General features: G+C 35.5%; 38 protein-coding genes and 2 tRNA genes. 21 read left to right on the plus strand and 19 right to left on the minus strand.

Going from position 1 to position 43481, the window contains the following annotated elements; genetic code table 11:
- Positions 1-233: 233 nt before the first annotated feature.
- Genes VNJ50_RS07105 through tsaB form a run of 3 tightly spaced genes read left to right on the plus strand, consistent with a single transcriptional unit; the run spans position 234 to position 3567 of the window.
- A complete protein-coding gene (locus VNJ50_RS07105; protein WP_325580387.1) occupies positions 234-1565 on the plus strand; it encodes a TolC family protein in 1332 nt (443 codons plus the stop codon).
- 9 nt (positions 1566-1574) lie between these two features.
- Complete coding sequence (locus tag VNJ50_RS07110) at positions 1575-2867, plus strand: efflux RND transporter periplasmic adaptor subunit (protein WP_325580389.1); 1293 nt, start codon at positions 1575-1577, stop codon at positions 2865-2867.
- A gap of 34 nt (positions 2868-2901) precedes the next feature.
- Positions 2902-3567 carry a tRNA (adenosine(37)-N6)-threonylcarbamoyltransferase complex dimerization subunit type 1 TsaB gene (gene tsaB / locus VNJ50_RS07115; RefSeq protein WP_325580391.1) on the plus strand — a complete coding sequence of 222 codons (666 nt, stop codon included), beginning with the start codon at positions 2902-2904 and terminating at the stop codon, positions 3565-3567.
- Here tsaB and VNJ50_RS07120 read toward each other — a convergent pair.
- From VNJ50_RS07120 to VNJ50_RS07130, 3 genes are all read right to left on the minus strand, one after another.
- Complete coding sequence (locus VNJ50_RS07120; protein ID WP_325580393.1) at positions 3564-4391, minus strand: mechanosensitive ion channel family protein; 828 nt, start codon at positions 4389-4391, stop codon at positions 3564-3566. The genes tsaB and VNJ50_RS07120 overlap by 4 nt on opposite strands.
- 221 nt (positions 4392-4612) lie before the next feature.
- Positions 4613-4813, minus strand: a complete 201-nt coding sequence (locus VNJ50_RS07125; RefSeq protein ID WP_325580396.1) for a dodecin family protein — start codon at positions 4811-4813, stop codon at positions 4613-4615.
- A gap of 60 nt (positions 4814-4873) precedes the next feature.
- On the minus strand, positions 4874-5776 hold the full coding sequence (locus VNJ50_RS07130; RefSeq protein ID WP_325580398.1) for a NifU family protein: 903 nt from the start codon (positions 5774-5776) through the stop codon (positions 4874-4876).
- A 325-nt stretch (positions 5777-6101) separates the two neighbouring features.
- Here VNJ50_RS07130 and VNJ50_RS07135 point away from each other — a divergent pair, with 325 nt between their 5' ends.
- The gene (locus VNJ50_RS07135; RefSeq protein ID WP_325580400.1) at positions 6102-6620 is read left to right on the plus strand and encodes a gamma carbonic anhydrase family protein; all 519 of its coding nucleotides are present in this window, start codon (positions 6102-6104) and stop codon (positions 6618-6620) included.
- Positions 6621-8337: 1717 nt separating this feature from the next.
- Positions 8338-9600, plus strand: coding sequence for an MgtC/SapB family protein (locus tag VNJ50_RS07140; RefSeq protein WP_325580402.1), 1263 nt, complete (start codon positions 8338-8340; stop codon positions 9598-9600).
- Positions 9601-9683: 83 nt separating this feature from the next.
- Here the strand turns inward: VNJ50_RS07140 and murI are convergent, their stop codons facing one another.
- The 8 genes from murI to VNJ50_RS07180 all read right to left on the minus strand — a co-directional run bounded on the left by murI (position 9684) and on the right by VNJ50_RS07180 (position 17955).
- Positions 9684-10463, minus strand: coding sequence for a glutamate racemase (murI, locus tag VNJ50_RS07145; RefSeq protein ID WP_325580404.1), 780 nt, complete (start codon positions 10461-10463; stop codon positions 9684-9686).
- Positions 10464-10535: 72 nt separating this feature from the next.
- On the minus strand, positions 10536-11045 hold the full coding sequence (locus VNJ50_RS07150; RefSeq protein ID WP_325580405.1) for an OmpH family outer membrane protein: 510 nt from the start codon (positions 11043-11045) through the stop codon (positions 10536-10538).
- A gap of 39 nt (positions 11046-11084) precedes the next feature.
- Positions 11085-12110 (minus strand): OmpH family outer membrane protein, encoded by a 1026-nt coding sequence (locus VNJ50_RS07155; protein WP_325580406.1) that lies wholly within the window; start codon positions 12108-12110, stop codon positions 11085-11087.
- A gap of 170 nt (positions 12111-12280) precedes the next feature.
- Entirely contained in the window at positions 12281-14788 is a 2508-nt protein-coding gene (locus VNJ50_RS07160; protein ID WP_414652877.1) for a BamA/OMP85 family outer membrane protein, read from the minus strand.
- Between the two features lie 49 nt (positions 14789-14837).
- Complete coding sequence (locus VNJ50_RS07165; RefSeq protein ID WP_414652878.1) at positions 14838-15521, minus strand: isoprenyl transferase; 684 nt, start codon at positions 15519-15521, stop codon at positions 14838-14840.
- Between the two features lie 57 nt (positions 15522-15578).
- Positions 15579-16316 carry a DUF6089 family protein gene (locus tag VNJ50_RS07170; protein WP_325580409.1) on the minus strand — a complete coding sequence of 246 codons (738 nt, stop codon included), beginning with the start codon at positions 16314-16316 and terminating at the stop codon, positions 15579-15581.
- 98 nt (positions 16317-16414) lie between these two features.
- Positions 16415-17293 carry an NAD kinase gene (locus VNJ50_RS07175; protein ID WP_325580411.1) on the minus strand — a complete coding sequence of 293 codons (879 nt, stop codon included), beginning with the start codon at positions 17291-17293 and terminating at the stop codon, positions 16415-16417.
- 5 nt (positions 17294-17298) lie between these two features.
- Entirely contained in the window at positions 17299-17955 is a 657-nt protein-coding gene (locus tag VNJ50_RS07180; RefSeq protein WP_325580413.1) for a CBS domain-containing protein, read from the minus strand.
- A gap of 87 nt (positions 17956-18042) precedes the next feature.
- On the opposite strand from VNJ50_RS07180, the gene VNJ50_RS07185 reads away from it, so the two are divergent.
- The 6 genes from VNJ50_RS07185 to clpX all read left to right on the plus strand — a co-directional run bounded on the left by VNJ50_RS07185 (position 18043) and on the right by clpX (position 23634).
- Positions 18043-18756: a pyridoxine 5'-phosphate synthase gene (locus tag VNJ50_RS07185; protein WP_325580415.1), complete on the plus strand. Its 714-nt coding sequence runs from the start codon at positions 18043-18045 to the stop codon at positions 18754-18756.
- Between the two features lie 95 nt (positions 18757-18851).
- Positions 18852-19619, plus strand: coding sequence for an alpha/beta fold hydrolase (locus tag VNJ50_RS07190; protein ID WP_325580417.1), 768 nt, complete (start codon positions 18852-18854; stop codon positions 19617-19619).
- A gap of 43 nt (positions 19620-19662) precedes the next feature.
- Entirely contained in the window at positions 19663-20007 is a 345-nt protein-coding gene (locus tag VNJ50_RS07195; protein ID WP_325580418.1) for a phage holin family protein, read from the plus strand.
- Positions 20008-20210: 203 nt separating this feature from the next.
- Positions 20211-21533, plus strand: coding sequence for a trigger factor (gene tig, locus VNJ50_RS07200; RefSeq protein WP_325580420.1), 1323 nt, complete (start codon positions 20211-20213; stop codon positions 21531-21533).
- Between the two features lie 132 nt (positions 21534-21665).
- A complete protein-coding gene (locus tag VNJ50_RS07205) occupies positions 21666-22346 on the plus strand; it encodes an ATP-dependent Clp protease proteolytic subunit (protein WP_325580422.1) in 681 nt (226 codons plus the stop codon).
- Positions 22347-22401: 55 nt separating this feature from the next.
- Positions 22402-23634: an ATP-dependent Clp protease ATP-binding subunit ClpX gene (gene clpX, locus VNJ50_RS07210; RefSeq protein ID WP_325580424.1), complete on the plus strand. Its 1233-nt coding sequence runs from the start codon at positions 22402-22404 to the stop codon at positions 23632-23634.
- Between the two features lie 298 nt (positions 23635-23932).
- Here clpX and VNJ50_RS07215 read toward each other — a convergent pair whose 3' ends face one another.
- On the minus strand, positions 23933-25447 hold the full coding sequence (locus tag VNJ50_RS07215; RefSeq protein WP_325580456.1) for a GH3 auxin-responsive promoter family protein: 1515 nt from the start codon (positions 25445-25447) through the stop codon (positions 23933-23935).
- 72 nt (positions 25448-25519) lie between these two features.
- On the opposite strand from VNJ50_RS07215, the gene VNJ50_RS07220 reads away from it, so the two are divergent.
- Positions 25520-26314 carry a DUF2797 domain-containing protein gene (locus VNJ50_RS07220; RefSeq protein WP_325580426.1) on the plus strand — a complete coding sequence of 265 codons (795 nt, stop codon included), beginning with the start codon at positions 25520-25522 and terminating at the stop codon, positions 26312-26314.
- A gap of 236 nt (positions 26315-26550) precedes the next feature.
- Positions 26551-26790 (plus strand): hypothetical protein, encoded by a 240-nt coding sequence (locus VNJ50_RS07225; protein WP_325580428.1) that lies wholly within the window; start codon positions 26551-26553, stop codon positions 26788-26790.
- 50 nt (positions 26791-26840) lie between these two features.
- On the opposite strand, the gene rpsU is transcribed toward VNJ50_RS07225, so the two are convergent.
- From rpsU to VNJ50_RS07245, 4 genes are all read right to left on the minus strand, one after another.
- Positions 26841-27035 carry a 30S ribosomal protein S21 gene (rpsU, locus tag VNJ50_RS07230; RefSeq protein WP_325580430.1) on the minus strand — a complete coding sequence of 65 codons (195 nt, stop codon included), beginning with the start codon at positions 27033-27035 and terminating at the stop codon, positions 26841-26843.
- 35 nt (positions 27036-27070) lie between these two features.
- On the minus strand, positions 27071-27934 hold the full coding sequence (locus tag VNJ50_RS07235; protein WP_325580432.1) for an RNA polymerase sigma factor RpoD/SigA: 864 nt from the start codon (positions 27932-27934) through the stop codon (positions 27071-27073).
- 166 nt (positions 27935-28100) lie between these two features.
- Positions 28101-30764 carry an AsmA-like C-terminal region-containing protein gene (locus VNJ50_RS07240; RefSeq protein ID WP_325580434.1) on the minus strand — a complete coding sequence of 888 codons (2664 nt, stop codon included), beginning with the start codon at positions 30762-30764 and terminating at the stop codon, positions 28101-28103.
- A gap of 164 nt (positions 30765-30928) precedes the next feature.
- Entirely contained in the window at positions 30929-31957 is a 1029-nt protein-coding gene (locus tag VNJ50_RS07245; RefSeq protein WP_325580436.1) for a carboxypeptidase-like regulatory domain-containing protein, read from the minus strand.
- Between the two features lie 240 nt (positions 31958-32197).
- Between VNJ50_RS07245 and folK the strand changes: the two genes are divergently transcribed.
- On the plus strand, positions 32198-33343 hold the full coding sequence (gene folK, locus VNJ50_RS07250) for a 2-amino-4-hydroxy-6-hydroxymethyldihydropteridine diphosphokinase (protein ID WP_325580438.1): 1146 nt from the start codon (positions 32198-32200) through the stop codon (positions 33341-33343).
- Between the two features lie 104 nt (positions 33344-33447).
- On the opposite strand, the gene VNJ50_RS07255 is transcribed toward folK, so the two are convergent.
- A complete protein-coding gene (locus VNJ50_RS07255) occupies positions 33448-33984 on the minus strand; it encodes an RNA methyltransferase (protein WP_325580440.1) in 537 nt (178 codons plus the stop codon).
- A 501-nt stretch (positions 33985-34485) separates the two neighbouring features.
- Between VNJ50_RS07255 and mutS the strand changes: the two genes are divergently transcribed.
- The 3 genes from mutS (at position 34486) to VNJ50_RS07270 (ending at position 37438) form a co-directional block, all read left to right on the plus strand.
- Entirely contained in the window at positions 34486-37098 is a 2613-nt protein-coding gene (mutS, locus tag VNJ50_RS07260) for a DNA mismatch repair protein MutS (RefSeq protein ID WP_325580442.1), read from the plus strand.
- Positions 37099-37209: 111 nt separating this feature from the next.
- Positions 37210-37282 (plus strand) — tRNA-Gly (locus tag VNJ50_RS07265).
- Positions 37283-37354: 72 nt separating this feature from the next.
- Positions 37355-37438: transfer RNA gene (locus VNJ50_RS07270), tRNA-Leu, on the plus strand.
- A 199-nt stretch (positions 37439-37637) separates the two neighbouring features.
- On the opposite strand, the gene VNJ50_RS07275 is transcribed toward VNJ50_RS07270, so the two are convergent.
- Both VNJ50_RS07275 and VNJ50_RS07280 read right to left on the minus strand, forming a co-directional pair.
- Positions 37638-38075: a hypothetical protein gene (locus VNJ50_RS07275; RefSeq protein WP_325580444.1), complete on the minus strand. Its 438-nt coding sequence runs from the start codon at positions 38073-38075 to the stop codon at positions 37638-37640.
- 62 nt (positions 38076-38137) lie between these two features.
- On the minus strand, positions 38138-39373 hold the full coding sequence (locus VNJ50_RS07280) for a 3-deoxy-D-manno-octulosonic acid transferase (protein ID WP_414652876.1): 1236 nt from the start codon (positions 39371-39373) through the stop codon (positions 38138-38140).
- A gap of 350 nt (positions 39374-39723) precedes the next feature.
- Between VNJ50_RS07280 and VNJ50_RS07285 the strand changes: the two genes are divergently transcribed.
- The 4 genes from VNJ50_RS07285 to VNJ50_RS07300 all read left to right on the plus strand — a co-directional run.
- Entirely contained in the window at positions 39724-41370 is a 1647-nt protein-coding gene (locus VNJ50_RS07285) for a T9SS type A sorting domain-containing protein (RefSeq protein WP_325580447.1), read from the plus strand.
- A gap of 13 nt (positions 41371-41383) precedes the next feature.
- Positions 41384-41809 carry a hypothetical protein gene (locus VNJ50_RS07290; protein ID WP_325580449.1) on the plus strand — a complete coding sequence of 142 codons (426 nt, stop codon included), beginning with the start codon at positions 41384-41386 and terminating at the stop codon, positions 41807-41809.
- Positions 41810-42069: 260 nt separating this feature from the next.
- A complete protein-coding gene (locus VNJ50_RS07295) occupies positions 42070-43209 on the plus strand; it encodes a DegT/DnrJ/EryC1/StrS family aminotransferase (RefSeq protein WP_325580451.1) in 1140 nt (379 codons plus the stop codon).
- Positions 43210-43481 (plus strand): SDR family NAD(P)-dependent oxidoreductase (locus VNJ50_RS07300; RefSeq protein WP_325580452.1); only part of this gene is annotated, 272 nt, incomplete at its 3' end. It abuts the gene before it with no gap.

Here is a 43481-nt window from a genome sequence, read left to right on the forward strand (position 1 = left end):
ATGGTTCTGGTTGCACTAATGATATGCCTGTTTGAAAATATGTTGAAAAATTAGGCCGAATATTATCAGGGTTGCTGTACTTAAGTTGTGAATGTTATATAAATATGATTTTTGAAGGTGTGGTTAATAAAATTAAAGTGTAGGAATCGAATTCCAGCTATTCGTAACGGTATTAAAAATTAATTTAATTTTAGTGTAACACTTCAAATTATTCATAGACTTATAAATTAATTATGAAAAAATCATTACTTATTCTAGTTTTCGCCTTGGTAACCATGGTTTCTCAAGGCCAACAAAAAAAATGGACACTTGAAGAATGTGTGGCTTACGCTTTAGAAAACAATATTTCTGTGAAGCAATCAGAGCTAGATGTCAAGGTTTCAGAAATAGGGAAAAAAGATGCGATTGGTAATTTTTTACCTTCATTAAACGCTTCTACATCTTACGGCTGGAACATTGGGCTTTCTCAAGATCCTGTTACCTTTAACGCTGTTACGGCTACTTCAAAAACCTTATCTGGCGGCGTGAGTTCAGGTGTTACTTTATATAATGGCTTGCGTAATTTGAATCAGCTTTATCGTTCTAATCTTGAAATCATATCAAAGCAATATCAATTGGATAAAATGAAGGATGATATTTCATTATTGGTTGCCAATTCGTTTTTGCAGATTCTCTTCAATAAAGAAAGTTTAAAGGTTTTGGAATCTCAACAAAGTATTACTCAACAGCAGTTAAAACGTACTCAAGATCTTGTGGATGCTGGTTCTTTGCCTAAAGGTGATTTACTGGAAGTTCAAGCGACCATTGCTTCACAAGAACAGCAAATAGTGAATGCTGAGAATGCCATCCAACTTTCAAAAATTAGTTTGGCACAGATTCTCTTGATCGAAGATTATCAGAATTTTGATACGGCCGATAGTAATTATATCACTCCAGAACCTCAAATATTAAACCAATCGGTGAATGCCATTGTGGCCAAGGCCAAAGAAGTGCGTTATGATATTAAAATTGCCGAAACCAATTCAGAATTGGCACAGTATGATTTAAAAATTGCTAAAGGTGCTTATCAACCTACACTTTCTGGGTTTTATAGTTTTGGGACCAATTATTTTACATCAGAGTTGTTTGAAACGCCCAATTTCAAAACTCAAGTTTCCGATAATAAAGGACATAGTTTTGGGGTTCAATTGAGTATTCCTATTTTTAACGGTTGGGCTGCAAGTAATAATGTGGACCGAAGCAAAGTGAATGTAGAACGTTCAAGATTTCAGTTGGAACAAGCTAATCTCGATTTGGAAACTGCGGTTTACCAAGCTTATAATGATGTTAGGGGCGCTTTAAAGGCTTATCAGGCTTCTGAAAAAACATTGGCAGCACGTCAAGAAGCATTTAATTATTCAAGAGAACGTTATAATGTCGGACTTTTAAATGCATTCGATTTTAATCAATCACAAAATCAGTTTGAATCGGCACAAAGTGAGGTGCTTCGTGCCAAATATGATTATACTTTTAAACTTAAAGTTTTGGAATTTTATTTCGGAATTCCTATCACTAATTTAAATTAAACAACCAGCATGAGCAAAAAAACATTAATCATAGTATTATCATCAGTAGTACTTTTAATTTTAGTACTAGTTATAGGTAAAAAGGCAGGTTGGTTTGGTAAACCAGGCAATTTTAAGGAGGTTGAGACCCAAAAGGTAGTCCTTATGGATATTGTTGAAAAGGTTTCGGCAACAGGTAAAATTCAGCCTGAAGTTGAAGTGAAAATATCCAGTGAGGTATCTGGAGAAATTATTGAATTGCCTTTTAAGGAAGGTCAGCAAGTCAATAAAGGCGATTTGTTGGTTAGGGTTAATCCAGACCTTATCCAATCGGCTGTGAATAGAAGTCAAGCAACATATCAAAATGTAAAGGCTGGTTTGGAGCAAACTGAAGCGGCATTAAGAGAAGCTAAATTGAGTTATGACCGTAATAAATTGCTTTTTGAAAAAGGGATTATTGCCAAATCTGATTGGGATAAAGCAGTTTCTTCTTATGAAATTGCACAAGCTAATCGCCAATCAGCATACTATAATGTTCAGAGCGCCGGGGCAACTGTTAACGAAGCCAAGGACAATTTGAACAGAACCACTATTTATGCGCCTATGGCAGGAACGATTTCTAAGTTGGACGTGGAGTTGGGCGAGCGTGTTGTTGGAACCCAGCAAATGGCAGGAACCGAAATTTTAAGAGTTGCCGATTTAAATAATATGGAAGTTGAAATTGATGTCAATGAAAACGATATTGTCAAAGTGCAAATTGGAGATTCGGCCATTGTTGAAGTTGATGCCTATCTTAAAAAGGAATTTACTGGTGTAGTGACGGCAATTGCCAACTCGGCAGCGGGCACGCTTACGGCCGATCAAGTCACCAATTTTAAGGTAAAAGTCAGTATTTTAAAAGATTCATATCAGGACTTGATGGAAGGTAAAGATGAAAATTATTCACCATTTCGTCCGGGAATGACAGCAACAGTGGATATCATTACCAACAAACGACGTAATACGGTTAGCGTTCCTATTAGTGCCATTGTAATTAAAACGGATACGTCTTCGGTAAGATCTTTAGGGAAAACGGATGTTGCAAAAGAAGAGGCTACGAACAATGTTCAAAGCGACGTGAAATTTGAATGTGTATTTGTCAAAAATAATGACGAGGCCAAATTGAGAGTTGTAAAAACCGGAATTCAAGATGATACCAATATCGAAATTCTATCGGGTTTAAAAGCTGGAGATGAGATCATCATTGGTCCTTATAACGTGGTTTCAAAAACCTTGAACTCAGGTGATAAAATAGAAGTGAAAAAATCTGCTGGTGTTAAGTAATCACTTTAAATCAATACGACTAAAACAATAGATAGTGTCCTATATTCTTAATATTGAAACGTCAACAACCAATTGTTCGGTCTCTCTTTCCAAAGAAGGAGAGACTTTGGTTTTAAAAGAAGATTACAATTCCAGTTATTCCCATGCTGAATCCTTACATGTATTTATCGATTCGGTTTTTAAGGAAGCTGGTATAAAAGCTGATGATATTGATGCGGTTGCAATCAGCAAAGGGCCTGGGTCTTATACGGGTTTGCGCATTGGTGTTTCGGCGGCAAAAGGCTTATGTTTTTCATTGGATAAACCATTGATTTCGGTTGATACCTTAGAGTCATTAGCGCATCAATTACAAATTGATTCTGGATATATTGTGCCCATGCTGGATGCCCGTCGTTTGGAAGTCTATGCGTGCGTTTTTGACAACAGCCATAAAGCGGTTCGATCCATTGAAGCTGAAATATTAAATGAACACAGTTTTAAGGCGTTTTTAGATGATGGTAAAGTTTACTTTATAGGAAATGGTGTTGAAAAAACAAAGCAACTTATTTCGCATCCCAATGCTGTTTTTATCGAGCATAAATTACCTTCAGCTAATGATATGTCAAAATTGGCCAATTTGAAATTCAATAAAAATGACTTTGAAGATGTTGCTTATTTTGAGCCTTTTTATTTAAAAGATTTTATAGGGACCAAAGTTTAATCTTCTTTGGTTGTTACAACATGTATTTTTCGTTGTGGATAAGGAAGATCGATACCTTGTGCTTCTAAACGTAATTTTCCTTCTTCGAGAAATAACCAGTGTAAATTCCAGAAGTCTGCATTTTTTGCCCAAAAGCGCAATGTAATATTCACCGAGTTTTCTGCTAGTTCTGATACCACAACCATTGGTTTTTTTCCTTCATCTTGTAAAACTTGAGGTTGTTCATTTACTAAATTCAAAATCACCTCCTTAGCAACTTTTATATTACTTTCATAACTGATGCTGTATGTAATGGAATCTCTTCGTGTCCCTTCGGCAGAATAGTTAATGATGTTTTCATTGGATAATTTTCCGTTGGGAAGTATGGCTACTTGATTTCCTGAAGTTGCAAGTTTGGTATTGAAAATTGTAATGGCCTTTACTGTTCCATCCACACCTTGTGCACTTATAAAATCACCAACTCTAAACGGTTTTATAATCAGTATTAATACGCCGCCAGCAAAATTGGATAATGAACCTTGTAATGCCAGGCCGACCGCGAGACCTGCTGAAGCCAAAACTGCAACAAACGACGTGGACTCAATGCCCATTGTGCTTAAAACAATGATGATGAGCAGAATTTTAAATGCCCAGTAAATAAGGTTAAGTAAAAAGTCTTGGATGCTGACGTCATAGTCTGCCTTTTCCATGCCTTTTTTGAGCCATTTGAGGATGATTTGTGCGAACCACGATCCTACAATCCAAATGATGATGGCGGCTATTAGTCTGGGGCCATAAATCAATAACAGTTCATAGCCTCTTTCAATCCAATGTTCTAAGTTCAAGGATATTTTGTTTTAATATTAATAGGAGATAAAGTTATTCAATATAAAATAAAATGCAAAATACCGATTTTAGAAAACATTAAAGTTGAGTTTGCAATCTCGATTTTTAGCCATTTTATTTATGTACAACTCAGGTTTTGATTTTAAAATACTATGGAGATTCTTACAATCCACGAGTTATTACTATTAAAAAAGCGCTTTTTAAAGCGCCTTTTTAATATTTAATGAACTTCAAATGTTATCTTTAGGGTTAGCCTAAATTCTGAAATCTCGTCATCTTTTACAGTCGCACTCTGGTCTTTTATATAAACAGATCGGATATTTTTTACCGTTTTAGATGCTTGTTTTACGGCTTGTTTTGCAGCGTCTTCCCAGCTTTTTTCTGAGCTTGCTAATATTTCAATAACTTTTAATACTGCCATCTTTATGAGTTTTAAATTAATAATTTAATGCTCTTAAAGATAAGAATAAAAAATTAAAAATTATCCATTTATAGCCTCTACTGTAAGAACTTTGCCTTTTAGCATTTGTTTGAGCATGTTTTCAATGCCGTTTTTTAACGTATAAGTTGATGATGGACAACCACTGCAAGCACCTTGCAAAACTACTTTTACCAGTTTGGTTTCTGGATCGTAAGATCTAAATTCGATATTTCCACCATCACTTGCAACAGCTGGTTTCACATATTCATCTAGTATAGAAACAATTTCTTTTGAAACGTCATCATAAGTTTCAAAAGCGGCCTCAACTTGGTTCTGTGATTTTTTCAAAGCTTTAGGAGCATCTGGTAAAATAATATCTTTGTCGGTGTCCAAATAATTTTGGATAAATTCACGCAGCTGAGCTGTTATTTCACTCCAATCGGCAGTGTCGTGTTTACTAATGGAAATAAAATTTTGATCAAAAAACACACTTTTTACAAATGGTAAATGGAATAGTTCGGTGGCCAATGGTGAATATTTGGCATCTTCCACAGAAACAAATTCATAAGTGGTGGCAACCAATTTTTTATTGGCAACAAATTTTAAAGTGGATGGATTTGGCGTACTTTCAACATATACGGTTGAAGGTGTTTTTTTAAGAACTTTACTTTCGGTCACAACAAGATTCCCACTGTTAATATAGTCTTCAATTTGTTGGGCAACCTCATCTTGCACATCTGCCCATTCAATGATATCATAACGTTCTAAAGCAATAAAATTGCCAGAGATATATACCTTCTTTATAAACGGCAGATAAAATAATTGTTGCGCCAAAGGAGAGGCTTTAGCTTCATCAATATTATTAAATTCAAAGCTTTCGTGATTCGTTAAAAATTGATCGGCTTCAAATTTTAATATGTTAGGATTACTCGTGGTCTGTATTGAAATTGTGGTCTTTTCCATAGGTTTTTTTTCTTTCTGCAAAAATAAGCAAACAAAAGGTATAATGGATTTTATTAAGATTGATATAGGCTTTAATTAGTAATTCGTTAACGTCATAACAAGTTTTTCAAAACACATATAATTGTTTTGAAATGTTTGATCTGACGATTTGGTGGATTTTATGAAATAAAATTCTTAGAAGTTTACAAATTGAACATTTATGAACACTGGTTTTATGATTAAAAGGTTATTTTCGTATATGATTTATTACTTCTAGAAAACAATTCGTATTCATAGAAATTTACAAGAATAATCTTGGAATTTAAAAACTTAAATATAATTTAATATGCCTATCATAAAATCAGTAAAAGGAGAATATCCGCAAATAGCAGACGATTGTTATATTGCAGAAAATGCGACGATTGTTGGTGAAGTTACTATTGGAGCACAGTGTAGTATTTGGTTTAATGCCGTTATAAGGGGAGATGTGCATTATATTAAGATCGGTAATAAAGTGAATATCCAAGATGGTGCGGTCATTCATGCAACATTTCAAAAATCGCCTACAACTATTGGCAACAACGTTTCCATTGGGCATAATGCCATTGTCCATGGCTGTACTATCCATGACAATGTATTGATTGGAATGGGAAGTATCGTGATGGACGATTGTGTGGTAGAAAGCAATAGTATCATTGCGGCAGGTGCTGTGGTGACTAAAAATACGCGAATAGAATCGGGAAGTATTTATGCCGGTATCCCCGCTAGAAAAGTAAAAGATATTAGTGCCGAATTGATTTCGGGTGAAATTCATCGGATTGCGGAAAATTATGTGATGTATTCGGCTTGGTTTAAAGAAGAATAGGGATTAACGATTGATGATTGAAAACTGACAACGGAAAATGGGTAACAGCTATTTTGGGCTGTATGAAAATATTTTTTCAATACCTTTTCTCTAGTTCTTATTCGAAAATGTACAAATATACTGGGTCGCAAGAAAATTAATGCAAAAAATCGCTACCACAAAAATATCGCATATAAGGGTGCGTTACCTAAATTTTACAAATGTTTAAGAGGTATACTGCTTGTCATTAAGCGAGTTGGGTGGATCGGATTGTCCAGTTTTGAGTAAAGTGGCGAAAAATATTTCTCTAAATAGTTCCAATTCGTATTTTCTGAAAGTAAAACATTGAAGTCGTTTTATTGACTTCGGAAATTTGCGAAAGCTAAATCGGGATATACTTTTTTCAGTTTGGACATGATCGGTCTAAATTTGAGAAAATTAAAAGCCTGGAAAACTTTAGCAAATCAATTCACAAGAGTATCGATGAAAACAAAAATAGTCCAAACGCCTATTCCGTTAATAAACAGTAGTTCTGTGACGCCATTAATTCCGTTTTTTTAATATAGAAAGAACGACCGCTAGCACTGTTAATCCAATTATAGCCAAGCCGGAAATACCAAGGAATTTTGTGTCGGAAAGGATCAGTGCTTGAAAGGTACTGATCAGTGCTGGTAATGAAAGAAAAACGACAACCGCCAAAATGATATGGAGCAATCTTTGCGACGATGGAGCAAGACTTTTTAAGCTATAGCTCTAGGGTTTTATATTATGTGTCACAAATGCCAATAGCGCAAGCGATGCAAAACCAATGTCTATATATCGCATTAACTTATCATATTCACCAAGGTCGTAGTATTTGGTTAAAAGCCAAAAGAAGGCATATGTGAGTAAGGCAGTTGTAATAAGCAACCATTTATAACCATTGACAAATTTATCTCCATAAAGACTTTTATTGCTTAAAAAGCTAGCGTGTATTTTTCTAAATCCAACTTTACGTGTTTTATGCCTTTCTTATAACATAAGGTAATATACTTGCTTGTGCGAATCCAATCAGCAATATTCCTAGTTTTGTGAAAAGCATTGAGAAAGATTTTGGACGAGATGACTATTTTTAATTAAAAATCGAGACGTTGTGTCTACAACCAAATGTTAACCTTCTAATATACCAACTTTTCATGAATTGGATGAGGTGGCTATAAGTTATTATAATTCCGATCAATCAAGGGAAATATGCCGGCGGCAACATATATAATGCTTCTGCAATTGATTTATATGGAATTATTAGTCCGAGGACATCACCAATAAGATAAGGACCAATACGGGTGTAGATGACCAACTTTGGATAAATAATGCTATTTAGATTTCACAAGCCTATTTGCATACTATTCTACAACAAACAGGTAAATACCTGTACTAAAAAAGAAGCCTTCTCGCAAAAAGCATTGGTAAAAAGCTTGTTGGTTTCAGTTTAAGAAGCGACTATTTTATGTTATTACCGTTCATCAATACTATGTTAACTTGTTTTTATCAATCTCATACTCGGTTTCAGTCAGACCTCATTTCAAATTAATGAATTTGGCAATCAACCCGCAATGTTGTGGGGGAGTTTAGAAAAGCGACCCATCTTAAATCTATGTATGTGGAAAGATTATGAGAAATTTAAATATATTTGAAACAGGTTAATTCGGTGCATTTCGGTTAACACAAAAACGAGAATCAACTTTAGTTAAAATAATACATGAGCGAACCTTTTCAGCACTTTGGATTTGCCTTAGCCATTGGTTTATTGATTGGTCTAGAGCGCCAATTCAATATGTCCAAAGAATCTGAATACTCTCATTTTGGGGGAATTCGAACATTTCCATTATTAGCTTTAACGGGGTGCTTAGCTGCTATGTTAGGTGATTTAATGAATTCTCCTTGGGGATTTATTTTACCCATTTCCATCGCAGGTGCTTTTTTAATAACGGCCTATTTAGGCACTGTAAAAGACAGAGATTTGGGACTCACAACCGAAATTTCTGCGCTCCTCACTATGCTGATTGGTGGAATTTGTTATTATGGCGAATTAGAATTGGCCGCTGCACTTGGAATTGTAATGCTGATATTATTGACTTTAAAAACAGAGCTACATAGGTTTAGTAAAATGTTTACAAAAGAAGAGATTGCCAGTTTAGCCAAATTTGGTTTAATGACGGTCATAATTCTTCCTATACTTCCCAATCATCCTATTTTCCCAGCTCCTTTTGATGTTTTGATTTTACGAAACATTTGGCTCATGGTCATATTGGTTACTGCAATCGGTATGGTGGGTTATTTTTTAAATAAGTATATCAGTCATCAAAAAGCGATTGTTTTAACGGGTTTTTTAGGCGGTTTGGTTTCAAGTACCGCTGTAACATTGTCGTATTCTTCAATGAGTAAAGACCGACCTGCGCTAGCAAATGCTATGTCAATTGCCATCATAGTTGCATGGATGACTATGTTCCTTCGGATCATTGTTGAAGTAGCCGTCGTCAATCCGCATTTATTGGAAGCTTTGTGGATTCCCATGGTAACTGCCGCTGCATCAGGAGGATTGTATTGTTTGTTTATTCAAAGAAAAGTGAATACTACTAATTCGATGGAAGGTTTTGTTTCCACAGAAAAGCCGTTTTCGATTCAAAAATCCTTACTATTTGGTGGACTTTATGCCCTTGTTATTATTGTTGCCAATATTGCACAAATCAATTTTGGCGATAAAGGGATTTATGTTTCCGCCATTGCGGCAGGTTTTACGGATGTAGATGCAATCACGCTTTCTATGGCTGAAATGAGTAGAGTTTCCGGATCTGTAGAACCCAATGTCGCTATTCGTGCCATCACTTTAGCTGCGGTTTCTAATACCTTGGTGAAAGCTTCTATTGTTTTTATAACTGCTCATTCTACATTGAAAAAACGAATTCTTCCGGGCGTTGTTTTCATCATTGCAACTACTTTAACCGCTGCTTTTCTTATATAATATTCTGGGTTTTTCTTTCGCAAAGTGCTAGCCATGTGCCACGATGAAATTGTGATAGCTGACAGCAGACAACCAACAACTGTCTAAAACTTGAGGTACTGCACAATATATTTTTCTTCTAAAATATTGTTCAAAATTTCAATATTCCCATTGGTGTAAAATTGATTGTTCGCGTGGGAAGTTTGTGTGTTCAATAAATGGTTTTGTTCCAAAATCGATTTGGTCTGACGTGCCACCGCTTCGCCTGAATCTATAATTTTAACATGGTTTGGTAGGAGCTCTAACAAGAGTGGCATAAGATATGGATAATGCGTACAGCCCAAAACCAGGTAATCTATATCGGCATCAATCATGGGCTGGAGATATTTTTTAAGAAGTGCTCTCATAGCGTCACTATATATTTCCCCTTCTTCAATTAGGGTTACAAGACCTTCACCAACTTGCTCAATAACGGTAATGCCATTACTATATAAATCGGTTGTTTTATGAAAGAGTTCACTACTGAGTGTGCCTTTGGTTGCCAAAATGCCAATAGCTTTAGTTTCTGTTTTTAATGCTGCCGGTTTTATAGCAGGTTCAATACCTATAAATTGAATGTCATAAACTTCACGAAGGGTTTTGATGGCGTTTGTAGTTGCGGTGTTACAGGCAACAACAATAAGTTTGCATTGTCTGGCAATAAGTTCCTCAGTATTTTTGATGCTCAAATCGATGATCTCTTGTTGCGTTTTGTTGCCGTAGGGAGCATTTGAGCTGTCAGCTAAATAAATAGTATGTTCATACGGAAGTAGGGCTTTTATCTCCTTAAAAACGGAAGTGCCACCAATGCCCGAATCAAATATACCAATAGGTTGCGTGCTCATATTACAAAAATAGGAAAGCCACTTGTAAAAAGCGGCTTTCTGTATAAGTTTTTATTTGTGTCGAAGTAATTCTTAGAATCCTAGTTCTTTTTTAACATCTGCCATAAGGTCTTTCCCTTCAGCTAAAATAACACCTGCTCCTGGAGAAGAATCCAATACATATTGAAAACCTTGAGCTTTTGCAACTTTAATAATAGCAGCTTCGGCTTTGTCAGTAATAGGTTTTAACAAATCAAATTCTTTCTTTTGAAGATCTTGTTGGGCAGTAGCTTGAAATTCACGAATACCTTGTTGCATACCTTGAACTTCTTGAGATCTTTTAGCATTTTCCTCGTCAGTTTTGGTTTCAACTTCAGCTTGGTATTGCTTCATTTTATTTTGAAGTTCTGTAGCTTGGGATTGAATTTCCGCCTCGTAAGTTTTTTGCAATTTTTCTAGCTCAGTTTGAGCGCTTTTCATTGCTGGCATAGCTTTAATAAGCTCTTGTGTGTTAATATGAGCAATTTTACTTTGTGCGTTAGAGAAGCTGGTGGCTCCAATGAAAAGTAATCCTGCAAATAAAAGGGTCTTAAATTGTTTCATTTTTAAAATAGTATTACGTGTTATAATTATTAATTGTTTTTAGTTATTGTTGTTTTCTGGAATAGAATCTTTTTTTTGCTTATTGGAATCCCGTTCATCTTTTGCTTTTTTGCGATCATCCAATATTTTTTTTCTGCGATCGTCAATGGCTTTTTGACGCTCTTCACGATCGGTTATTTCTTGTTGCCTTTTTTCTTCGGCAATTTGCGCTGACGTTTTTTTGATTCCATCTGTAGCCGATTGATTTTTATCTGTTTTTATCGAAGTGCTATCTTGAGGATTGTTTTTATTATCGCGTTCTGCTTTTGCTTTCGCTCGGTCATCCAAAATCTTTTGACGTCTGGCATCGACGGCCGCTTTTAAAGAATCTCTGGTAGCTTGCTGTTCGGCTCTTCTGGCATCGGCGGCAGCCATACGTTCATTTTTTTTGTCTTCAGCTGCTTGTGCTCGGGCATCAAGGGCTTCATTGATTACAGGTACAACATCTTCGTCGGTTGCTGCTTTACGTTCTGCTTTGGTCTGTGCTTGTGTGCGTTTTGAAGATCTTGTGATGCTTCTTAAAACCAATTCGCTAATATCAAAACGTTCTGCAGCATATAGCATGACCACATCTGCCGATTTATCAAAGATAAAATCATATTGCCTACTATCGGCAATTTCTTGTACCGCTGCGAAGATTTGATCTTGTATGGGTTGCATCAATTGTTGTTTCTGGATCATCATGTCGCCATTTGGTCCAAAACGATTTTGTTGATAATCCAAAATTTCCTTTTCCTCAAAACTAATGTCTTCATAACGCTCATCGTACAATTCTTTGGTCAGAAGTACGCGTTCATTATTGAGCTGTGTTTTTTTTTGGTCCAGTGCTGCTAAACGTTGATCGATTTCAGCTTTCCATTGGCCCACTTTTGTTTCTAGCTGTGCTGTTGCTTCTTGGTATTCTGGAACATTTTCTAAAATATATTCAGTGTCAATATAGCCTATTCTAACACCACGTTGTTGGGCATTTGAAGTAAAACTCCAAACACTTATACAGGTTATTAAAAAAATAACTTTATAGTTCATCTGTTTATATTTTATCATCTTTTTGGCTCACGCTTTAAATCCTATAACTCCAAATCAAATTGGTGATTTTGTTTAGTGGTGCAATTTTATTCAAATTAACGAAATATATTTTGAAAAATTTTAGCACTTCCATTAAATCATTGATCTATCAAGAAAATACCGTGCCAAACTTAAAACTGTTGCCCAATAATAAAGTGTGTTTCCCAACCATTTTTAGAGGTTTGATTAGGTAAAGCGTCAAAACCATGGCCAAAATCTATACCTAACAATCCAAAGGCTGGCATGAAAATACGCAAGCCAACACCTGCTGAACGTTTGATGTTAAATGGGTTATAATCTTTAAAGCTGTCATAAGAATTACCACCTTCCATAAAACCTAAAGCGAATATTTTTGCTTGTCCACCTAAGGTAATTGGGTAACGAAGTTCCAATGAAAACTTGTTGTAAATTGATCCACCATCTTGAGTAGATAAGGATTGGTTAGGATAACCTCTCATGGCTATGGATTCCCTTCCATCTAGTGAATAATTTCCTAAACCATCACCTCCAACAAAAAATCGCTCAAAAGGAATTACCCCTCTATCTTGATTGTAGGCGCCAAGAAAACCAAATTCTAAGCTCGATTTGAAGATTAATTTATTAGCCACTAAATTGGTGTACCAATCGCCTTTAAACTTAACCTTATAAAACTCCAGCCACTTATAACGCTCTTGATCGATTTCTCCCATTCTGCCATAGTCATCTTGGTCATTTGGGTTTAATGCTGCTCTTTCTTCCTTTAGTGCTGTATAATCTACATTGTTAAGCAATGAGTATGGCGGGGAGAATTTTGCCGTAATGGAGAAACTAGAACCTCCTGTTGGGAAAATAGGGTCGGTATAAGTACTGTTTCTACTTAACCCAATAGTATATGCTAAGTTGTTGGAATAGCCATCACCAAAAGTAAATAATCCCGTATTGTAATTTTTCAGATCATAATGCTGAAAACTTATGGCCTGTGATAAATAGAAGTAATCATCTGGTTGTGTTAACCGTTTTCCAAGGCCAAAAGTGATTCCGGAAATATTGAAACGCTTACTTTTATCGGCATCTCTAGTTATTGGGTTATATAAAAATTGTTTGGTATGCGATATAGATGTTGAAAACTGGGTAGGGCGTTTTCCACCCAACCAAGGTTCTGTAAAGGAAAAACTATAGGTTTGATAAAAACGACTGGCTTGTAGGCGCAACGCTAAACTTTGGCCGTCACCTGTTGGAACTGGTTTGTAGGCCTCGCCTTTAAAAATATCTTTAATGGCAAAGTTGTTGAATGACAAACCTAAGGTTCCAATAAACCCGCCACCGCCATAACCACCTTGCAGTTCAATTTGGCTCGATCCTTTTTCGACCACACCATATTCTATATCTAACGTGCCTTCATTAGGATTCGGGTTTTGGATATTTGGAGTTAATTGTTGAGCATCAAAAAAGCCAAGCTGTCCTAGTTCTCTAATGGTTCTAACAATATCTCTTTTTCTATAAAGCTGTCCCGGACGTGTTCTTAATTCTCTATAAATAACGCGATCATTGGTTTTGTCGTTGCCAACCACCGATACGTTGTTAAAATAAGCTGGTTTTCCTTCGGTAACTCGGATTTCCATATCGATGACATTTCCAACAGCACTCACTTCTACGGGATTGATGCTTGAAAACAGATAGCCATTATCTTGATATAAGTTGGTAATGTCCTGAGCATCTGGCCGTGTATCGTCTGCAATTCTCTTTTTGAGTTCAACGCCGTTGTAGGTGTCACCTTCTTTAATTCCTAAAATTGATGATAATTGTTGATCTGAAAATATGGTATTGCCAACAAATGAAATTTTTCCAAAGGTGTATTTTTCGCCTTCCTCAACTTTAATGTTTATGGCAACCGTGCCATCGGAAACACCGTATATGGAATCAGAAATGATACGGGCATCTCTATAACCGTTTTCTTTATATTTATCAATCACACTGACCAAGTCTTCTTTGTAGTCATCTTGGACGTATTTTGAACGTTTAAGAATGCGGATCGGATTTTTTTGCTTTGTTTTTTTCATGGCTTTTCTAAGCTTCTTGTCACTTAGTTTTTCATTGCCAGAAAATGCGATTTGACTAATTTTTACTTTATCCTTTTTATCAATATCCACAAGCATATTGACTCTCGCTTTTTGGATGGAATCAACAACGGGAGTGGTCGTAACAGTGACTTTAGTATTAAAAAATCCTTCCTTTTTGTATTTATTGGTCAGGTAGTTTTTAGTGGTGGTAATTAAGTTTTCGGTTACCTTAACGCCTTTGGTAAGTTTATTGTCTTTTATTAAGGCCTCTTTTTTGCCTTTCTTAACACCTGTGATTTCGAGTTCGTTAAGTTCTGGTAAATCTTGAAGGCTAATTTCTAAATAGGCAGAATCACCTACTGTTTTGGTAAGGTAGATGTCAATATTGCTAAAAAGATTGGAGCCCCATAGTTTTTTAAGTGCTTCGCTGATGCGTTCCCCTGGGATCGAAATAACCTCTCCCTTTCTTAAACCAGAATAGGTGATTATTGTTGCTTCACTAAAATTGGTATCGCCTGTGACGACGATTTCTGCGATAGTATATTTTTCACCTGAGTTATATGAGCTTTCCTGCGCCGTTAAAGCAAGGGAGAATAACATAAAAATGGCACTGAAAAAGGTATTAAGAATTGTTTTCAAAAGCGTGTTGTTAGCTAAGTTGTTCACTTGTTTTTCCAAATCGTCGTTCTCTATTTTGATAGTCAATCAAAGCAGTGTATAAATCATGTTTTTTAAAATCGGGCCATAGAATACTGGTGAAATATAATTCGGCATAAGCAATTTGCCATAACAGGAAATTGCTTATTCGTTGTTCCCCACTGGTCCTGATAAGCAAGTCCACATCTGGCAAATTTTGCGTGTAAAGATGCTTATTTATAATGGATTCGTCAATAGAATCGCTAGATATTATATTATTTTTAACTTTATCAGATATGTTTTTAACCATATTTATGAGTTCTTCGCGCGAGCCATAACTTAGTGCTAAGGTCAGTATCATACGGTTATTATCCTTGGTTTTTTCCATCACTTCAGCAAGCTCTTCTTTAGCTTTTTTAGGAAGATCGTTGAGACAGCCAATGGCGTTGAGCTTGATGTTATTGTCCTGTAAAGTCTTGATTTCTTTTTTCAGGGATTTCACCAAAAGCTTCATTAATGTTTGGACCTCAATTTTTGGACGGTTCCAATTTTCGGTAGAAAAAGCATATAAGGTCAGATGTTTTATACCAATTTCGGCACTGGCTTCAACCACTTCCCTTACTGATTTTGTGCCATTTTCATGACCTATAACTCTAAGCAATCCTTGCTGCTTTGCCCAGCGCCCGTTGCCATCCATGATAATGGCCAGATGTACAGGCAGTTTGTCGGTATGTATTTGATTTTTTAAGTCCACTTAATAATAACAATAACAAGGTTTTTGACCAAAGGTGTAAGTTAGGGTAATTCCAGAAAAAACATACCAATCATTGCTGTTTTTATTCCCGAAAGGCACTAATGAAGGTGGATCTCCAGGAATAGGGTTAGGAGTAAAAATTCCAGGGTCACTACTATCAATTTTATCAGAAAACGTATAACGCACACCAATTTCTGCAGCTAATATAAATCCTCCTCCAACAGTTGCTTTAAAACCTAATGCCATAGGAATCCCAAATGCCCAGTTATAGTTGTTGTCAAAGCTTGGATAAGTAGTAGTGGTGTTACGGATATTTGCTTGCTGGTTAAAATAATAAATTTTATGTCTTGCAGTTGAAATACCAGTGTATAAATAAGGTGTAAACTGAGGATCCATACTATGAAGGTCAAAATCTAAAAACGTAAACTCCATACCAGCCGAAATCTCAACAATTGTATTTTCAAAACTGAAGTTGCGACTTTGGCGTCTGGCATCATTAGTGTCTTTATCATTAGCTTTCAATTGGCTGAGAATTACCGAAGCTCTATAAGAATGTCTCGGACTTCTGTTCCATTTAAAGAGGAGTCCACCAGCTGTACTGTTAGGTGCTATATAGTTTGTACGACCAACATCGCCAATAAAATTACTCCCGCCGAGAAATGCACCGACTTCGTAAATTTGAGCGTGGATGTTTGGTATAAAACAAATGCTAAAGATTATTAAAATGATAGACCTCATAAATTTTAAAAGTTTGCAAATATAATAAATAAGATAAGCCTTTAACAATTTGAGCTAAATTGTATTACAGATAAACAGTATTTAAAAGTTTTTATTGTTTAATTGCGTTTATCTTCCCCCCAAAGGAGTTTTTTGCGTAAAGTGTCAATAAAGCTTTCACTGTATAGTTCGATCATCTTTATTTTAAAATCTGCTTTTTTTATGGTTACGATGGTGCTATTGTGTAAAGTTGCTATTCTTGAATCTAATGAAATCAGATAAAAATCTTCCCGTCCATCAACCTTTAATTGGATTTGTGTGTGATCGGGTATAATTAAAGGCCTGGCATTTAGATTATGTGGTGCAATTGGGGTGATCGCAAAACTTTTGGCGGCTGGCGAAATTACGGGGCCACCACAGCTCAACGAATATCCGGTGGAGCCTGTTGGTGTTGAGACAATCAAGCCATCCGCCCAATATGAGGTTAAATATTCACCATCCAAATGGGTTTCTACCGTAATCATGGAAGTGGTGTTTTTTCGGCTGATGGCAATTTCATTGAGCGCAAAGTTAAGTTGCGTCAGATCTTCGTTTTCTGGATTGGTTTCTACACATAATAGGCTGCGTTCAGAAATTTTATAATTACCCTCAAAAATGCTGTCAATAGCACTTTCAATCCGATTGTTTTGAATAGTTGCCAAAAAGCCCAACCGTCCCGTATTAACACCAATAATAGGTATGGCCAGGTTGCTTACATAGGTAATGGCCCTTAAAATGGTGCCATCGCCTCCAATGCTTATGAGTAAGTCAAACGACTCGTCCAGGGCTTGAAAGGTTTTGATTGGAACCGAAGTTTTGAAATCTAATTGTTCGGTAATAAGCTGAAAGAAGTTTTCCTCAACAAAAACTTCAGATTTTTTTTTAGATAATGCCTCTAGTAATGCGCTAAAAGAAGCTTCGTTGCCTTTGTAATATTGGCTATAAACAGCAATCTTCATGGTCATTATATGTTGAGGTATTTGTTAAGGTATTGTGAGCGCTCTTTTAAATTTTCAATATAGGTATCTTCTTCATGACCAGAAACAATGTTATAACTGTATCTTCTAAAGGTTTGGATAAGGTTGTTAAGTCCAATATTTCCAATTCTAATGGTTACCTGAACAAGGTCATTTTCTATTTTAGATATAAAAGCTCCCAGGATTTTGCCGTCGTTCGATTCAACAATCTGGCTAATTTCACTAAATGAATAATCTTTGATTCCTTTTTCGATAATTAAAGTGCCACCTGGTTCTGAGAAAAATGGTGTTTCATTAAATACACCAATAATGTCATTAAGCTCATAATAGCCTAAATAATTATTCTCTTCATCTAGGACAGGCATGATGTTGCAGGCGTGTTGTGCAAAAGTTTCTATGACTTCCAGCCATTTTGTATTTGATCTGACAAAAAAGTCTTCCAACGCGTGTCTGCAATCTAAAATTGCTTTGTTGGCGTCAAAGCAGTGCACATCGGTTTCTGAGATGCATCCTAAATAAACATTATTATTTTCAATAGGAATATGTGAATAGGTCAATTCATTGAACATCATTTTAAGGTCACCCACCTTGTCATTTATATTCAATGGCTTGATGTCGTTGATAATGTACTCTTTTAGTGGCATTTTATTGAGTTTGTTCTTGCAAAATAATTAAAAATAACTATAATAAGCATTATGTACTTTGTATTTTTGCTCATTTAAATGAAAACTATGACAAAGCTGAGTGTTAATATCAACAAGATTGCCACTCTTAGAAATTCTAGAGGGGGCGATGTTCCAAATGTGGTCCAATTTGCAAGAGATGTCCAAAAGTTTGGAGCTCAAGGCGTGACCATCCATCCTAGGCCCGATGAGCGGCATATTCGATATCAAGATGTGTATGATTTGAAACCAGAAGTTTATACGGAATTTAATATTGAAGGCAATCCAATTCGCCAATTTGTGGATATGGTAATCGAAGTAAAACCAACTCAAGTGACCTTAGTGCCCGATGCCGAAGATGCTATTACATCCAATGCAGGATGGGATACGATTAAGCATAAAGACTTTTTGGTGGATATTGTTAAGGAATTTAAACAAAACGGCATCCGAACTTCTATTTTTGTAGATCCAGTTTTGAAGCAAATTGAAGGAGCAAAAACTGTTGGAACCGATAGAATTGAACTTTATACCGAAGCCTATGCCAACGATTTTAGCTTAGGCAACAAAATGGGAATTAAGCCTTATGTAGACTGTGCGGTTTTGGCAAATGCCTTAGGGCTGGGAATTAATGCCGGTCACGATTTATCTTTGGATAACATCCATTTTTTTAAACAAAATATACCGGACCTTTTAGAAGTTTCCATCGGACATGCTCTAATCTCAGAAAGTTTGTATTTGGGAATTGAAAATGTCATTAATATGTATTTAAGGCAATTGAAATAGGAGTAAGTGAGGTGCTGTTTGGAATTAGTTTTTAGAATTGATTCTCTGTCATCAATCATCCTTCATCAATCAGAAATCGTTAATCAACAGTTATCATGAATCTTTATTCTAATATTTTTGGCAACGGCCAAGCGTTTATTTTTCTCCACGGATTTTTGGGAATGGGCGACAATTGGAAATCCCTTGGCACAAAATTCAGTGAGAATGGTTATGAAGTGCACCTTGTAGATCAACGTAACCACGGTCGTAGTTTTCATAGTGAAGAGCAAAATTATGAGGTGATGGTTGCCGATTTGAAAAGGTATTGTGACACACACCAACTTAAAGATTTTGTGTTGCTTGGGCATTCCATGGGAGGGAAAACAGCCATGTTGTTTGCGGTGCAATATCCCGAACTTGTATCAAAACTGATTGTTGTTGATATTTCGCCACGTTATTATCCAGCACATCATGATGATATTCTCAATGGTTTATCGTCATTAGATTTTCAAACCTTAAAAACAAGAGGAGCAGTTGACGAGGCCTTGAGCCATTATGTATCAAATTTGGGTATTCGGCAATTTTTGCTGAAAAATTTATATTGGAAAGAAAAGGGGTTGCTTGGACTTCGAATTAATCTTCCGGTGTTGGAAAGAAATTCGGCCGAAGTTGGTGAGCCTTTGCCAATGCATTCCAAATTTAACAAAGAAACATTATTTTTACGTGGCGACCGATCAGAATATGTGACCGTGCAAGATGAAGCATTGATCCATGCTCATTTTCCAAAATCAAAAATTGTGACCATCGCAAATGCCGGACATTGGCTGCATGCTGAAAATCCCGCCGATTTTTATACCGAGGTTAATCGTTTTTTAAATTTATAGCGGTTATTTCTTATCTTTATCTAAAACCTAAAACTAAAATGGTATGAATTTTATAATCAGATTATTATTAACCGCCCTAGCCGTGGTTATTTTAGCAAAATTTCTTCCTGGAGTCCAACTTGCAGACGGATTTACATCGGCCATTATTTTGGCAGTTATTTTGGCCCTGTTGAATGCCATAATAAAACCAATTTTGGTTATTTTGACCTTGCCAATAACCATTGTTACTTTAGGTTTGTTCCTTTTGGTCATTAATGCGTTAATCATTCTTTTGGCAGATGAGGTTTTAAGTGGTTTTTCGGTCAATGGTTTTTGGACGGCATTGCTATTTAGCTTGCTTTTATCGTTTTTAGAGTCCGTGCTACATTCGGTGTTAAAAAAGGACTAAAATTGACCTCAAAATCAACTGTTTAAAAACTTTGTTGAAATATAAAAAATATGTAAATTTGCAACCGCATTTTTGACGAGTGGATGGTATGTTTTTAGGTCTGTTTTGGAAATATTTTTAAACCAAATTTAGAAACAATCGATCACCTTTTTAGACTTGTTAACCGATAAAATAAAATGCCATAAGGCTCTATTAATTATAATATGAATATTACAAGAGAAGATATTGACGCATTAAATGCCGTTGTAAAAGTAGATATCGTTAAGGAAGACTATAACGACAAAGTAGAAAAAATACTTACAGATTACCGAAAATCAGCTAATATTCCAGGATTCAGAAAAGGACATGTGCCAATGACGTTGGTAAAGAAGCAATACGGAAAGGCGGTTTTGGTTGATGAGGTCAACAAGCTTTTGCAGGATGCACTCAATAAATACATGACTGAAGAAAAATTGGATGTTTTGGGAAGTCCGTTGCCAAAATCCCAAGATAATTTGGATTGGGATGCTGATTCTTTTTCTTTTGAATTTGAATTAGGTTTGGCGCCAAAATTTGATGTTGATCTTAAAGGTAAAAATGCCATTACCCAATACACTATTGTTGCCGATGATAAAATGATCGATGATCAGGTTGAGCACATCCAAAAACAATATGGTAAATTGATTTCTGAAGATACCGTTTCAGAAAATTCTGAGATTACAGGGGTTTTTGTGAATGAAGAAAAGGAAATCAACAATAAAGCGACTTTTACTTTAGATAAAATAAAGAGTAAAACGGCAGTGAAAGCATTAGTTGGTAAAAAAGTAGGTGACGTTGTGACCTTAAAAACTAAAGGTTTGTTCAATGACGACCACGATTTGATGAGTTTCTTAAAAGTTTCTCATGATGATGCGCACGGATTGGATGTTGAAGTTACGTTGACTATTGATGAAGTAAATACCAGAGAATTGGCCGATTTGGACCAAGAGTTGTTTGATAAATTATTTGGTAAAGGTGTCGTGACTTCTGTTACCGAATTGAAAACAAAAATCAAGGAAGATTCCGAAAAGCAATTTGCACAACAAGGCGATCAAAAATTCTTGAATGATGTGACCGAGTATTTGGTTGAAAACACGAAATTTGACCTTCCGGCAACGTTTTTGCAAAAATGGATCCAAACTGCTGGTGAAGAGCCATTGGATGCTGACCAAGCTAAGGAAGAATACGAAAAGTCAGAAAAAAGTATGCGCTACCAATTGATTGAAGGTAAATTAATTGAAAAATTCGATCTGCAAGTAACTTTTGATGATCTTAAAAGTTTTGTGATAGAAATGGTAAAAGTTCAAATGGCACAATTTGGACAAATGGATCCTCAAGAAAAAGAATTGGAAGATATTGCCGCGCGTATTTTATCTAACAGAGACGAAGTAAAACGTTTGTCAGAGCAGTTGATGAGCCAAAAGTTATTGGAGCTTTACAAAAAAGAAGCCAAATTTAAAGCTAAGGAAATTACTTATGATGATTTTGTAAAAGAGTTTTACAACTAATTATTATAATTAAAATGGTTATATTTATAGCGTAAAACTGTTAGGTTTTACGCTTTTTTTTGACTGTATGGCAGTCATCGATTTACCCCAGTAATTCTGGGGGTTTTATGAATTTAATAACAAGAAATAGTTATGGATTACGGAAAAGAATTTGAAAAATTTGCTATCAAAGATCAAGGAATCAGTAGCACTTATTATAATCAAATCATGAACAGTATGTATCCTGTCGGTTTGACGCCTAATATTATTGAAGAACGCCAAATGAATGCAGTAGCGATGGACGTGTTTTCGAGACTTATGATGGATCGAATCATTTTTATGGGTACAGGCATCAATGATCAAGTGGCAAATATTATTCAGGCCCAGTTGTTGTTTTTGGAAAGTACAGATGCTTCTAAGGATATTCAAATTTATATCAACTCTCCTGGTGGTAGTGTGTATGCCGGTCTTGGTATTTATGATACCATGCAACTTATTAAACCAGATGTTGCTACTATTTGCACAGGCATGGCAGCGTCAATGGGTGCTGTATTATTATGTGCTGGCGCAAAAGGGAAACGTAGTGGGTTGACTCACTCTCGTGTGATGATCCACCAACCTTTGGGAGGTGCACAAGGTCAGGCGAGTGATATTGAAATTACAGCACGAGAAATCATCACCCTTAAAGAAGAACTTTACAAAATCATTAGCAAGCACACCGGTCAGGATTACGACAAAGTGTACAATGATAGCGATCGGGATTACTGGATGAAAGCCGATAAAGCCAAAGAATATGGTATGATTGATGAGGTGTTAGCTGGTGCTAAAAGTTAGTAATTTTCAAACGATCAATTGAATAAGAATTTGAAAATTTAGAAATATAAAAGTTATGGCAAAGGAAGTATTAGAATGTTCGTTTTGTGGTAGGAAAAAGCCAGAAACCAATTTACTGATTGCAGGATTGGATGCGCATATTTGCGATCGCTGCATTGAGCAAGCCCATGGTATTGTTTTAGAAGAGTTAAAACAAAGTGGCAATGCCGAGTTGTCCGCCGAATTGATGCTCAAAAAACCTATGGAAATCAAGCATTTTTTGGATGAATATATCATTGGTCAAAATTATACCAAGCGTGTGATGTCTGTTGCGGTTTATAATCATTATAAACGTTTGTTGCAGCCCGCAAGCAAAGACGATATCGAAATTCAAAAAAGTAATATCGTTATGGTTGGACAAACCGGAACGGGAAAAACGCTTATGGCAAAAACCATTGCAAAAATGCTTAACGTGCCTTTAGCCATTGTTGATGCTACGGTTTTGACCGAAGCGGGCTATGTAGGTGAAGACGTTGAAAGTATTTTGACACGGTTGTTGCAAGCCGCAGACTATAATCTTGAAAAGGCAGAAAGAGGGATTGTTTTTATTGATGAAATTGATAAAATAGCACGTAAAAGTGATAATCCTTCTATTACCAGAGATGTTTCGGGCGAAGGAGTCCAACAAGGTTTATTAAAACTGCTAGAAGGCACCGTCGTTAATGTTCCACCAAAAGGAGGACGTAAGCACCCGGATCAAAAGTTTATTGAAGTGAATACTGAGCATATTTTGTTCATTGCTGGTGGAGCATTTGATGGGATTGATCGCATCATTTCAAAACGTCTTAATATGGCGGCCATTGGTTATAAAGCTGCATCGCAAGAAGATGTTGTCGATAAGGATAATTTGCTACAATACATCATTCCAAAAGATTTGAAGGACTATGGATTAATTCCTGAAATCATTGGGCGTTTACCAGTATTGAGTTATATGGATCCTTTGGATGCCGAAACGTTAAGAGCTATTTTGACAGAGCCTAAAAATGCCATTATCAAACAGTATAAAAAGCTATTTGAAATGGATGATATTAAGTTTTCGATTACCGATGACGCCTTAGATTTTATTGTTGACCGAGCTATTGAATATAAGTTGGGCGCAAGAGGTTTAAGATCACTTTGTGAAGAGATTCTAACCGATGCCATGTTTGAAATGCCAAGCAGTAAAGTGAAAAAACTTCATGTGACCAAGGAATATGCCGAAGATAAATTAAGCAAAACCACCATAAAAAGATTAAAGGCGGTATCTTGAGACGGAGCAACTTGATATAAAAAAACAAAACCACTCTCTTCAGAGTGGTTTTTATTTCTTTTTGGATTTAAAAACTAATATTGCAAAAAACAATGTTTTAAATATATTTACAAAGGAGGGGATATTTTATGCTTCGTGCGGCATTATAAGATGAACATTTTGAGGCGTTTTATTGCGCTCAATACTGTAAATATAGATGCTTATTTGATACATAAAAACTTGAAGTCCTGTTTTTAGACCAACCCGTCTTTATTTTCGTTATAAAAATAAATTTTGCCAATTTAAACGCTAAACAGCGTTATACATTTAATTCCAACAAAGCATCTAAATATTGCCTTGTATTGGATAATCGAGGGACTTTATGTTGTCCGCCCAACTTGTTTTCTTGCTTCAGCCAATCATAAAATAACTGTGGTCTTGCTAAATTTATTTTTGGATTATTAAGCGTAATGTTATTATAGCGTTTTGCTTCATAATCGGAATTTAAAGATTTTAAAGTAGTGTCTAATAGGTCATTAAAATGATCCATGTCTTGAGGTGGTGTTTTGAACTCAATGAGCCATTCGTGTGCACCTTTTTCTTTACCTTCCATAAAAATAGGAGCCACTGTATAATCTACTATTTGTGCATTTGTTTTTTTGCACACCTTCTTTAATGCGTCTTCTGTGTTTTCGATAATTAATTCTTCGCCAAACACATTAATATGGTGCTTGGTGCGGCCACTTACCTTTATACGATAGGGCGATAATGAGGTGAACCGTACGGTGTCTCCAATTTTATAACGCCAAAGACCAGCATTGGTAGTAATGACCACGGCGTAGTTTTTGTGTTTTTCAACCTCTCCAAGTGGAATGATCTTTTGTTCTGGAGTGCCATAAGTGTCCATTGGAATGAATTCATAAAAAATCCCATAATCTAACATGAGCAATAGCTCACTCGAATTATTTTGATCTTGAATGGCAAAAAAACCTTCCGAAGCATTATAGATTTCATAATATCTGAAATCTTTATTCGGTAAGATTGTTTTGTATTGATCAACATAAGGCAAGAAACTTACACCACCATGAAAATAGACTTCCAGATTGGGCCAAACTTCAAAAATATTCGTCTTTTTTGTCGTTTCCAAAACGTTGTTCAAAAGCACTAACATCCATGAAGGGACGCCAGCCAGACTCGTTACATTTTCATTAATGGTTTCATTGACAATGGCTTGCATTTTATATTCCCAATCGCTCATTAACGACACTTTATTGCTGGGTGTGCTACTAAATTCGGCCCAGAAAGGCATATTGTCAATTAAAATCGCCGATAAATCACCAAAAACAGTTCCGTTCTCTCTATAAAGTTCTTTGCTTCCGCCAAGTCTGAGGCTTTTTCCTGTAAACAATTGCGCATTTTCGTTATTGTTTAGGTACATACATAATAAATCCTTGCTCGCGGCATAATGGCAATCTTCAAGAGATTCGGCGCTCACCGGAATAAATTTGCTCTTGGCATTGGTGGTTCCGCTCGATTTTGCGAACCATCTAATAGGTGTTGGCCAGAAAATATTGTTTTCTCCTTTACGCGCTCTTTCAATATCAGCTTGATTTTCTTCGTAAGTCGAAATGGGAAGTCGTTCTGTAAAAATTTTATAATCGGTAATGCTGGAAAAATCATATTTCTTACCAATTTCTGTATCTTTTGCTGAGGTAAGTAAATCTTGAAGTAACTCATTCTGTACTTCGTTAGGGTATTTTAAAAATAAATCAATTTGATGGAATCGCTTTTTTAAGAACCATGAGGCAATTGAATTAACTAATGGAATTGGCATATTTGTAGTATCTTTAAAAACTAAAAGTAACACTTTTTTTAAATTAATTCTTCTAAATAATTTTTTAAATAAATGACCTATCAAGGAGTTTTAACCAAAATGGAAACGGAGTTTTCAACGCCTATCCAATATTATCTTGTTTTTGAGAATGACTTCATTAATTTGAATCAACTGTTGGATAAAACGATTGCCATTCAATTTGTAGGATACCAATGCCTTAACTGCAAACTCAACAAACAAATTTATAGACAGGGTTTTTGCAAAAGCTGCTTTTTTGATATTCCTCAAGCCGCCGATTGGATTATGCATCCCGAATTGAGTACCGCACATTTAGGCAAGGAAGATCGTGATTTGGAATACGAAAAACGAGTGCAATTGCAGCCGCATATTGTGTACTTGGCAAATTCGAGTAATATAAAAGTAGGAGTGACCCGAAAAAGTCAAGTGCCTACGCGATGGATAGACCAAGGTGCACATGAAGCCATTGAAATTGTTGAAGTGCCCAATAGGTATTTGGCGGGTATTACTGAGGTGGCCCTTAAAGATCATGTGGCCGATAAAACCAATTGGCGCACGATGCTAAAAAATGAAATTGTTGATGAAAATTTAGTGGATTGGCGCGACCGTCTAAAACCATATATCCCTGAAGAAGTATTGGATTATTTTATTGCCAATAATGAAGAAACCAATATCGAATTTCCGGTTCTAAAATACCCAGAAAAGCCAATCAGCCTGAATTTAGTTAAAACACCAAATTATCAAGGTGTTTTAAAAGGCATCAAAGGACAGTATCTCATTTTTGAGGATGGAACAGTTTTCAACATAAGATCTAATGAGGGATTTGTCATTGCACTTTCGGTGATGTAATGGTTTTTATTAACAATACTTTACAGGAATTTACTTTTTGAAGCCTTTATGTTTTTGTAACTTAATAGCATGAAAGCAATGTCGCAGGACTGGCGGTCTTTCTTGAAATTAAAGCGCTAAATTATTGATTTACAAATATATTGTGATCAGGATGTTTGGCACGAGAAGCCTGATCTTTGGACTGCAACTGCGGCTGACTTTTTTAGAATCCAATAAAATCTCTAGAAAAAGAAATCATGAAAATTCCAGTACTTTTTTATATAGTTCTTGCCACGATATTACTAGTGCTATTGGTTATTATGTTGGTTATGGATATGCCCTTTAATTGGGTGTTTTTTATGACTTGTGTAGGAGAAGTGTTGGTAATCTTTATGGTATATAAAGTTTTGCGAGATAAGTATGCTACCAAAAAAACCTTTGACGATTTTTACGAAGATCATCCCATAGGTAAAGAAGAGCGTCAGCTTCGAAAATAAAAAAAAATCACGCAATGCGTGATTTTTTTTTATTTTAAAACCTAAGGAAACTACATGTTTTCCAAATCTCTTAAACTTTGTATATAAGACGCTTTTTGCATCTGACGCCTTTTTCTTACCGATGGTTTGGTGAAATATTGATTTTCCCGTAACGTCTGCATAACTTTAACATTTCTGTGTTTACGCTTATAGCGCTTAATAGCGCGCTCAATATTTTCGCCTTCTTTAATTTCAATTCTTAACATAAATAGTGTTTATTGTACAAGTAATGTGTTTAGGTCTATCCTAAATACGTTTTTAATATTCTGCTTTTTGAAGTGTGCTTTAGTCTTCGGATGCCTTTTTCACGAATTTGACGAACTCGTTCTCTGGTCAAATCAAAAGTTTTGCCAATTTCATCCAAGGTCATTGGCGGTTGGTTGCTCAATCCAAAATTTAAGCGGATGACATCGCTTTCTCTTTGCGAAAGGGTGTCGAGTGCGCGATCAATTTCCAAACTCAAGGATTCATTCATTAATACTTGATCTGGCCTTGGAGAATCACCAGAAGAAACAACATCATATAAACTTGAGGTTTCTCCTTCTTTTAAAGGTGCATCCATCGAAACATGTCGTCCAGAGTTTCGCATAGATTCCTTAACATCTTTTACGGTCAAATCCAATTCCTTAGCAATTTCTTCAGGACTTGGTGGACGTTCGTGGGTTTGCTCTAAAAACGAATATGCTTTATTGATTTTATTGATGGAACCAATTTTATTTAAAGGCAATCTGACAATTCGAGATTGTTCGGCTAATGCTTGAAGAATGGCTTGGCGAATCCACCAAACCGCATATGAAATAAATTTAAATCCTCGCGTTTCATCAAAACGTTTGGCTGCTTTAACCAAACCTGCATTACCTTCATTGATTAAATCGGGTAGGGTCAAGCCTTGGTTTTGATATTGTTTTGCAACTGAAACAACAAAACGGAGGTTGGCCGTTGTAAGCTTGTCCAAAGCTTTCTGATCGCCAGCTCTAATTCGTTGTGCTAACTCTACTTCTTCATCTGCAGTAATTAATGGCAGCTTACTAATATCTTGTAAATACTTATCTAAAGATTTAGATTCTCTATTAGTAACCTGCTTCGTAATTTTTAATTGCCTCATCTATTCTTTCCGGTTTTATATAAGTTAACCTACATAATAACTTTTTAAATGACAAAAGCAAATACTCTCACATTACTTTAACATAAAACGCTGATTTTCTTGAAATTCATCGTGGTTTTGAATAAAATCCTCCAATTTCTATTTTTTTTGACCTTGTTTTTTGGCTTTAATTAATCGTGTCGGTTTTCTTTTTATTCTTGTTGAAAATATCTTTCAGCGTATTTTTAATAGCCTCACCGCTATTTTTTGTGCTGTCTTTCTTGATAGGTGTCTTTGGCGTAGTGACGATGGTAGAATCTGAAGTTGTAGTTTCTGGAGTTTCCGTTTTATCCTTTGATCCACCCAGAACGCCACCTAATAAATCTTTGATCTTATCAGTGCCTTTACCAATCAATTTCTGTTTTTCAATTTCAACAAGTTGTTTGGTCAAATTACTAATGCCACTTGTTAAATCTGTTGAAACTTTTGGGTCTGTAAAGGATCCCGAAATATTAGCCGTTATCGGAATAGCTATTTTGTTGACTTCATTGTCATTAATCTTTCCGATAAGACGATTGACTTCGCCGCCTAAATAGGCTGCAGGTATATCAAAAACCGCGTTATAAGACATGGTTTGGTCAAAGCCGTGCGCTCCTGAAACCACAATACCAATATCTTTATATTTTAAGTTGAAAGGTTTGACATTGACTTTTCCGTTGGCAAATTCCAAATTGGCTTTTAAATCGTGCAAATCCAATTTTCCAAAATCGATAAAATTAAAAGCATCATCGAGTTTTGATAATAACGGACTGGCTTTTTCATCAATTTTGGTGGTCAGCAATTCGGCTGCTGCCGATCCTGAAATTGTATTCATGTTCGGTGAGAAATCTTTGTCGAGCGTTCCTGATAGTTGGATGTTGCTGTTCAATTTTCCTTGAAGTACTTTGGCGATCGGTGCTAAATTTTGCAATAAATCCAAGTCCTTAAAAGATTTTGAAATGTCAAAACTATTGACATCCAAAGACATGCTAAAGGATGGGGTGTCAGATTTTGTATTGACATTTCCTGAAACAGCCAAAATACCATCAAATAGACTTGAACTTAAATTATTAATAGTGGCTTGCTGATCTTTTATGGTCAAAACTCCTTTTACGTTTTTTAAATTGAGATTGTCGTAAATAACGTTGTTGGCATTGGCGGTAATTGTGCATTCCAAAAATCCAGGGATTTTTAAACTTTCAGTGGTTGTGCTTGTTTGTGTATCTGAGACTGTTGTTTCATCTTCGTCGCTCATAAAATCATTAAGTGCCAAGGTATTGGAGTTGAGTTTAAAATCGCCTTTGAGATTGACCTTTTTACTCATCATAAAACCAATCAAATTATGGATGGTTCCGGTTGCCGAGAGATCGCTTTTTCCTGTTTTAGCATCAAAACTATTTAAAGAAACCGTTGAAGGATTGAACGTCATATCTGCTTTTGCAATATGCAACGGCTGGTTCAAGGCATCTGATGTGAATGTCAAATTGTTGATACTGGCGTTTCCTGAAGCTTTGATTCTGTCGTAAGCATTGGTTTCAATGGCGTTCATGTCAAAAGCAGTATGCAGTTTTGCTTTTAAAATGCCGCTCAATTCATTGTCAAGTTCCAACGGATAAGCTTTGGTAATATTGGCCAAGTTCAAAGTGCCGTCCAAATCGGCCATAACGGTCATGTTTCCTGTAAGATTTTTAATCAACGCAGAAGATTTAAAAACGTCGCTATCAATTTTAAAATTGAGTGTGTTAATGGCAACGTAAGTGTCATCCATATTTCCGGTTTTGTTTATAATTTCGGTATCAATGACAATGTTTTCAACACGTTTAGGTAAATCAGGATATTTAAAAGATGCATTGTCTGATTTTATGCTGATGTCCAAAGTCGGAATCGTGGTTTCGGTCATTTCACCTTTAACGATGCCATTAATTTTGAAATCGCCTGTGGTATCTACATTTTCCAAACTTTTGGAGTAAGTTTCTGGAATTAATGCTAAAAAATCTTTAAACGAAGACCCTGTGTTTTTAAATGAAATGTCAATATTTTGTCCATCGTCCAATAATTGTACAAAGCCATCAAACTCAATTGGCAATTGATTGATCTGTGCTTTGTTTTCCTTGAAAAAATATTTTTGAGCATTGAGATCCATGCCAATCAAGGCGTCCAACTTCACTGGATTATTTTTCAGGTAATTGGTGCTATCCATGGTAAAGCTCACGTTGGCTTCCGATTTTGTATCCAATTCAGAAATGTCGCCCGAAAAAGTGCCTTTGCCAGAATGGTTTAATTCGGTTAGATAAAACTGCATGTTGGAGCCCATGTCAATATAGGTCAACGCGCTATTTTTTATGCTATAGTCTTTAATGTCAAAAGAAAATGCAGAGTCGGATGTTGTTTCTTCTTGTGCAGTGTCACTTTCTTTGGTAATATCATAATTGACATTGCCAGCAGCATCGGTTTTTAAAGTTAAAAGTGCTTCGTTGACGTTAATTGAATTGATGACAATTGCTTCGTCTGCCGATTTGAAAAGTTCTTTTACAGACATCGTAAAATTGATATCTTTTGCGGTAAGAAATGTTTCGTCCTTAAAAGGTTCAAAATTGGTGATGACCAAATCGCTGACCGACACATGAGCTTGCGGAAAACTCTTGAACAAGCTTAAGCTTACATCACTAAATTCGACATTCGCATTGAGGTTTTGATTGATGAAGTTTTTCACCATATCTTTTATTTGCGATTGAAAAATAAAGGGCGATACAACTAAGAGAATAATGATAACTAATAAGCTGATTCCGGTAATTTTTAGAAACTTTTTCATTGAAAATTCAGTTTTTATTTTCACTCAGTGAAAAACAATTGTTAAGTAGGTATATATACGCAAAGTTTAGTGCAAAAGTTGGATAAATGTTAAAATTTAATAAAACTTTAGCAGTTTTTTAAGCCGATTTCTAAGTTATGTTTTTTAAAGAACACTTTAAATTATTATGGCTTGGACTTGATATTTAATAGAAAATCCAAAGGAAGCATTGTTGAAATCCGTTTTTGTCCAAAATCACCACTAAAAAACAGTTGTTCGGCTGGCGAATGGATCCCATAATTATCGATAAAAAACACGCTATGCTCAGTATCCATTGGGATTAATGCAGATTGTAAATCTTTATTATATAATACAACTAATTTATTGTGTTTTATTTCAAATTTCTGCCATCCATTATCATTTTTTGAAACCTCCAGATATTTGTAGGGCGGTACAGGAAAATGGAGTTCTGATCCATTGGAACTGTCATTTACAAAAATTTCAAAGTTGTTTTCTGTAAGTTGCTCTTTTGATAAGGCGCGCATAAATTGTAATACCGAACCTTCATAGGCTATTTCTCTTGCTTTTTGATGTTTGTTTTTAGTCTTCTTGTTTAATTCAGAAAATGAACTGGTTCCACTGTAAAACACACTTTCCACCAGTTGCCAGCCGTTAAGACTTGGTTTGAATTGAATTTCAAAATCAACAATCGTATAGGCAACTTTATAGCCCAAATGATCATTTTTTATTTGAATTGGCACGTCTGAACTTGCTAAAAGTAGATTTTTTGAGGGTAGGTAAATGAGCTTTAAAGCCTCTTCATTTAAAATCCTACAGTCTTTGGCAGCAAGATCTCTACCCAAAAACTCACGTTTAAAATATCTCATTTTTTTCTCCCTGCTCCAATCGTCATTTTCAATATAAACGGCATCTAAAGATTCGGCCTTTTCTGTGAGAGAGATTGTAGGTGTGTTCTGAAGTTTTTCTTGCGAAAAATATTGAGTTTCATAACCCAAATAACTCACTACAATAGTTGCTTGTGTTGTAACTTTTGATGGCAGGCTGAATTCGCCTTTGGCATTGGTCACCGCGCCAATAGTAGTGCCATCGTAATAAATGGTTACACTTTCTAAAGGTGCATTAGTGAGTGCATCAACAATTTTCCCGATTATGGATTGGGAATATCCAAAAGCCGTAATAAGAAAGCAAATCAATAAAAGAAGGCGCGTTTTTGGTGTCAATTTTAATTATTGCTTTGTTGGAATGTTCAGATATGTCTAAGTTGTCTTAGTTTCAAAAGTATAAATGATTTTGTAGAATGTCATCAAACGTTCGTCATTTATTTTTTTGAATAACATTTCTGTCAAAAATAAATTTCTATAATAGCAGCATGGATTTTTTTCAATCAAAATAGTGTTTAAAGTGGTTTTGTTTTCTTTATTTTGGCGATAATTATGGATCAAAATCACAACGTTTATATCGCGCTTGGCAGTAATAAAGGCGACCGAATGAAACATCTGCAAGATGCGGTTGACCTTGTGTTTGAGCATGTCGGAAAAATAAATAGTATATCTAGAGTATACAACACGCCTGCTTTAGGTTTTGGAACTGACGCCTTGGTTGACGATTTTTATAATGCCTGTATTTTTGTTGAAACGCGATTTTCTGCTGAAAATGTCATGCAAACATTATTGGAGATTGAAACTGAGCTTGGGCGTACACGACATTCAAGTGAGGTTTATGAGTCTAGGACTATTGATTTGGATGTTGTTTTTTATGATGATCTTGTGCTTGATTCAAAATTAATTACCACGCCACATCCGCAAATGCATAAGCGCAAGTTTGTGTTGCAGCCCTTACTTGATATTGCGCCAAAAACTGTCCATCCCAAATTTGGCAAAACCGTAGCAGAGCTTTTGGAGCTTTGTGAAGATGACAGTGCCATTGAGTTGGTTAATATTTGGTTAAAAAGTCCGATGAAGCAGTTTGATTTTGGTGGTTATGATTATATCGCAATCGAAGGTAATATTGGTGCCGGAAAAACCAGTTTGGCGCATCAGATTTCACATGATTTTAATGGAAAATTAATATTAGAACGGTTTGCCGATAATCCATTTTTGCCCAAGTTTTATGACGAACCACAGCGTTATGCTTTTACCTTGGAAATGTCCTTTTTGGCCGACAGGTATCAGCAAATCAGTGATGATTTATCGCAGTTGGATTTGTTCAAGGATTTTATGGTGAGCGATTATGATATATTTAAATCGTTGATTTTCTCTAAAATAACTTTGCCCGAAGACGAATTCCGTCTTTATAGAAAATTGTTTTATTTAATGTATAAAGATATTGCCAAACCCGATTTATACATCTATTTATATCAAAATACAGAGCGTTTGCAAGAAAACATCAAAAAGCGTGGCCGTGATTATGAACAGAATATTGCTAACGATTATCTTGAAAAAATTAATTCAGGATATTTGGAATTTCTAAAAAATCAAACAGAACTCAACGTGAAAATCATCGATATTTCCAATCGTGATTTTGTAGAAAACAGGGCAGACTATATATGGATTTTAAGGCAAATATGTAATAAGACATAATGTTTAGAGGGTTAAAGCTCAAAGTTATGTTGAAGCTTTACAGAGGTTAAAGATGAAAAATTAGAATTCGAAACCTATGGTTAAGCATCTTTGTATGAACTTTTTTAATTCTGTTTCTGTATTTTACAGAAAACATCCCAAACCACAATGCCACAGCTCACAGAAATGTTTAAGGAGTGTTTGGTGCCAAATTGGGGAATTTCTAAAACTAAATCACTTGCACTGACTACGTTTTGAGATACGCCTTTCACCTCATTGCCAAACACCAAAGCATATTTTTGCTTGGGTTTTGGATTAAATTCATTGAGCATAATTGCGTTTTCAGTTTGTTCAATAGATGCAACGACAATATGTTCTGATTGCAATTGCGCAATCACATCGATGGTATTTTCAGCATATTCCCAAGCAACGGTTTCGGTACTTCCCAAAGCGGTCTTATGAATGTCTTTATGTGGAGGTGTAGCCGTAATGCCACACAGGTAAATTTTTTCAATCAAAAAAGCATCGCTAGTCCTAAATACAGATCCGATATTGTTTAAACTTCTAATATTGTCCAATACAATAATTAAAGGTGTTTTTTTTATCGTTTTAAATTCATCAACACTCAATCGGTCGAGTTCGCTGTTTTTTAATTTTCTCATCGAGCATATTTATTATCATTCCCACGAAGGTGGAAATCTCATTGTTTTATTTCAACACACTAATGTGCAAATCTGTGCGAGAATTAATTTTACGGAGGATTTTTTGATTTCTCCAAAATCTATCGGAATTCAATTTCGGCTTCAATTTTATAAATAAAACACAGATAACGCTGATTTAGCCGGTTTTACTCATTTTTATAGCATATCTAAATTTGTTCAATTTCTTGCGTTATCAGGATCACAGGTTGATACTGATTGTTTTTGAGTAATTATTTTTGCGTCTTCGCGTCTCTGCGAGCCATTTTCAAATTTCAATCAATTTCGACTTCAGCTTCAATTTCGACTTCAATTTCATCTTGGCATATGCCATACCATCGAGTTTCACAAAACAGGATTATATTGTAAATAACTTCTGCACCTGCCATTTCTCAAAACCTCAAATAATAAGTAACTTAGCCGTCCTGATATTTAGGGCAAAAATACTACTTAAAAATATAAACATTGGCTAAAAAAGAAAAGAAGGAAACTCCGTTAATGAAACAATACAATGCTATAAAAGCAAAGTATCCTGATGCCTTGTTGCTTTTTAGGGTGGGCGATTTTTATGAAACTTTTGGTGAGGATGCTGTAAAAGCCGCAAAAATATTAGATATTATATTAACAAAGCGAGGTGCCGGAAGTGAATCGGAAACTGAACTTGCCGGATTTCCTCATCATTCCTTAAATACCTATTTACCAAAATTGGTCAAAGCCGGTTGCCGCGTCGCTATTTGTGATCAGTTGGAAGATCCTAAGCAAACAAAGACCATTGTAAAACGTGGTGTAACGGAACTGGTAACTCCAGGAGTGGCGTTGAATGACGATATTTTGAGTTCTAAGTCCAATAATTTTTTGGCGGCCGTCTGTTTTGGTAAAAATTTGATTGGTGTTTCTTTTTTAGATGTTTCTACAGGAGAATTTCTCATTTCCCAAGGCAATTCAGAATATGTGGATAAACTGCTCCAAAATTTTGCACCAAGTGAAGTTCTAATATCCAAACCCAAACGGAACGAATTTAAGAATGTCTTTGGAGCCAATTTCCATACATTTTATATGGAAGACTGGGTGTTTCATGATGATTATGCCAACGAGACTTTGCTGAAGCATTTTCAGACCAAATCTTTAAAAGGTTTTGGTGTTGATGATCTCTATGAAGGTGTTATCGCTGCTGGTGCCATTTTACATTATTTGAGCGAAACCCAGCACCATAGATTGCAACATATCACTTCATTGCAGCGGATCAACAAAGATCAGCATGTTTGGATGGATCGGTTTACGATAAGAAATTTGGAGCTTTACCAGTCCAATAACCAAAATGCCGTGACGTTGATTGATGTTATTGATCGGACGATTTCTCCCATGGGCGGACGGTTGTTAAAGCGTTGGTTGGCATTGCCATTGGTTGATATGGAAAAAATAAATCAGCGTCATGAGGTGGTTCAATATTTTTTGGACGATTCTGTAGTTCTGAAAAAAATCCAAAATCATATTAAGCATATTGGTGATATTGAACGGCTCATTTCAAAAGTTGCAACGGTTAAAATAAGTCCAAGAGAAGTGGTGCAATTAAAAAATGCTTTAGAAGCGATTGTACCTATAAAAGCGCTCACTCAAAACACCGACAATAAAGCCATACAGTATATTGGTGATAGTTTGGAACCTTGTGAAGAGTTGCGCCAACGCATCAAAACCACTTTAAATGAAGAAGCACCCGTAAATATTTTAAGAGGGAATACCATTGCTTCCGATTTTTCTTCGGAATTGAAAGAATTGAGAGCTTTATCAACCTCTGGGAAGGATTATTTGGATGCGATGTTGGAGCGCGAAAGCAAACGTACAGGTATTTCATCGCTCAAAATCGCCTCCAATAACGTATTCGGGTATTATATTGAAGTACGCCATTCGCACAGAGATAAAGTGCCAGCCGATTGGATCCGGAAGCAAACCTTAGTCAATGCCGAGCGTTATATCACTGAAGAACTAAAGGAATACGAAACCAAAATTCTGGGTGCCGAAGAGCGCATTTTGGATATTGAGCAACAATTGTTTTCAGAATTGGTGCAATGGATTGGACAATTTATCCAGCCTGTTCAGAAAAACTCAGCATTAATCGCGCAATTGGATTGTTTGTGCGGTTTTGCCCAATTGGCTTTTGACAATAAGTACACACGTCCGGAAATCAATGAAAGTTTTGCATTGGACATCAAAAACGGAAGACATCCAGTTATTGAAAAACAATTGCCACATGGCGAACCTTATATAGCCAATGATGTTTATTTAGATCGGGAGCAACAACAAATCATCATGATTACCGGACCAAATATGTCGGGTAAATCGGCTATTTTACGTCAAACGGCTTTAATCGTGTTGTTGGCACAAATGGGAAGTTTTGTCCCTGCCGAACATGCTAAAGTTGGGTTGACCGACAAGATTTTTACAAGAGTAGGAGCAAGTGATAATATATCGATGGGTGAATCGACGTTTATGGTGGAAATGAATGAAACCGCATCTATTTTGAATAATATTTCTGAAAGAAGCTTGGTTTTGTTGGATGAAATTGGTCGTGGTACCAGTACTTACGATGGTATTTCGATTGCGTGGGCTATTAGCGAATATCTTCATGAGCATCCAAGTAAGGCCAAAACACTATTTGCAACCCATTATCACGAGCTGAATGAAATGACCGAAACCTTTCCACGTATTAAAAACTTCAACGTTTCAGTAAAAGAGTTAAAGGATAGTGTTCTTTTTTTAAGGAAATTGGTGGAAGGCGGAAGTCAGCATAGTTTTGGAATTCATGTCGCTAAAATGGCCGGAATGCCACAACAGGTCATTCATCGTGCCAATAAAATTTTGAAGCAATTGGAGAAATCCCACAGCAGTGAAGAATTGACCAATAAAGTGCGAACGCTTGAAAATGACATGCAGTTAAGCTTTTTTAATCTGGATGATCCTTTGTTAGAGCAAATTAAGGAAGAAATCGTTAACATCGATATTGATGTTTTGACGCCTGTGGAAGCACTTATGAAATTGAATGAAATTAAGCGCATGTTGTTGAAAAAGAAACGCGCATAAAAAAAACATATTTTTTTAGCTAAAAGGCTTTGCCATTCTACAAAATGTATTAAATTTGCCCTCGCAATGCCGATAGGTGTTGAACAAGTTCTTAAAAAGAATTGTAATAATGCGAAAATAGCTCAGTTGGTAGAGCGCCACCTTGCCAAGGTGGAGGTCGCGGGTTCGAATCCCGTTTTTCGCTCAATACCAAAAGCAAGAGTATGGATTTCGCAGCTGCGAAACATTGTTTAAACAATGGATACTTTGTGAGTCTGCTCAAGTGGTGGAATCGGTAGACACGCCGGACTTAAAATCCTGTGTCCATTAGGACGTGCGGGTTCAAGTCCCGCCTTGAGTACATAGCCTTGATAATCAAATGATTGTCAAGGTTTTTTTGTTTAGTAGATTGTACGATTTTTGTACGGCCGTATGTTTCTGCTCTTAACTAAATTTTGATATTTACGCCATGTTATGCTATAAAAAAACCCAACGCAATGTTGGGTTTTTTCGTTTTCGTCAAATACCTTGTTGTCTTGCCAAACAAGTTTTCTTTTGGATTATTCTATAACCTTACCAGCTTTTTCTTTAGCTTCTTTAGCTTTTTTTGCGGCATCATCAGCAATATCTTTTGCTTTCTTGGCGCCGTCTTCAGCTATTTGACCTGCTTTTTCTTTAACTTCATTTGCTTTTTCGCCAACTGCTTTGGCCGCATTGTCAATTTTATTCCCTGCTTCTTTTGCCTCAGCCTCAGCTTTGTCAATGGCATCTTCTGCTTTCTCTTTTACCGTTTTGGCTTCATCAGAGATGGCATCTTTAGCGTTGTCAATAGCGTCACCAGCTTTATCTAAGGCGTCATCGGCCGCATCCATGGCATCATCTGCCGTATTTTCAATAGAATTGCCAAGTTCGTCGGTTTTTGTTTGTGTATCTCTACATGAAGTGAAGGTCAGACCAAAGGCTAATACTAAGGCTGTACTTAATAATAATTTTTTCATTGTGATTGTTTTAGTGTTATTTTAATGTAAGTTGGTGAATCATTTTAAGATCCAGTTTTAACTTATTTACGAATAAACTTCATGATTTGGATGACGGCGTCTTTGTTTTTTTTGATAAATAATGCGTTTAATTGACCCAATTCCTTTCTTTTTTGTGGATTTTCTATCAATTTATCAAGAATTTGATAAAGTTCTTGTTGGTTTTTAATGGAAATAACACCGCCATTATCTATCATTTGAAATGCTTCGGGGAATTTTTTATAGTTTTTTCCAATAATCACTGGAACGCCAAATGCGGCAGGTTCCAAAATGTTATGAAGCCCCGTTGAGCCCATGGCGCCACCCACATAGGCAATGTCGGCATAACTATAAATTTTGCTCAAAATTCCAATGGTATCCACTATAAAAACATCAAATTCCGGTAGGTTTTTATTGTCCTTTTCTGAAAACAAAACTGTTTTTTTGTTAAGTTGCCCGATAAAGTTTTCTATTTGATGGCTTTTTATATTATGCGGCGCGATGATGAATTTGATATTTTTTGATTCTGATCTGTTAATGTAATTTATAAATAAGCTTTCATCCTCTGGCCATGAACTTCCGATTACCACACCTAATTTTCCGTCTTTAAATTGCTCAATAAATGGTAAGGTGTTATCCTGAAGCAATTGGTCGGAAACCCGATCATAACGCGTATCGCCAGCAACAGTAACATTATTTAAGTTGATGGTATGTAATAAATGTTTTGAATTTTCATTTTGAACAAAAATATGTTCAAAAGTGCGTAAAGCGTTCCGCATCATCCGTCCATAAAACCTAAAGTAAGATTGTTCTTTTCTGAAGGTTGCCGAAATCAAAATGGCTCTTAGATTGTTCTTTTTTAATTCGTTGAGATAATTGGGCCAGATATCATATTTCACAAAGATGGTCAACTCTGGATTCACCAGTTGTATAAAACGTTTGGCATTGGCTTTTGTGTCCAGCGGAAGATAAACTACCATATCTGCAACGTCGGTATTTTTCCGAATTTCATAGCCTGATGGAGAAAAGAAGGTCAATACGATTTTATGATCCGGATTTTCCTTCCGAAGTTGTTTGAAAATAGGAAGTCCTTGCTCATATTCTCCCAAAGAAGCACAATGAAACCAAAAGATGTGGTCGTTCGTGTTTATATGCTCTTCTAAAATAGCAAACGTTTTTGAGCGTCCTTCAACGCCCATTTTTATTTTTTTATTGAAAGAAGCTAGGATTTTCAGAAAAAATCCTGTGCTAAATAAGGCTATGTTGTAAAGTAATTTCAAGAAGAATGATTTGTGCTAAAATACATTTCTTTCTATTATGTAGCTTTAAAAATACTATTGAATTTTCAGACTGATGTATCCTGATCAAATGAATTTGCCAATTGAAAAATAAATTAAACCTTTAGGAATGATTGGTATAAGAAATGCAATTTTGTAATTTCGCTACTTCATAAAGCCAAAGAAACTTAGACAAATAATCTAATTTGCGTTTGAATAGCTAACAGCTTTTTATCCATGTTTCATTTAATATTCTGTTTGTGAAGTTTCCGATTTTTTATCTATAATTAATGTTAAATGCTTATATTTATAGTAAATATAAATTTCATATTCACGATTTAATCGAAAATTATATGAAATCAAAACTACTCCTTTTGTTTTTTTTCTTCGGCTTTAGACTGATTATGTTTGGTCAGATTTGTGGCACATCATCGTATAGCAATGAAAGTCAATTACAAAAATTAAAATCTCAAAAATCAAATAACCAATATCTTGCTAGTTCCACAGGTATTTGCGTGAACGTAAATTTCCTTATTGTCAGACAATCCAATGGCTCGGGTGGATTTAATATTTCAAATCTAGACAATATTATAACTAAATTGAACGAATCTTTTAACGAACATAGAATTTACTTTAATAGCATTGGACATGATTTTATAGACAATTCAACATATTACAATATTGATGACACAGGAAACAGTACAACAGAGTTTGATGCTTTAGTGCAAATTAAAAATAACCCTAATGCAATCAATATTTATTTAGTTAATAACGCTGTTAGTTATGCTGGTCGTGCAAATGGGATATTAAGCCAAGCCTTAGTAATTGAAAACTTTTATGCAACTTCTCAAGTAATAGCTCATGAAGTTGGCCACTGTTTTAATTTATATCATACCCACAGAGGTACTTGGCAATGTGAGAGTAATTCATCAACTTGTGCTGAAATAGATGGAGTGAATAATGCTACCTGTGGTGATAAGGTTGTTGATACGCCCGCTGATCCAGGATTACTTGCTTTTGATTCTACATGTAATGTTATTTTGAATTACCTGGTTGATAGTTCTTGTAATTATATTGGAGGGAATGGATTTAATCCAGATACAAATAATATAATGTCCTATGCTCCAGTAAGTTGTTTGGAGCATTTTACCTCAGGGCAAAACAATAGAATGAGGCAGGCTTTTGCCTCTTATTCTGTTTTGCAAAATGTAATTAGTACAAGTTGCTCTATCCCTGAATTCACTGGGCCGGATTTGATATGCAATACCGATACTGTTTTTTCATTACAAAATGGAGGAACATCTGTAACATGGCAAGTTTCTTCCAACTTACAAATACTTTCTTCAAGTAATACAGGTATCACTGTAAAACCAATAAATAATACTATAATTGGTAGTGGTTATATAAAGGCAGTATTGCCTTACGAAACATTGCAAAAGGATGTTTGGATTGGCACACCCCTTATTGATTATGATATTAATGAGAATTTTACGATATGTAGGGATATAAACTCAACTTCTAACAATTTTTTACCTGTTTTCATTCAGGGTATGGATGTCTCTACAACTTGGGAGGTACAAAGAATAACAAATAATCATAACGTTTCCATGCAAGGAAGTGAGGTTTTAGTCAGTTTGAATTATGCTCCTCCTTACAATTATATTGCGTTCAAGGTTAGAGCTAGTAATGCTTGTGGCTTTTCCAATTGGCTGCAATATTATGTTGAAGTTGTTGATAGTTGTGAGTCTGAAAATTATAATAGGTTTATTGTTTATCCCAATCCAGCATCAGATATTATAAATATAAGAGCTAAAATGTCAAAAGAAGAAATTATTGATCCAATATCTTATCAGATTTATGATCTTAATGGAATAGTAATTGAAAATGGAGATTTAAGAAAGCAAAGCATAATTGATGTATCTAACTATAAGAAAGGCAGCTTTATTTTAAAAATAGATAAAGACATTAAGTCTGAAATTCATAAAATAATTATTAAATAAAAAAATCAAGGAAATGAAGAGCTTAATTTTATTATTCGGTATTGTTCTATCTCTTAGCTCATGTAGCAAAGATAATGAAGATAGAATGGACAATAACTCTATTTTAGGGACTTGGAAATTATCAGCAAGTATTGTTAATACATCTTTAGAGAATGATGGTGAATGGAAGCAAATAGAAAATGGCTATAAATATATTTTCAAATCAGATGGCACGTTTTATTCAGATAGATTTAAAGAATGTGTTGAAGGTACTTACCATTTAACAGATTTAAAATTAACTTTGATATATAATTGTCCAAACTTCACATCTAATTTATGGGAGAATCCAAAAGGAACATTTGTAGAAAAATACAGAATCGAGGGTAATGAATTATTCCTATCGCCTGATTATATATTTTGCGAAGGTTGTTTATGGAAATTTAAGAGAATCCAAGAATAAAAACTAAGTGTAAATTAAAAGTATCTTAGCTAGCTATTCAGTTTAAAACTGATTAAAGTTTCAGCATACCTTTTTCATCTTCTATCCTATCATGAACATATAATTAATTATAGAGCTTTTAACGTGGTTAAAAATTATGTCTCTTAATTAGAATTAAGATTAAACCTTTACTATTGATTGGTATAAGAAGCACAATTTTGTAATTTCGCTACCTGATAAAGCCTTGAGGTTTTAAAACTATCAATTCTACATATAGCGATATGAAAAAAATACAAATGGTTGATCTTAAAGGTCAATACGAAAAAATTAAAGATGTTGTTGATGCATCGATTGCTGAAGTTCTAGACACTACGGCTTATATTAATGGGCCTAAAGTACACCAGTTTCAGAAAAATTTAGAGAATTATCTTGATGTCAAGCATGTCATTCCTTGTGCGAATGGAACCGATGCTTTACAGATAGCCATGATGGGACTCGATCTAAAACCTGGGGATGAGGTTATCACAGCCGATTTTACCTTTGCCGCCACGGTTGAGGTTATTGCTTTATTACAGCTTACTCCGGTTTTGGTGGATGTCGATCCTAAAACTTTTAATATTGATATTGAAGCGATAAAAAGGGCCATAACGCCAAAAACCAAAGCTATCGTTCCGGTGCATTTGTTTGGTCAGTGTGCCAACATGGAAGCGATTATGGAAATTGCAAAAGTTCACAACTTATATGTTATTGAAGATAATGCACAAGCTATCGGCGCAACTTACACGTATAGCAATGGTAAAAAAGCAAAAATTGGTACGATTGGACATGTGGCTTCAACGTCATTTTTTCCTTCAAAAAACTTAGGATGCTATGGTGACGGTGGTGCTATTTTCACTAATGATGATGCTTTGGCACACAAGCTTAGGGGAATCGTAAATCATGGTATGTACGAGCGTTACCATCATGATGTGGTGGGGGTAAATTCAAGATTGGATTCTATTCAAGCAGCTATCTTGGATGTAAAATTAACACACTTGGATCAGTATAATGCCGAACGCTTAAAAGCGGCCAATGCTTATGATAAAGCTTTTGAAGGCCATGAAAATATCATTACTCCTTTTAGAGAAGGTACAGAAGATAATCATGTGTTCCACCAATATACTTTAAAAGTAAAAAATGTGGATCGTGATGCATTGGTCAAACACTTAAATGATAATGACATTCCATGCGGTGTATATTATCCAATACCGTTGCACCTTCAAAAAGCGTATAAAGATTCAAGATATAAAGAGGAGGATTTTACAGTGACCAATCAATTGGTAAAAGAAGTCATTTCTTTGCCAATGCACACCGAACTGGATGCTGAGCAAATAGAATTCATTACGTCAACTGTTATTAATTATGTAAATTCAAATTCATAAATGAAAAAAGTATTAGTTACAGGAGGTTTAGGTTTTATTGGTTCGCACACCGTGGTTGAATTGCAGGAAAAAGGTTATGAAGTCGTGATTATCGATGACCTTTCAAATTCATCCATCGATGTTTTAACTGGAATTACCGCGATTACCGGTAAATCCCCAATCTTTGAAAAATTGGATTTAAAGGATAAATCTAAAGTCGAATCCTTTTTTGAAAAACATCAAGATATTGTAGGTGTCATCCATTTTGCAGCTAGTAAAGCCGTGGGTGAAAG

The organism is Gelidibacter sp., from assembly GCF_035577925.1.
GTDB lineage: Bacteria > Bacteroidota > Bacteroidia > Flavobacteriales > Flavobacteriaceae > Gelidibacter.

Bases quoted from the DNA above. Each gene is read 5' to 3' on its own strand.
- VNJ50_RS07105 (WP_325580387.1), top strand. From the start codon at position 234: ATGAAAAAATCATTACTTATTCTAGTTTTCGCCTTGGTAACCATGGTT.
- VNJ50_RS07110 (WP_325580389.1), top strand. From the start codon at position 1,575: ATGAGCAAAAAAACATTAATCATAGTATTATCATCAGTAGTACTTTTA.
- VNJ50_RS07125 (WP_325580396.1), bottom strand. From the start codon at position 4,813: ATGGCAGTATTAAAAGTTATTGAAATATTAGCAAGCTCAGAAAAAAGC.
- VNJ50_RS07130 (WP_325580398.1), bottom strand. From the start codon at position 5,776: ATGGAAAAGACCACAATTTCAATACAGACCACGAGTAATCCTAACATA.
- VNJ50_RS07135 (WP_325580400.1), top strand. From the start codon at position 6,102: ATGCCTATCATAAAATCAGTAAAAGGAGAATATCCGCAAATAGCAGAC.
- VNJ50_RS07140 (WP_325580402.1), top strand. From the start codon at position 8,338: ATGAGCGAACCTTTTCAGCACTTTGGATTTGCCTTAGCCATTGGTTTA.
- murI (WP_325580404.1), bottom strand. From the start codon at position 10,463: ATGAGCACGCAACCTATTGGTATATTTGATTCGGGCATTGGTGGCACT.
- VNJ50_RS07150 (WP_325580405.1), bottom strand. From the start codon at position 11,045: ATGAAACAATTTAAGACCCTTTTATTTGCAGGATTACTTTTCATTGGA.
- VNJ50_RS07155 (WP_325580406.1), bottom strand. From the start codon at position 12,110: ATGAACTATAAAGTTATTTTTTTAATAACCTGTATAAGTGTTTGGAGT.
- VNJ50_RS07160 (WP_414652877.1), bottom strand. From the start codon at position 14,788: ATGTTATTCTCCCTTGCTTTAACGGCGCAGGAAAGCTCATATAACTCA.
- VNJ50_RS07165 (WP_414652878.1), bottom strand. From the start codon at position 15,521: ATGGATGGCAACGGGCGCTGGGCAAAGCAGCAAGGATTGCTTAGAGTT.
- VNJ50_RS07170 (WP_325580409.1), bottom strand. From the start codon at position 16,316: ATGAGGTCTATCATTTTAATAATCTTTAGCATTTGTTTTATACCAAAC.
- VNJ50_RS07175 (WP_325580411.1), bottom strand. From the start codon at position 17,293: ATGAAGATTGCTGTTTATAGCCAATATTACAAAGGCAACGAAGCTTCT.
- VNJ50_RS07180 (WP_325580413.1), bottom strand. From the start codon at position 17,955: ATGCCACTAAAAGAGTACATTATCAACGACATCAAGCCATTGAATATA.
- VNJ50_RS07185 (WP_325580415.1), top strand. From the start codon at position 18,043: ATGACAAAGCTGAGTGTTAATATCAACAAGATTGCCACTCTTAGAAAT.
- VNJ50_RS07190 (WP_325580417.1), top strand. From the start codon at position 18,852: ATGAATCTTTATTCTAATATTTTTGGCAACGGCCAAGCGTTTATTTTT.
- VNJ50_RS07195 (WP_325580418.1), top strand. From the start codon at position 19,663: ATGAATTTTATAATCAGATTATTATTAACCGCCCTAGCCGTGGTTATT.
- tig (WP_325580420.1), top strand. From the start codon at position 20,211: ATGAATATTACAAGAGAAGATATTGACGCATTAAATGCCGTTGTAAAA.
- VNJ50_RS07205 (WP_325580422.1), top strand. From the start codon at position 21,666: ATGGATTACGGAAAAGAATTTGAAAAATTTGCTATCAAAGATCAAGGA.
- clpX (WP_325580424.1), top strand. From the start codon at position 22,402: ATGGCAAAGGAAGTATTAGAATGTTCGTTTTGTGGTAGGAAAAAGCCA.
- VNJ50_RS07215 (WP_325580456.1), bottom strand. From the start codon at position 25,447: ATGCCAATTCCATTAGTTAATTCAATTGCCTCATGGTTCTTAAAAAAG.
- VNJ50_RS07220 (WP_325580426.1), top strand. From the start codon at position 25,520: ATGACCTATCAAGGAGTTTTAACCAAAATGGAAACGGAGTTTTCAACG.
- VNJ50_RS07225 (WP_325580428.1), top strand. From the start codon at position 26,551: ATGAAAATTCCAGTACTTTTTTATATAGTTCTTGCCACGATATTACTA.
- rpsU (WP_325580430.1), bottom strand. From the start codon at position 27,035: ATGTTAAGAATTGAAATTAAAGAAGGCGAAAATATTGAGCGCGCTATT.
- VNJ50_RS07235 (WP_325580432.1), bottom strand. From the start codon at position 27,934: ATGAGGCAATTAAAAATTACGAAGCAGGTTACTAATAGAGAATCTAAA.
- VNJ50_RS07240 (WP_325580434.1), bottom strand. From the start codon at position 30,764: ATGAAAAAGTTTCTAAAAATTACCGGAATCAGCTTATTAGTTATCATT.
- folK (WP_325580438.1), top strand. From the start codon at position 32,198: ATGGATCAAAATCACAACGTTTATATCGCGCTTGGCAGTAATAAAGGC.
- VNJ50_RS07255 (WP_325580440.1), bottom strand. From the start codon at position 33,984: ATGAGAAAATTAAAAAACAGCGAACTCGACCGATTGAGTGTTGATGAA.
- VNJ50_RS07275 (WP_325580444.1), bottom strand. From the start codon at position 38,075: ATGAAAAAATTATTATTAAGTACAGCCTTAGTATTAGCCTTTGGTCTG.
- VNJ50_RS07285 (WP_325580447.1), top strand. From the start codon at position 39,724: ATGAAATCAAAACTACTCCTTTTGTTTTTTTTCTTCGGCTTTAGACTG.
- VNJ50_RS07290 (WP_325580449.1), top strand. From the start codon at position 41,384: ATGAAGAGCTTAATTTTATTATTCGGTATTGTTCTATCTCTTAGCTCA.
- VNJ50_RS07295 (WP_325580451.1), top strand. From the start codon at position 42,070: ATGAAAAAAATACAAATGGTTGATCTTAAAGGTCAATACGAAAAAATT.